Source organism: Micromonospora rifamycinica (assembly GCF_900090265.1).
Classification (GTDB): Bacteria; Actinomycetota; Actinomycetes; order Mycobacteriales; family Micromonosporaceae; genus Micromonospora; species Micromonospora rifamycinica.
On record NZ_LT607752.1, the window covers coordinates 6,665,104 to 6,722,622 of the forward strand.

The following is a 57,519-nucleotide window of genomic DNA, read 5'->3' on the forward strand; positions in this document are numbered from 1 at the left end:
TCATCGACACCTGCGATGCCGTTGACGGGACACAGTTCGACCGAGCGCTCGCGTTGCAACGGGGTGCCTCGATCGACTCGGGGCACCGGGGTAATGGTCTCTACCTGGACGGGTCCTTCTTCCCAGAGGAGAACCCACCACCGTGGCAGACCACCCTGGAATGGGGCCGGTCGGCCCGGAACACCGGCTCGACGGCCCCGGATGCCAACGGCAACCAGTTCTCGATCTGGCAGGACACGCCCGTGCTGCGCACCGACCAGTCGTTCACCGTGTCGACCTGGGCCTACCTCGACGACGCCCTTCGTGACCAGACGATCGTCTCCCAGGCAGGGGCGCATCAGTCGGCGTTCTGGCTGAAGTACTACCCGGCCGCCACACGGTGGGTCTTCACGGTGGCCCAGAGCGACACCAACCCCGCGCCGCAGCCGGGTATCAGCTCGACCCATCTCGCCGAGGCGGACGTGTGGACCCACCTGGTCGGCGTCTATGACGCCTCCCGTATGCAACTACGGATCTATGTCAACGGCGAGCCGTCAGGGGCTCTGAGCATTGCGCAGCCACCGATGGCATCGAGCGGGCCGCTGCAGGTGGGGCGGACCTTGTGGAACGACAAGCAGACCGACTACTGGCATGGCGGTGTCGACGACATCGGCCTCTATCAGGGCGCGATGACTGATGTCGACGTCAAACAGCTTTACGAATCCCAAGCCGTAGACCCGGCGTAGCACACGACAAAGTGGGAGCACGGCGGCTCTGGGTGCCGACCGCAGGGCTGACCCCGGTCAGCTGATCAACAGTCTTGGTTGAGCGTTCCATCCCTGCCTGACAGGGGTATCTGAAGGGTTTGGTGTTCGAGTCGATGGACGCACGCCTACGTGACCTGTTCCCTGCACGACGAGACCCGTCCGGGACGCGCCAGCGCAAACTCGGCAGCGGGTTGCTCGTCGGCGTGCTGGTGTGCGGCCTGTTGCCGGTAACGCCGGCTCGGGCGGAGGCCACGGTCACGCATCTGTCTTCGCAGACGGAGAAACTCGACAAAGACGGTGGACGCCTCAACGCCCGGGCCTGGCCCTACGCCCGTCAGCAACGGGAGGCCCCTCCCGCTCCGGAATGGCCCGCGGCCGGCACCGCGCACGTTTCTCTGACAGGGGACGTTGTCACTCGGGCCGGCAGCCTTCCGGTGTCGGTCACCCCGGCTACTGGTGCGGCCGGTGCACGGGTTTCCGAAATGACGGTGCAGGTCCTGGACCGGACCACCACGCCTGCGGCCTGGCAGGACGGCATGCTGATGCGGGTCGGCACCCCGACAGGCTCACAGACCACCGGAACGGCGAGCTTATCGGTGGACTACCGGTCCTTCCGGTACGCCTACGGAGGCGACTGGGCCTCCCGGCTGCGGTTGTGGCAGGTACCGGAGTGTGCGCTGCGCACCCCGGCACCGTCCGACTGTATGGCGACGCCGCTGCGGTCGCGCAACGACACCGCCGCTGGTGTGGTCACCGCCGAGGTTCCGGTGGTGCCCCTGGCTTTGGCAGGTCGGTCGACCAGAAGCGGTCAGGCCGCAGAGCCTGCCTCGGCGGCGCAGCGCGGCACTCTCGTCGCACTGGTCGCCGGTCCCTCCGGGCCCGACGGCACCTTCACCGTCAGCCCGCTCGCGGCCTCATCAACCTGGGGCGTCGGTGGCGCTACCGGTGGATTCACCTGGTCGTACGGGATGCGAACGCCGCCGGTTGCCGGTCCCGCGCCGGGAGTGTCGGTGTCCTACTCCTCCGCCAGCGTCGATGGGCGTTCGGAGACGTCCAACACCCAGCCGTCGTGGGTGGGTGAGGGTTTCGACTACTGGCCAGGCTATGTCGAGCGACGGTACGTGCCGTGCGCCGAGGACATGGACGACGACAAGAACGGGGCTGCCCCGAACAACACGGTGAAGAACGGCGACCTGTGCTGGCGCTCGGACAACGCCGTGATGAACCTCGGCGGTCACGGTTCTGAACTGGTCTACGAGGGGGGCAAGGGTTGGCACTCCCGTAGCGAGGACGGCTCGAAGATCGAGAAACTCACCGGTGCTGGCAACGATGACAACAACGGTGAGTACTGGAAGGTCACCACTACCGACGGTACTCAGTACTTCTTTGGCCGGCACAGCCTGCCTGGCCAAAGCGTGGTGACGGAATCGACGTGGACCGTGCCGGTGGCCGGAAACCACATCAACGAACCGTGCAACGCGTCGTCGTATATCTCATCGTTCTGCGACCAGGCCTGGCGGTGGAACCTCGACTACGTGGTGGACCCGCGCGGCAACACCACCTCCTACTGGTATGCCAAGGAAACCAACAAGTACGGCCGCAACATCAGCGACACCAACGTGGTCTCCTATACCCGGGGCGGGACGCTGGCCCGGATCGACTACGGCACCTGGGATCGCGGCGCCGATCGGTCGGTCAAAGCGATAGGACAGGTGCTCTTCGACGTCAAGGACCGCTGCTTCACCACCTCATGCGGTACACACAATGCGACGAACTGGCCCGACACCCCTTGGGACCAGGAGTGCACCGCCAGCCCTTGCACCCACAAGTACGCGCCGACATTCTGGACCACCAAGCGGCTCGCCAAGGTGACCACCCGAGTGTGGGACACCACAAAGACCACGCCCGACTGGCAGGACATCGACTCCTGGACGTTCACGCACTCGTTCCCGCCCATCGGCGACGGCAGCGATCATCCCGGCCTGTGGCTCGACAAGATCGACCATGCCGGCCTGGTCGGCGGCACGGTGAATATGCCGCCAGTGACGTTCACGCCCGTCTCGATGCCCAACCGGGTCCTGACCGACAATACCTCGACGAACAACTGGCAGCGGCTCGACTACATCATCACCGAGACCGGCGCGAAGATCGATGTGGCGTACAGCCTGCCCGAATGCACCTCGGCCAACATCTCCACCAATCTGGCCGACGCGGCGACGAACACCAAACGCTGCTACCCGGTCCTGGTCATCGACCCCGACGACCCGGCCGGCGAGAGAGTCATCCCGCACTGGTGGCACAAGTACGTGGTGACCGAACTGGCCGAGGCCGACGTGCAACTCACCAGCGGCCACCAGGCGCCCCCCAAGTACACCTACTACGAGTACGTCGGGACTCCGGCCTGGCACTACGCGGACGACGACGGACTGAGTGAACCCAAGTACAAGACCTGGAACCAGTTCCGCGGCTACACAACGGTCAAGATGCGTACCGGCGATGTACCCGGCGCACAGACCCTGACCGAGACACGGTACCTGCGCGGCATGCACGGCGACCGGCTCGCCGTCTCGGGGGGCACCCGCACCGTGACCGTGCCCGCCTCTCTGGGTACCGAGACGGTCAACGACGAAGACCAGTTCGCCGGTATGGTCCGCGAGCAGATCACCTACGACGGCACCACGTCGAAGCCGGTGTCCAAGACAGTCAACGTGCCTTGGATGTCGGCGGCGACCGCGAGCCGCACCATCAACGGCGACCAGGTAACCGCCCGGTACACCAACACCCGGGTCAACTACCACGCGACCGCGCTGGGCGTGGACGGAGCAGACGGCTGGCGCACCACGCGCACCGAGTCATGGTTCAACGGCACCTACGGCACCCTGGACAAGACGCAGGACAGCGGCGACCTGGACAAAACCGGCGACGAATCCTGCACCACCTACACCTACAACCGCAACACCGGCCTCAACGTCGTCGGGACGGTCAAGCAGACCACCACCACCGCGCTGCCCTGCGGCACGACGCCGACCACCACCGAGCACGTCATCTCCGACAGTCGCAACTACTACGACGGCGCCGCCAGCGCGGACACGGCGCCCACCTACGGCACGGTGACCAAGATGGAGACGCTCAAGGACTGGTCACCCACCAGTGGCACGGTCTGGCAGACAGCCGGCCAGGCCAGCTTCGACGCCTTCGGCCGGCAGGTGTCGGCGACCGACCTCAAGGGCAACGTCTCCACCACCGAGTTCACCCCCGCCAGCGGCGGTCCGGTTACCAAGGTCACCACGAAACGGGGTACCCCTTTCAACTGGACCAGCTCCGTAGACACCAGCCCGTACTGGGGTACCCCGACCAAGACCACGGACCTCAACGGGGTGGTCTCCGAAGCCTCCTACGACGCGCTCGGTCGAGTACACCGGGTATGGGGGCCGGGCTGGAGCAGAACCGGCCACGAGACCAGCCCGTCAGCCGAGTACACCTACTCATTTGCGGCCAACCGGAACGCCTACCCGTACACCACGTCGAAAAACATGAACGCCGCAGGCGGCTACAAGGTCACATATCAGATCTACGACGCGTTGTTCCGACCCCGGCAGAGCCAAACCCCGTCGAACGTCGGAGGCGCCACCGTCGTCGCCGACACGCTCTACGACAAGCTGGGCCGGGCAGCAACTGTCTACCAACCTCATGTCGAGCCCGGTAACGCGTCCGGACAGCTCTGGTGGGAGCCGGAATGGTCGGTGCCCGCGATGACCAAGACGGTCTACGACAACGCCAGCCGAACGACCGCACAGATCTTCCTGTCCGGTGACGGTGTCACCAACCTCGATGAGCAGTGGCGCATCACCACCGCATACGAGGGGAACCTCACCAAGGTCACCCCGCCCGCTGGTTCCACTCCCACCACCACGCTGGATGACGCCCAGGGCCGAGTCGTCGAGCTACGCGAACACACCACGACTCAGGGCGTAGCCGGTGCCTACCTGGCGACCAAGTACGCGTACAACGGCAAGGGGCAGCTGACCCAGATCACCGACACGGCTGGCGACCGGTGGACCTACAAGTACGACGTTAAGGGCCGCCAGTGGCAGAGCACCGACCCGGACAAGGGAACCAGTACCAGCGAATACAACGACGCCAACGAGGTTCAGAAGACGACCGACGGCCGTGGTGAGGTCCTCTGGCACAGTTACGACACCCTGGGCCGCAAAACCGAGCTGCGGGACGACTCGTCCACCGGACCACTGCGAGCGATGTGGAAGTACGACAAGCTCTACACCACCTCGACGCTGCGAGCGAAGGGCCAGCTGACCGAGGCATACCGCTACGACACGGTTGGTGCCACCACCAGCATCTACAAGTGGCAGGCCGGCACGCTCAACGAGCGCTACCAGCCGATGAGCGTCAACTACGTCATCCCCGCGGCCGAGGGCACCGGGCTGGCGCGAACCTGGACCATGGGGTACGACTACTCGCCCTACGACGGCAGCCCTACCACCGTCACCTACCCGACCGGCGGCGGCCTGCTCGGCGAAACCGTCACCACCGTCTACGACGCCACCACCGGCCTGCCCACCAAACTCCAGTCCTCTACCACCGGCGTCACCAACTACGTCGCCGCCCAGCAGTACACCGAGTTCGGTGAACCCACCATCACCACCCGCAAGATGGCCGGCGGTGCCTACGTCGAGGACACCGCCTGGTACGACGAGGCCACCCGCCAGCTCAAACGCACCGAGATCAAACCGGAGACCGCGACCGGCATCGTCTCCAACCTCAAGTACTTCTACGACAAGTCCGGCAATGTCACCTCGGTAACCGACACTCCACAGGTCGGCCCTGCGGACACCCAATGTTTCACCCCCGACCCTCTGGGCCGGCTGGCCACCGCATGGACCCCGAAAGCCGGGGTCGCCTGCGGGACCGACCCAACGGTGCCCAACCTCGGCGGACCGGCCCCATACTGGCTGGACTGGACCTATGACGACCTCGGCAGCCGCAAGAAGGAAACCAGCCACGCCGCGGCCGGCGACACCATCCGGGACTACACCTACCCCACACCGGGTCAGGACGTGGTCCGGCCGCACGCGGTGACAAAGGTCAAGACCACCCTTCCCGGCGGCTCCCAGGTCACCACGAACTATGGCTACGATGCGGCCGGCAACATGGCATGCCGACCGAATGGCGCGGCAGCCAATGCCTGCCCACCGGACACTGCCTCGCAGAACCTCACCTGGGACGCCGAAGGCCGCCTCGTCAGCGTCTCCGGCAGCGGAGCCGCCGCCGGCAGCAATATCTACGACGCCGACGGGGCACGACTACTCCGTCGAGACGCCACCGGCACTACCCTCTTCCTGCCAGGACAGGAAATCCGTCAGGACACCACCGGCGCCACCAGCGGCACCCGCTACTACAGCTTCGGCGGCAAGCTCATCGCCTCCCGAAACTCCAGCGGTGTGACCTGGCTCTTCACCGACCGCCAAGGTACCCAGCACACCAGCGTCAACGCCTCCACCCAGGCAGTGACCACCCGACGACAAACACCCTTCGGTAGTCCCCGCGGCACCGATCCGGTATGGGCCAACCCGCGAGGCTTCGTCGGCGGAGACAAGGACCCCAATGGCCTCACCCACCTGGGAGCACGCGACTACGACCCCGGTCTGGGCCGCTTCATCTCCGTCGACCCGCTCCAGGACCTCGCCGATCCCCAACAGTGGAACGGCTACGCGTACGCCCACAACTCACCAGTCACCTCAAGCGATCCCAGCGGCCTGATCGACGGGGAGTGCGCCCGCAGGGACCTCGACTGCAGCGCCTACCAGGTTGGGAACGAAGCGGCCAACCAGCATCATGCCGACAACCCCTGCTGGCCGCTGAAGAAATGCCCGCCACCCGGTGCCGGACCACCCAAGAACGTGGTCCAGCCCACGATCAACGACCGACTCGGCAAACGAGTGCCAGGCGGCATACCCGACTACGTCTTGGCAAGTGGCCGTTATCACGGCACAGGGCTGTTCACCTATCAGGAAGCCTTCCAATGGGCAGCCCAGGACCCCTCCTACTCGAGCTACCTGTGCTACCACATCCTGAATCTGTCCGAATCGACCTGCGACGGCTTCTACGAGAAGATCGCACCTGCCCCGCCGGGCGGCCTGAAGGCAGTCGTACAGGTTCTGGTCATCGTCGCAGTCCTCGGCTGTGCGCTCGCCGGACCCGAGTGCATCGGGCCGGCTGCCGCCGGCATCGGTGAGTTTGCCGCCGGCGGAAGCCTCCTCGGCGCACCAGGCATCGGCGCAGTAACCGGCTACGGGCTGACCGCAGGAGGCGCGGCCTACGCCTTCGGTGGCACCGAAGAAGGAGCCGCCGCCCGGATGGCGGGTTCTGCATGTAGCTTCAGCGCCGACACCCAAGTCCTGATGGCAGACGGTAGCGCCATCCCAATCAAGGACATCAAGGTCGGCGACCATGTCGCGGCAGCCGACCCGCAAACGGGCGAAGAGGGCAGCCGGCCCGTCACCAACCTCTGGATCCACGAGGACAGGCTCTCCGTGCTCCTCGTCAACGGGAACGTCCTCACCACTACGGAAGACCACCCCTTCTGGAACGTGACGGACCAGAAGTGGGAGCGAGCCGACGAGTTGGATCCGGGTGATGGACTCGCCACCCCGTCGGGTAGCAGTGTGGCAGTAAGCCGATTCGTGCTTGGCGCGACCCGGGCAGGCATGGCCTACAACCTGACCGTCAACGGCATCCACACGTACTATGTGCTCGCCGGCACAACGCCGGTCCTCGTCCACAACACCGGCCCAGGCTGCGGGTCACTTTGGATGAACCCGGGTAAGCTTCCGCATCACTACATGCGAACGAGTGACGAAGGAGTAATGCACGCGGCAGACTTTGGTGTATCCGGTCCCTATAATAAGGCGAATGGCCAAGCCTTTATCGGTGCTGTTGAACGGTTCACGAAAAGCCCAGGAACCATCCAAGTTCGGGGCTCCTTCAGGGGGCAAGATGCGATTCACTACGTCGACCCCGATACGGGACTCCATGCCTCATTCGCGGCCAACGGGCCGAGCGTTGGTGAGTACTTGGGTGGGTGGAAGTCCGGTGGTGATCAGCTGACCTACCTGCTTCAACAGGGTAAGCTCTAGGCCGATCGTGTTGGAGGAAGACGATGAAAGATGAACTACAGATCCGCCTTTCGCGAGACCAGGCGATCGTTCTTTCTGCGTGGCTCGATCGGCAGATGACAAGGCCGTCATTCGCTGAAAATGCAATCGATGATCGCGCTGTTTGGTCGCCTCTACTGAGGATATCGGGAACTCTCGAACAGGCGCTCGTGGAGATATTTCGTGATGACTACAATCAGGTTTTGGATTCATCGCGCGGAAGGCTGATTGCAGAGCTTGGAGACTTTGGGATGCCTGAGTCGTCCCGCTAGGCCCTGTGTCGAAGTCGGTCATAGCCATTCGTTGATCGCGGCGATGTGTACGGTGGCCTCGTAGCGGACGGCGAGTTTGTCGAAGCGGGTGGCCACGGCGCGGTTGCGTTTGAGTCTGTTGATGCCGCACTCGACGGCGTGACGTTGCTGGTAGATGTGCGGGTCGAAGGCTGGTGGTCGGCCGCCCTTGGGTCCCTTCTTACGTCGGTTGGCGTCCTGGTCGGCTTTGCTCGGGATGGTCGCGGCGATCCCGCGTCGGCGTAGGTAGGCCCGGTTCGCTTTCGAGGTGTAGGCCCTGTCGGCCAGGACCCGGTCCGGGCGGGTCCTGGGTCGGCCGGTCACCAGGCGGGGAACGCGGATGGCGGCCAGGACGGGGATGAACTGCGGGCTGTCGCCGCGCTGCCCGGCGGTCAGCACCATGGCGAGGGGCTTCTGCCCTTGCTCGCAGCCCAGGTGCAGCTTCGTGGTCAGCCCACCGCGGGAGCGGCCGAGCGCGTGGTCGGCCGGTTCGACGGTGACGCCGCCGGGTGGTTCGGCCTGCAGATCCCCCTTTTCCTCGCCCCGGCCGCGTGCTGGTGAGCGCGGGCGCTGGTCGAGTCCACGGACACGTCCCAGGTGATCCTGCCGGCCGCGTCGGCGAGGGCCTGCAACCCTGTCAGGACCTGCTGCCAGGTGCCATCGCGCTGCCAGCGGCGGAACAGGGCATACACCGCCGACCAGGATCCGTACTGCGGCGGCACGTCCCGCCACGGGGCACCCACCCGGATCCGCCACCGGATGCCGTCGATCAACTGCCGCCTGGTCCATGACGACGGTCGACCTGGCCGCTTACCCGCAGGCAGCAACGGTTCCAGCACCGCCCACTGCACGTCGGTCAGGTCGAACCGCCTCGTCACCGCTAAAGGATGTCTCGTAACTCGGTGAAGGCGTTGCCCGGCACCGGTGCTGGTGTCACCCCGCGAGGATGATGTTGTGGAGGTGGGCGATGCCGGAAGCGGTGTCGGCCAATGTGTGAGCGGCTCGGCGGTAGTCCCGCAGGATCTTGAAGGTCTTCATGCGGGCCAGGGCGTGTTCGACCTGGGCGCGGACGGTGCGGTGTTGCTTGTTCAGCTCCTTCTTCCAGTCGGGTAGTTCGCTGCCGTCGGTGGGTTTGCGGTACGGGATGATCACCTCGGGGTTGCCGCGGTAGGCGCCGTCAGCCATGACCGGCCGTCCGGTCAGCTTCTGGTCGATGCCGGAGGTGCGGTAGACGATGGTGTCGTTGCGGTTGCCGGGTTGTGGATCGCCGAGGGCGACGACGAGGCGGGTGTGGGCGTCGATGGCGATCTGCAGGTTGGTGCTGTAGCGGTAGTTCTTGCTCGGGGCGGCCAGGCGGTGGTCGCGGGTCGGGATGAGGGTGCCGTCGACGATGGTGATCTGTGCGACCCTGCGGCGGCGTCTCGGGGTGAGGGCGAGCAGGGGGCCGAGGGTGTCGATGACCCGGTGCGCGGCGGAGTGCGACACCCCGAACAGTGGTCCGATCTGCCGCATGGTCAGGTTTGTGCGCCAGTACGCAGCCACCAGCAACACCCGGTCGGCGAGGTCGAGAGACCACTGCCGGCCCGGCCGACCGTCAGCGATCGCATCACCACCACGCTCGGCGACCAACCTGACCAGTCTGCGGAACTGGGCGGGCTGCAGCCCCGTGAACGGGAAGATCCACTCCTGGCGAACTGCTGAGATCACCTGCACCCCGACATAATCCACCATGGACCGAGCATCGAGTTACGAGACGTCCTTTAGGGCAGGCGGCGCGGATGGGCGTCACCGCCTTTGCGGGCTGTGCGGACGCAAGAGGCAAAGCCACCAGGCACACGAGAGCGCCTACTACCGGTGCCGATACCCCAACGAATACGCCCTCGCCAACCACGTCCAACACCCCCGCAACGTCTACGTCGCGGAACGAGATGTCATCCCCGCACTCGACAACTGGCTCCTCAAGGCATTCGCCCCTCACCGACACGATCCGCCGACTTCGCGCCGCTCAACCCCACACCAGGCCCGGCAACGTCGCGCCAGAGATCACCGCAGCGAACAGACCATTGCCGCCTGCGACGCCAAACTCGCCCAGTACCGCGCCGTCGCGGACGCCGGAGGCGACCCCGCCACCGTCGCCACCTGGATCGCCGAGGTCAACGCCCAACGCGCCGCCGGCCCTCGCCCAACGCGACACAGCAACGGCAGCCCAACCACCCGCTCCCCACCGCCTCACCGAGGACAACATCCGACACCTCGTCGGCAGCCTCGACGACATCCGCAACACCCTGCGCGACGCCGACAACAGAGACAAGAGCACCGTCTACCGCGAACTACGACTCGCCCTCACCTACAACCCCGGGCAAAACAAAATCAGCGTCGAGGCTACGCCTGACGCTGATTACTGTGGGGTAATTCTCTGTGTCCGAGGGGGGACTTGAACCCCCGCGTCCAGCATCCATGCACCGAATGGGTGCTCATGCGTTCATATTAGCAACTCTTGCGGCCAAGCAACCGCCTTTGAGGTAGCAACCTGGGTGCCTGTCGGCCGACGCTGGGCCGCACCGCAGTGGAGTGTACGGCCAACCGATCGGCACAGTTTCGCGCTGTCCCCAGGCCACGCAATCGTGGTCGTGTCCAAGTTCGTCTTGCCCGCCCTGCAGCTGGCGGCCCCACAACGACAACGACTCGATGGTAGTTTCCCAGCCGCGACCGAGCCAGGGGTAGGGAACCGTCAAGTAGCTTGCCATTGCATAGTCGGCCAGCGTGCCGTTGACCAGGATTTTCGGGACGAGTTTGGCATCTGTGGAGGCGTAGGAAGCGGGTGAGGTCGCCTCGATGATTATGGAGTTGCGACGTTTCACGACTCCGAGGAAGACCCCACCCGCCGATGGCACCATCTTTCATCCCCGCACTGGCCGTAGCAGCACCCACCTCCACCGCCGAGGCCGCGCCAGCCACCGACGGTGAACGGCCGACCTGCTGCGCGCTTACCGCTGCTGCTAATCCGCGCAATCCACGAGGCGCGCGGCACCCCTAACCGCGCGCTGCTGGCGGTGGCGGTCTGCGCCGTCATGGCCGAGGCGTCATTGCTCGCCGCGATCACCGATTGGCTACACGACCTGGACGAACAAGCTCAGCAACGGCTCGGGTCAGCACGGGGGTGCCGGTCGGCAGTACCTCTGGCGGCTCTTCACGCGCTTACACGACGCGCTGCTCGGCACCGTCCTGGCCGGCTGGCTAGTGCTGTGACCGGAAACGTTGGCCGGGTTGGGTGACACGCCGTAGGGCGGTGGTGGGTGTGCCAGGCCGCCTTCCCAGGGTGCTCTGGTAGGTCGGTAGTGCGCCGCTAATTCTGTCGGTAACCAGACTAAAGTCCTCGCTCGGGTATCCGTGGTCGGCTGGATGGCTGTCCTGCTGATCTGAGTCGTCGATTTCCGGTCGGCGGCTACGGCGCTACTTTCGTCGGGCAGTCATGATGCCTGGGGAGAACAATGGGATATCGCTTCAACGCGCCGCCGAACTGGCCGACGCCGCCTGCTGGGTGGGTGCCGCCTACGGGTTGGACTCCGGATCCTGCCTGGGGTCCTCCTCCGTCGGGGTGGCAGTTGTGGATTCCGGACTTGCCGGCTTCGGCACCGGCGGCATCCGTTACGGCCGCCGCGCGGGCTGCTGGCGTTCCTGCCGTCGTCTCGCCGCAGCGTAATGGGAGTCCGGACATTCCTCTGTTCGGTGCTCGGGGCAAGGCGCGTGAACTGGCCGTGGAGAATGCGCAGGTCCGCAGCGAGCTGGACCGGTTGCGCGTCGAGCTGACGGGCTTGCGAGCTGAGATGTCCCGGCTCGGTGTGCTGTCAGCGATGGAGTTGGAGCAGCATCGGGACCGGCTCACCCGTGAAGTTGCCGACCTGACAGTCAAGGGCGAAGCGCGGAAGGCCGAGCTCGATCGGCATCTACGCGAGCTCCGGCAGCAGATTGTGGTCACTGAGGAGACGGCACTGCTGCAGGAAGCCGGTGTCTATCAGTATCGGCATCCCCTGTCGGACTCGGTGGCCTACAAGAGTCAGCTCAGCCGGCTTCAGGACCAGATCAAGGCGATGACCAAGAAGGACGGGGGCGCGGTCAAGGCCGCCACCGGATGGACGGTCAACGGCTCGGCCACCGAGGGGAAGGTCATGGTTCGGGATTTCTCCAAGCTGATGCTCCGTGCCTACAACGCCGAGGCGGACAATCTGGTGCGCGGGTTGAAGCCGTACAAGCTCGACTCGGCTGTGGACCGGCTGGGGAAGGTGACGGTCACCATTGCCAGGCTCGGCAAGACGATGCAGATCCGGATTGCCGGGGAGTACCACCGGCTGCGGATCAAGGAGTTGGAACTGACCGCCGATTACCAGGAGAAGTTGGCGGAGGAGAAGGAGCGGGACCGGGAGGAGAAGGCTCGGCTGCGCGAGGAGCGGCGCGCGCAGCAGGAGATCGAGCGCGAACGCGCCCGGCTCGACAAGGAACGCCAGCACTACGCCAACGCTCTGGCCGCTTTGCAGGCCAAGGGAGATTCTGGCGGTGCCGCTCAGATGCAGGACCGGTTGGCCCAGATCGACACCGCGATCCAGGATGTGGACCATCGGGCTGCCAACGTCCGGGCGGGCTACGTGTACGTGATCTCCAACCTCGGCGCGTTCGGCGAGAAGATGGTCAAGGTCGGCATGACCCGTCGCCTGGACCCGCTGGATCGGGTGCGTGAGCTCAGTGACGCCTCGGTGCCTTTCAACTTCGATGTGCACGCCCTGTTCTTCTCCGACGACGCTGTGGGTATCGAGGCGCAGATGCACGCACGGCTGGCTGACCGGCGGGTCAACCTGGTCAACCACCGTCGTGAGTTCTTCTACGCCTCGCCGGAGGAGGCCAAGGAACACCTGCTGGCGTTGACTGGCAGCCTGCTGCAGTACGAGGAGGTCCCGGAGGCCCTTGAGTACCGGCAGAGCCTCACTCAGGCCCAGGAACAGCCGGTCGCGACCACATGACATGCAGAGGTTGGGCGGCGGACGCTCGTTGAGCTGGTCGATCCAACGGATCGTTGCGCTCGCAGCTGTTCTGACAACTCTTGTCAGCAACTGTCGTCGATGGCCAGCCGATTTGGTCACGAACAATTGGGTTAGCCGAGATGGAGAAATGCGTATGTCGTCGGTCGGACTGTTCGCCTACGGGTCAGCGGGCGGACGCGGAGGTGTCGACCTGGGTGAGGTGCCGTTCGTCGTAGTGGATGTGGAGACGACCGGGCTGTCGCCGACGTCCGACCGGATCGTGGAGATCGCCCTGGTTCGCGTCGAGGGGGGCCGGGTGGTCGACGAGTGGGCCACGCTCGTCGACCCCGGCCGCGACCCCGGGCCAACCTTCATCCATCACATCACTGCGGACATGCTGTCCGGAGCGCCCACGTTCGCCGACGCGGCGGGTGAGATCCTGTCGAGGCTCGACGGTGCCGTGGCGGTGGCCCACAATGCCCGCTTCGAGGAGGGATTCATCGCGCAGGAGTTCGCCCGGGTCGGTATCAGCACCGCCCCTCTGCCGGCGGTGTGCACCCAGCGGCTGGCCCGACAGGTTTTGGCCGCGCCGAACTTCCAGCTCGTGTCCTGCTGCACCGTGTGCGGTATCGAGCTGCACGACGCCCACACCGCTCTCGGTGACACCCGGGCCACCGCTCAGCTCCTCACCAGGCTCCTGGCGAACGCGCCCGCCCTGCGGTTCCCCTCCGCCCCTGTCCCGCTGCCGCGCTATCCGCGCCTCGCCCAACCCCGCACCCGGGTAACCGGCCTACGCAAGGGCACGGACGGCTGGATCCAATCGCTGCTAGGCAAACTGCCCTACTCCACCGGCGACGCCGACCCCGCCGCCACCGAGGCCTACCTCGCTGCCGTCGGGAGCGCGCTCAGCGACGGCAAACTGACCGGCGTCGAAGCCAAGGTGCTGGCGCGACTGGCCGGACAGGCCGGCATGGGCGCCCAGCAGGTGCGAGCCCTGCACCACCGTTACCTCGACGGACTGCGGGACGCCGCACTCGCCGATGACATCCTGACCAGCACCGAGTACCGGCAGCTCATTACCGCCGCACGACTTCTCGGGGAACCCGACTACTTCGCGGACCTCACCGCGCCAGCGGCAGAGACCACGGACCGCCCCCCGGTCGGTAAGCAGAAGGGACAACGGGTCTGGTGCAGCCCATCCGTGTCCTCCGACATCCGTGACCGCCTCACCCAGGCCGGCTTCGTCGTAGCGTCGAACCTGACCCGCAACGTCGTCACCGCCGTTGTCGCCTCCGCTGACCAGGACACCATGAAGGTCGCGCGAGCACGCGAACTCTCCATACCGATCCGTTCCGATCTGGCCCTCGGGGACATGCTGGGGACCGTCGCCACGTCCTCCTCGCCATCGCAGCAACCCGGCGGCGCAGCCGTCGAGGGCGTCGAGCCGACCGAGTCCCGCATCGAGCCGAGTTCGGTCGCCGGGGCGTCCATGCCCACTCAACGAATTCCGCAGGTCATCGCTGGCTGGTACCTGGACCCGTCGGGGCGGTGGACCTACCGCTTCTGGGACGGCCAACACTGGACCGAGAAGGTCAGCGCCGGGGACGGCCGTACCTGGTCGGACAGCACCGGCCTGCCGCTGTGGTGTTCGCCCACGACGGATGGCCTGGTCGACGGCCACCAGCCACACACCCTCACGGACCAGATCATGACGACGCAAAAGACCGACGTCCACGCGGCACTGCTACTGACCGTTCGATGCATCGACGCGGTGGAGAACGACTCACGCGCCAACGGATGCGGGGTGGCTCCCTGGTACTACGAGAGGGCCGCCATCATCTTCGCCCGGCTGGACGAACCAGCCGCCGAGGTTGCCGTGCTCGAACGATTCGCCCGACAGAGACATGCTCCCGGAGCCACGCCTGCCCGACTCCTCGATCGCCTTCGCAGACGGCATCAGGCCACCGGTGCTGCACCCAGCAATCATCTCGCTGGCGAAGCTTGAACCCGGGCCGCCAAGCACCTTTGGTTCTCGCCGCCGGCACCGCGTAGGCAGCCGGATTCCCGGGGGAGTGCGCGGGTGCCGGACCGCCAGCAAAGCGGCGGCGTGTCGGCCGGACCGTGAGCCGTCTCCGCGACGGCACGCGACGACCTGGACATTGAAGTACAACGACGTATCTATGGGTCGTCAAGGTTCACTGGGCGGGACTCGGGGCAGACGTTTCTGCACGTCACGACGTACTCGTGGAAGATGCGCGACGTTCTTCCGCCTGCTTCGTTGGTGCAGGGTAAGGTGCGGGGCCGGCGGGTGCCGACCCCGCACCGGGGTGGGCTACATCTGATCGTTCGACCTACCAAGTACGGCGATCAGGCGTAGCAGGAGGGCGGTGGCCCTGGCCGCAGTGGCTGGGCCACCGCTTCCGCCGGCTTCCAGCAGTTCCGCTGCAAGCTCGAACGCGATGGCCAGGGCTTCCATCACCTTCTCCTTGTCCGGGGTCGCTGGCTGCGAACCGGGACAGCAGGGGGCTGTTTCGCTGGAGCCGTCGGGCTCATTTTCGTCATCAACCACGCGTGACCTGAAGACGAACGACGCAACCACCTCGCGTTCTCCCAACGCTCCAGGTACGTCCGGGTTACGGGGTGTTCGTCGGTCCTGCCGGTGACGTTCTGATCGCAGGGCTGGTTCCCGTGGCGTTGGTCACGCAGGTGTTCGGACTCGCAGTGCGATGGATGGGTGTCGACTCGTGCCGCACGCCTGTTAAGGGCATATCAAAATGCCACTCTATGGGACATAGGTGGCATGAACTTGGGTGCTCCCTTGCAATGTGCAAATGCACAGGACACAAAAATTTTCCGCCAATCAGCCCTGACGAAAGGCCTTGCAGGAAGAACACACCCAGGCGTTTCGCCATCGTTGACCCCGACATGGATCCCCGTAACGAACGTCCCTCACCGCCGTTCAGCAACCAGCAGGTCGGACAACTTGTCGCACTCCTTCGTCCGGTGATCGACGCGATCAGCGCACGGATCGCCGACCACGACCCTGACCCGGACCGTTGGCTGACCATCAACGACCTGGCAGCGAAGCTCCAGGTGCCGGTCAGTTGGGTTCAGGAAAAGGTCAGCGCACGTCTCGTTCCGCACCACCGCGTCGGCCGCCACGTCCGCTTCACCCGGGCCGACCTCGAAGCGTTGGAGCGCCTCTACCAGGAGAAGCCGGCTGCCCGGCAGCGCCGCGGCTGACCGCTGCCGACACGCGGACGACGTCACGACGCAAACCTGAGACTGCTCCGAGGAGGTACGACCGGCCAGGACCGCGACTGGCAGGCCCTCAGCACGATGCCCGGATGAAGAACCCTCTCAACGGGATCGAGCTTAACCTGGTCGCCGTAGCTAACCGGTCCCACACCGCTGGTCATCGCCTCGACCGACCCAGGGCGGGCCGCTGAGAGGTGGCCCGCCCTCTCGGTGCTGCAGCTCGCGCCGATCGATCGGGCCGCCCGGCATGTTCAGGGCGTAACAGGACCCGGGTCTGCTGGGGTGTGCTTGGCCTTAGGCGGTGAGGGCGGGCGTCATCGCGTCCCTGGTCTACGGCCCGCCGGGTGCCCGGTCGAGCTGTCCGCGTAGGTTCGCCGCCTCCTCGCTACGGCCGAGTCCGTCGAGGACATCGGCGAGCGTCCGGTACGCCGAGAACAGTGGGTCGGTGGTGCGGGAGCCGCAGGTCATCCCCTGAGCGGAGTTGCTTTCCTCGTCCGCGGTCAGGCACGGGCCGGTGTCGCCCGAGCCGCCGTGGCCGCCACGATCGAGGCGAGGTCGCCGGGGGCGTCGACGGGAACAAGGTGTCCGCTGTGCGGGAGCAGGTGCTGGTCGAGGTGGTCCGCGATCAGCGTGAGCTGGCGCGCCGGGGCGTCTCCCACCGTCGAGGCGCCGACGGCTGTCACCGGCATGGTCAGCCGGCCCTGCTCGGCCCAGGAACGGTTCCACTGCGCGTTCGCGGGCATCGCGCGGTAGTGCTCGAAGGCCGCGCGCAGGCGGTCTCGTCCGGTATAGGCGCGGACGAAGTGCCGTGCGAGATCCTCCGGCACCCCGGCGCGGGATCCGATGCCGAGGAAGAAGCGGACGTAGCGGTCCTCGTCCCCGCTCAGGAGGCTCTCGGCTAGACCGTCAGGCGCCTGGTGGAACCCGAACCACCACGGTCCGCCGGAGCCGAGGAACGTCTCCGCGCCGGCGAGTCCGCTGATGACCGCCTCGACGACGGTGAGGCTGAGCACCCGCTCCGGGTGGGCGGCGGAGAGAGCGAACGCGGGCGCGGCGCCGACGTCGAAGCCGACGACGTGCGCCGTCTGCAGGGAGAGCGCGTCGAGGAGGCGAACCTGGTCGGTCGCGAGGCTCACGGCGTCGTAGCCGCCCGCCGTCCGCTCGGTGTCGCCCGTTCCCCGCAGGTCGGGCATCAGCACGTCGTAGCCTGCGGCAACCAGTAGCGGCTCTACCTCCCGCCAGATCTCTTTGGTGTGTGGAAAGCCATGGAGCAGCAGGACGGGGCTTCCGGCGCCGGCTCGGCGCACGCTCACTCGGAGATCGTCGAGCTGAACCATCTCGATCGTCGAACGGTGGCCCTGGGCGGTACGACTCATCAGACCTCCTAGTTACCATCAGGTACCTGGAAACGATAGGAGAGCTGTGGTGAGCAGGAAAGAAGGCACGTCAGGCCCCCCTGGTCACCCCGAGGTGACCATCGCACAGCACGGTGACCTCTTCGACGCCGACTGCCCGACGCGGCTGCTGCTCGACCGGGTGGGATCGAAGTGGACCGTCATGATCGTTTTGCTGCTCGCCGACGAGGGAGAGCTGCGGTTCGGTGCGCTGCGTCGTCGCATGCCGGGCGTCTCCCAGAAGATGCTCACCCACACCCTTCGGCAACTCGAAGACGACGGCCTCGCCCATCGCCGGGTGGAACCCACGAGCCCACCCGCCGTGCACTACTCCCTGACAGCGCTCGGCGACACGCTCGTCGGTCCGTTGCGCGAGCTCAAACGCTGGGCCGAGACGAACATGGGCGCGATCGACGCGCTGCGTACGTCGGCGATCGAGTCTCGTCGTGACCGGTAGGTGACGGGATGGTTCTCAGCCGACTGCGGCTGACGGCACGCCGGCCCTGCCCGACGGCGGCAGCAAGTCCGGCGTACCGCGCGGGAAGGTGCTGTTGGCGCTGGTCGAGCCTGACGAACGAGGAGGTGGCACCACAGAGAGCCGTGGGGTGGCCCGGCAGGCGTGTGCTCAGGGCACCAGGATGACCTTTCCCGCGACCGTACGGGACTCGGCGAGCGTCAGCGCCGACGCGGCGTCGGTCAGCGGGATCTGCGCGGCGATCTGCGGGCTGAGCACGCCGTCGGCGAGCAACCGGAACACGGTGGTGAGGTCCTCGGCCAGGGTGCGCCGGAAGGTCTCCGGACGGCGGCGACCGGCCCAGAAATTGTAGAAGTAGGCGCTCCGGTGATTGGGCAGGGTGTGCCAGAGCTTCAACTGGGCGAAGAGCTTCAGCACCGGCAGCCGGGAACTGCCCTCCTCGTCCTTCGTCGCCGCCGTGCCGTACGACACCAGCGTTCCGCCCCTGCGCAGCAACTGCCACGACTGCTGCACGCCGGGGCCCCCGACGTGATCGAACACCGCGTCCACGCCGTCCGGCGCGAGGCTCCTGATCCGGTGGTACATGTCCGGGTCGCGGTAGTCGACGGGGGTCGCCCCCAGCTCGCGTACCGCGTGGTGGTGCCGCTGCGCCGCGGTGCCGATCACCCGGATCCCGGCGTGCCGGGCCAGCTGGACGAGCGTGGAGCCGACGCCGCCGTTGGCGCCCAGCACGACGATGACGCCGCCGGACCGGACCTTCGCCAGCCGGTGCAGCATCTGCCAGGCGGTGATGCCGTTGACCACCACCGTCTCCGCGGCGGCGGCGGACACTCCGTCGGGCACCGGCACCAGGTCGGCGGCCTCGACCAGGACGTGGGTGGCCCACCCGCCGGTCTTGGTCACCGCCGCGAACCGGCGTCCGGTCAGGCCGGCGTCCACGCCGGGCCCGGTGGCGACGACGGTGCCGACCAGGTCGTACCCGGGCACGAAGGGGTACGGCGGCTGGTCGTAGTACTTGCCGCGGCGCATCTGCTGCTCGGCGAACGACACACCGGTCGCCTCCATCCGCAGGACGACCTGTCCCGGTGCCGGCGCCGGGAGGTCGCGGGTGCGTACCTCCATACCGTCCGGTTCGACCGCTTCCGGTAGGACCACCTCGGTGGTACGGATGGTGGCGACGTGGGTCATGCGACGTTCCTCCACAGTGTTACGGCTACGGCTTGTCCGGCGTGCGGTGCACGCTCGTGCCCGTGTCGGACGGCATCGCCGCCAGCAGTTCCGGGTCGGTCTCGTAGTGCCGCTTCTGTAGGGCCGCGACACGGGCGGCGAAGTCCGGAGAGTCGTCGTCGGTGATGTCGTAGGCCTCGAACCTCGCCATCAACGGAATGCCGAGCCGCTCGGACCGCGCGTGTGCCGGGTGGTTCAGATACTCCCAGTACCCGTCCAGGTCCTCCAGGACGAAGACGGCTCCCCAGTCGAAGTCGCCGCCGTACTCGCGTCCGACGATGAAGGCGGTGACCGCCGGGATGACCCGGCCCTGCTCGCGGAGGGCGTCGAGGGCCTGAGCGACCAGCCCGGGATCGGCGTCGTCCCTGATCTTTATCCGATTGCCGTGGTAGATCATCGGGGCTGTCCTCCAGAGGTGTGGTGAGCACGCTCGCCGACCGGGGCGGGCGGGGACGCAGGTGTGGTGACAGGGAGACCTTCCGCCGACGGGACCGGGCACCGCATCGGTGGGAACTGCGTAGCCGCGTAGGCGATCCACCGGAGTTCCGGGGCGATGCCGGACAAGGGGTAGCGTGTCCGGGTGCGATCCGCTGCCGCCGCCGGGGGCTCACTGGTCGGCAGGGACGTCGAGATCACGGTCCTCGACGATCTGGTGCGGGCAGCGCGGTCGGGCCGGGGCGGGGCGCTGGTGGTACGCGGCGAGGCCGGCATCGGTAAGAGCATGCTGCTGGCACACGCGCTCGACGCGGCGTCCGGTGCCCGGGTCATCCAGGCGTCCGGGGCGGAGTTCGAACGGGAACTGCCCTTCGGTGCGCTGCACCAGCTGTGTGCGCCGGTGCTGGACCACCTCGCCGAGCTGCCCGCCCGGCACGCCGACGCGCTCCGGGTCGCGTTCGGGCTCCAGGCGGGTACGCCCGACCTCTTCCACATCGGCGTGGCGACCCTGGGTCTGCTGGCCGCCGCGGCCCGGGTGCGTCCGCTGCTGTGTCTGGTCGACGACGCCCACTGGCTGGACGCGGCGTCGGCGAAGGCGATGGCCTTCGTCGGCCGGCGGGTGGCCGACGAGCCCGTCGCCATGCTGTTCGCGCTGCGGTTGCCCGCGTCGAGCGAACTGCACGAGTTGCCGGGCCTCGACGTCGGCGGCCTGAGCGACGCCGAGGCGCGGACGTTGCTGGCGGCCCGACGGCACCTGTTGCTCGACGAACAGGTGCTGAACCGGCTGCTGGCCGAGGCCGGGGGGAATCCTCTGGCGCTGCTCGAACTGCCCGGAGCGGGCGGCTTCGGGCCACCGGAGACCACTCCGGTGCCGACGCGGATCGAGCGCAGCTTCCAGGCCCGGTTGTCGGGTCTGTCGGGCGAGGCCCGTCGCCTGCTGATCCTGGCGAGTGCCGACCCGACGGGCGATCCCGCCCTGTTGTGGCCGGCGGCGCTGTTGTCGGGCATCGACGTGCCGACGGCCAGCGCCGCCGCGGCCGGGACGGGGCTGGTCCACTTCGCGACCGGCATCCGCTTCTGCCACCCGCTGGCCCGGTCGGCGGTCTACGGTGCCGCGTCGGCGGACGAAACCCGCTACGCGCACCGGGTACTGGCCGAGGCGACCGACGCCGTCACCGACCCGGACCGGTCGGCCTGGCACCGGGCCCAGGCCAGCGTCGGCCCGGACGACGGCGTCGCCGCTGAACTCGAACGGTCGGCCGCCCGCGCCCGGGCGCGCGGCGGCGTGGTGGCCGCGGCGGCCTTCCTGGAACGCGCGGCCGAACTCTCCCGGGATCCCGCCGACCGGATCGGACGGACCCTCGCGGCGGCGCAGGCCGCCCTCACCGCGGGCCGCCCCGATCGGGCAGCCGCGCTGTTCAGAGCCGTCGAACACGCCGCGCTCGACGAATACCAGCTCGCGGACGTCGATCTGTTGCGGGGGCAGGTGGCCTTCCAGAGCGACGGGGACACCAGCGGCCCGGAGTTCATGATCCGCGCCGCCAGGCGGCTGGCCGGGCCGGACCCGGAGCGGGCCCGTAGGTGTCTGCTGGACGCGCTCGAGATGAGTCTGCTGGTCGGCCGGGCCAACGGCGTACTGGAGCTGGTGCTGACCGCCGTCCGGTCGCTGCCGGCGTCCGGACCACGCCCACCGGACATCCTGGACGCGCTGAGCCTGCTGGATACGACCGGACACCGCAAGGCGGTCCCGGTGATCCGGCAGGTCCTCGACGGCCCCGGCGGTCCCGGCTGGACCGGGTACCCCGCGCTCGCCCTGATGCTCGCGGGGGAGATGTGGGATCCGGACCTGCATCTGGCGACCGTCAGGTGGCTGGAGCGGACCGGCCGGGAGTCCGGCTCGCCGCTGCTGATCCGTCTCGGTCTCGCCCAGCGGGCCTCGTACGGCACGCTCTGCGCCGACCTCGGCCTGGCGACGGCGTCGATAGCCGAGGAGGAGGCGATCGCCGACGCGACCGGCGGGCCGCCACTGCTCTACCACCGGATCCACCTGGCTGCCGTACGTGGTCGTCGCGCCGAGGCGCTCGCGCTGTTCGCAGAGGCGTCGGCCGCAGCCGCCACCAGCGGCAGCGGTCTGCTGACCGGCAACATCGACTGGGCGTCGGCGGTGCTGTACAACGGTCTCGCCGACTATCCGGCGGCGTTGACCGCCGCCCGGCGGGCCGTCGCGGACGGCGCCCTCTTCCTCGCCAGCTTCTCGCTACCCGAACTGGTCGAAGCCGCGGTCCGCTGCGGCGACTCCGCGACCGCTGCCGTGGCACTGGAGTCGCTGACCGAACGCGCCGATGCCAGCGGCACCGCCACCGCTCTGGGGATCGCCGCGTACGCCGAGGGGCTGGTGACCGGGTCCGAGGAGCCGTACCGCAACGCCATCGCGCACCTGGAGCGGAGTCCGTTGGTGACCTACCGGGCCAGAGCACATCTGCTGTACGGGGAGTGGCTTCGGCGCGAGGGCCGCCGGCGGGACTGCCGGCCGTACCTGCGCACCGCGCACCGCCTGCTGTCCGGGGCGGGGTTCGAGGCGTTCGCCCGGCGGGCCGCGGTCGAGCTGCGCGCCACCGGGGAACGGCCGCGTCGGCGGTCACCACACACCTACGACCAGCTCACCATCCAGGAGCTGCACATCGCCCGGCTGGTCGCCGCCGGCGCGACCTCCAACGAGGTCGCCGCCCAGCTCTTCATCAGCCCCCGCACCGTGGACACGCATCTGCGCAACATCTTCCGCAAGCTCGGCATCACCTCCCGGCGGCAACTCAGGGACCGGCCGGACCTCGGGTCGTGAACCCACCAGCACCACCGACGGGCTGCGGAAAGCGGCCACCGGCCGGCTCAAGGCTGGGACAGCCGTCGACCGTGCTCGCGCCAGCGGCCGGTTCGAGCAGCAGCGCGGCGGACGCGGCGCAGACAGCCGTCATCGATCCGATCCAGCACCGCCGCCCCCGCAGGTCGGTTCGCACGGGCGGTCGGGCGTGCGGCAGTCGCATCGACTCTCCTGATCAGGGAACGTCCGTTCCCTGACAAATCAGGACGGGCTGTCCGACGACCTCGCTGTGGGCGCCGGGATCATGCCATGTTAACTCACTGTCATTATGCAGACACGTAGAGCTATCGACCTGGGGTGGGGCATCTGACAAGGTGCTGATAACGGATTGTCAACGACGAATGGAGGGAACGATCTCTATCGTAGCGAAGATCGGGATTTCGGCGATTCTCGCCGTGCCCACCATGCCTCCTCAGCTTTCGGCCATCCTGACGGGATGGACCGCCAGTAGTAGGAAGACCTTGAAGGGATTGATATGAGAATTGCACGGGTGGCGGCAATGTTGATCGCCGTGATGACGGCTACTCTCGGGCTGAGTCTGACATCCGCCGGTCCCGCCGCAGCCACCGAGAACGGCTCATGGCGGGCTTACGGCAACACCAACCCGATCACGTCCAGCCCCAGCACCTGGCGGTGCGCCGGCTCGAAGACGATCGCCACCAGTGTGGTCGCCCAGGTCTGCGCGATCAGATCCTCGGGTGGGGGCGCCGTGCAGGCGGCGGTGATCGTCCGCAACAACCGATCCGGTCTCTACTCGGTGGCGGCAGCCATGGACCTGTACACGACCTCTGGCGTCAATCTGGGCGACTGGGTGTGCTCGTCGTCAGGGGTCGGGGCGAACTCGTGGTCGGTGTGCTTCGGGCGAACCCTCACTCAGAGCAAGGCGGTGAACTCGGTGGGGGCGTCCAGCCCGGGGGGTGACCTCGGTCAGTCGCCGTCGGTCTGACCCCTACATGGTGCGGGCCGTTAGGAGACGAGGGTACGCCGAAAGAGTATTGGCGGCGGTCCCGACGCGACCTGTGAAATATTCCGCAGGAGCAACCGCATCGTCCCGTCCTGGATTGTTCATGAGCGCCGGATGTCCACTGCCGAATACCGAATGCTGATTTTAGCGTTCGAGTCGGTAGCGGCAGGTTTGGCCGGATGGTTTTGAGTTGCCGATCGCCGCGCGTCGAGAACAGCGCGGGCCGGGTCGCCGTCAGGCGGGCCCGGCCCGTTGCCGTACTCGATGACGTCAGTCGTTGAGGACCTGGGAGAGCCGGTCGCGGAACCTGCGCTCCGAGTCGCTGACCTGGTCGCCGCCGATGCCGAGCAGCCCTCCGCTGGACGCCGCCCCGACCACCTGCTCGGCGATCTCCACCAGCCAGTGCCGGTAGGCCCCGCCCTCGCCCTCGTCCACCTTGGCGGCCAGCAGGGTGGCCGCCTGCCCGGCCCGGACCAGCACGTCGTCGATGAGCGCCTGCGGGTCGGCCGGCGAGATCACCGGTAGCTCCTCGCCGGCCTCCGGGTCGCCGACCCGGGAGACGATCTCCCCGGCGACGGCGGCGACCAGCGGGCTGGCCGACTCCCGGCCGGCGGCGATGGTCTCCAACCCGGCCGCGTTCTCGGCGCGGGTGCGCCGGGCGCCGTCCGACTCGGCGGCGCTCGCCGCGGTCAGGACCGACTGCGGCAGGCCGACCAGCAGCCCCCACTCCTCGTCGGAGAACCCGAACCCGGTGTACGCCGGCTGTTCGATCACGACTGAGCCCCTCTCGGTTGTTCCACTGCGGGCACCGCACGCGGGCGGTCGCCCGGGTCAGGCTAGTCCAGCGTCAGCAGGCCCTGTTCGGACACCACGCGCACGGAGAGCGTCTTGTAGCCCACCTCGTCGAAGAGCACCGTCATCCGGTCCTCCTCGTAGTTGAGCACCAGGCCCGGCCCCCACTCGGGGTGGCGGACCTGGCTGTGCACGGGGAACGGGCCGACCGCGCCGCTGTCGGCGACGCTGGTGCCGGCGTGGCAGTTGTCGCAGTGCCCGCAGACGTGCGACATCTGCTCACCGAAGTACGCCAGCAGCACCTGCCCCCGGCAACCGGTGGTCTCGGCGAAGGCGCGCATCATGTCGGTGCGGGACCGGGTGACCGTCTGCTGCCGTTCGGCCTCGGCGAGGGCCGCTGCGCCCGCCTCGACCGGGGTGGGGGAGTAGCGCGGGGCGCCGATCTTCTGCCCGGCCCGGGGTTCGGCCGAGCCGATCTGTTCCAGCAGGGCCAGGTACTGGCCGAGCTTGCGCGGCCCGAGCCCGGTCGACTCACGCAGGGCCTTCTTCGTCGCCGGCCGGCGGCGCAGCAGCGCGGCGAGGTCCCGCAGCTCGGTCTCGTCCGGCAGGCCGCCGGAGAAGTAGCGTTGCAGGCCGACGTCCTCGGCCCGCCACAGCAGCAGCACCCGGGCCGGCGCACCGTCGCGCCCGGCCCGGCCGATCTCCTGGAAGTAGCTGTCCGGCGAGTCGGGCAGCGCCATGTGCACCACCCAGGCGATGTTCGGCTTGTCGATGCCCATGCCGAACGCCGAGGTCGCCACCATGATCGGCACCTGGTCGGCGAGGAACGCCTCGTGCAGCTCGTGCCGGGCGGCGGTGGGCATCCCGCCGTGGTAGTACTGCGCCGGGAAGCCGGCGGTGGTCAGCCGGTCGGCCAACTCCTCGGCGGCGCGTCGGGTCGGCACGTAGATGATGCCGGGCCGCTCGTCGTCGCGCAGCAGGGCGGTCAGTCGCCGCCAGCGGTAGTCGTCGGTCGGGCAGTAGGCGACCTCGATGAAGAGGTTGGGCCGGTCCAGCCCGGAGACCACCACCTCGGGGTCGCGCAGCCGCAGCCGGGCGATGATGTCGTCGCGTACCGGCGGGGAGGCGGTGGCGGTCAGCGCCACCACCGGCGGGCGGCCGAGACCGTCGATCAGGTGGCCCAGCGCCAGGTAGTCGGGGCGGAAGTCGTGCCCCCAGGCCGAGATGCAGTGCGCCTCGTCGATCGCCACCAGGGCCGGTGCCAGCGACTTGACCTCGGCCATCCGGTCGGGGTTGCTCAGCGCCTCCGGGGTGATGAAGAGGAACTCGGCCCGCCCCTGCCGGATGTCGTCGATCGCCTGGGCCTGCTGGGCGGCGCTCTCGTCCGAACTGATCCGGACGGCGCGCAGCTCGGGGCGTTGGCGTTCGTTGAGCGCGGCGATCTGGTCCTGCTGGAGGGCCAGCAGGGGCGAGATCACCACCGTCGGCCCGGGGATCAGGCTCGCCGGGATCTGGTAGATCGCCGACTTGCCGGCTCCGGTGGGGAGTACCACCAGGGCGTCGCGTCGTTTCATCACCGCGCGCATGGCGGCGAGCTGGTTGGGCCGCAGCGCTTTCCAGCCGAACAGGCTGCGCGCCGCGCGGCGCAACGTCGTCGAGTGCATGGACAGCTTCATCGAGGGCCGGAGGTACCCGGGTCGATGGAGATCGAAACCGCTCCCACGGGATCGGTGTGCCGCCCACTGTGGGCAGGTCAGGTGGTGGTCACCCGGGGTGCGACCATGATCGACGGTTGGTCAGCGGCGGCCGAACATGGCCCGGATCGCGGCCAGCAGCAGCAACCCGCCGACCACCAGGCCGAGCAGGCGTACGCCGGGAATGTCGGCCGGCGAGGTGGCGTCGGCGAGTGGCGGCAGGTCCATCCCCGCACTGTCGCACGTGACCCCGAACGACGCCAGACAGTAACAGTAAGGTTTATTGACTATTACCTCGCCCGGTGTGACCATGGCAGCACCGCGACGGCACCGGGCCGTCGGCACGCGACGGGGGTACCGGGGCCGGATGAACGAGCGCAACCTGGCGGGCCTGGCCGCCACCGTCCTGCAACCCGGCTTCGTCGGCACCGCCCCGCCCGACTGGGTCCGCCGGTGGCTGGCCGACGGGCTCGGCGCGGTGGTGCTGTTCGCCCGCAACGTCGTCGACCCGGAACAGGTGGCCGCGCTCACCGCCACGCTGCGCGCCGAACGTCCCGACGTGCTGGTGGCCATCGACGAGGAGGCCGGCGACGTCACCCGGATCGAGTCCGGCCTGGGCAGCTCCCGTCCCGGCAACCTCGCCCTCGGCGCGGTCGACGACCCCGCGCTCACCGAGGAGGTCGCCCGTGACCTCGGCGACGAACTCGCCGCCCTCGGCGTCACCCTCAACTACGCCCCGGACGCCGACGTCAACATCAACCCGGCCAACCCGGTGATCGGGGTGCGCTCCTTCGGCGCCGACCCGCACCTGGTCGCCCGGCACACCGCCGCCTGGGTGCGCGGCCTCCAGTCCGCCGGGGTGGCCGCCTGCGCCAAGCACTTCCCCGGCCACGGCGACACCCGGGTCGACTCGCACCACGACCTGCCCCGCATCGAGGCGAGCCGGGGCCGCCTCGACAGCGGTGAGCTGGTCCCCTTCCGGGCCGCCGTCGCCGCCGGGGTGCAGGCGGTGATGACCGGGCACCTGCTGGTCCCGGCCCTCGACCCCGACCTGCCGGCCACTCTCAGCCGCCGGATCCTCGGCGACCTGCTCCGCGACGAGCTGGGCTTCTCCGGCGTGGTGGTCACCGACGCGGTGGAGATGCGGGCCGTCGCCGACCGGTACGGCTTCGCGGGCGCCGCCGTCCGGGCGCTCGTCGCCGGGGCGGACGCCATCTGCGTCGGTGGTGAGCGCGCCGACGAGGCCGCCGCCCGCTACCTGCGCGACGCCGTCGTGGCCGCGGTGCTCTCCGGCGAGCTGCCCGAGGAACGGCTCGCCGAGGCCGCGAAGCGGGTCGGTCAGCTCGCCGAGTGGAGCACCGCCGCCCGCCTCGGTCGGCCCGCCGACGCCCCGCGCCCGGTCGACGGCTCGCCGGTCGGCCTGACCGCCGCCCGGCGGGCGGTCCGGGTCAGCGGCGACCCGGCCGGCCGGCTGCCGTTGCCCGGTGCCGCGCACGTGGTCGAGTTCGCCCCGCCGCACAACATTGCCATCGGCGCGGAGACCCCGTGGGGCCTCGGCGCACCCCTGGCCGAGCTGCTCCCCGGCACCACCACCGTGCGACTCACCGAGGCCGACCTAGCCGCCGAGCCCGCCGACCTGGCCGCCACGACTGGCGACCCGGCCGGCGGGGCGGCCGGCCGGCCGCTGGTGCTGGTGGTACGGGACCTGCACCGGCACGGCTGGATGCGGGCCGCGGTCGACCGGGCGCTGGCCAGCCGGCCGGACGCCGTGGTCGTCGAGTTGGGGGTGCCCGAGCTGGTCACCGGCCGGCTGCACCTGGCCACCCACGGCGCGACCCGGGCCGCCACCCGCGCCGCCGCCGAACTCCTCGCCGGAACCCGCTGACCACCCGCCCCGACCACCCGCCGGACCGCCCCGACCGGAGGGCTCAGCCGACCGGCTGTTCCCACCGGGCGGCCAGCCGGTCCAGCTCGGCCAGCAGCCGGTCCACCTCGTCGACGGTGTTGTAGTGGTAGACGCTCGCCCGTACCGCCCCACCGCTGTCCCGCAGGCCGAGCGCCTGGAAGTACTCGTAGGCGTAGTAGTCACCGCTGGACAGGCAGAGCCCGGCCGCGCCCAGCGCACCCGCCAGCCCGGCCGGCGTCCACCCGGCCAGTCGGAACGACACCGTCGGGCAGCGCCGTGCGCCGGCCGGCAGGACGGTCACCGTGGGCAGGTCGGCCAGGCCCTCGCACAGCCGGGCGAAGACCGCCTCCTCATGCGCCCGGGCGGCGGTCAGCCCGGTGCGGACCCGGGTCCGCCGGTCACCGGTGGCCGTCGGGTCCAACCCGGCGAGGTGGTCGACGGCGGCGGCCACCCCGGCCAGCAGGGGGAAGCTCGGGGTGCCGGCCTCGAACCGGTCGGGCACCGCGTCGGAGGAGGGGACCACCTTGGCCGGGCGCAGCGTCGCCCAGCGCTCCGGGTCGGCCACCATCGCCGCCAGGTGCGGGCCGGACCACTTGTAGGCGCTGGTGACCAGGAAGTCCGCGTCCGAGGCGGCCAGGTCGGTCGGGCCGTGCGGCACCGAGTGCACCCCGTCCACGCAGACCAGCGCGCCGACGGCGTGCGCGGTCGCGGCGATGGCCGGCACGTCCGGCATGGTGCCGGTCGCGTTGCTGCCGGCCGTCACCGCCACCAGCCGGGTCCGGTCACCGACCAGGGCGGCGTACTGGTCGGCGGGCAGTTCCCCGGTGGCCGGGTCGAACCCGGCCCAGCGCACGGTGGCCCCCGCCGCCTCGGCCGCCTGCACCCAGGGCCGCACGTTGGCGTCGTGGTCGAGCCGGGAGACCACCACCTCGTCGCCCGGACCCCAGGTGCCGCCGAGCGTGCGGGCCAGGGTGTACGTCAGCGCGGTGGCGCTCGACCCGAGCACCACCCCGGCCGGCTCCGCGCCCAGCAGGTCGGCCACCGCGTCCCGGGCCGCCGCCACCAGCTCCAGCGAGCGCCGGCCGGGCACGGAGGCGGTAGTGCGGTTGCCGACCGCGGCCCGCATCGCGTCGGCCACCGCGTCGATCACCGCCTGCGGGGTCTGGGTGCCACCGGCACCGTCGAAGTGGGCGAAACCCTCGGCGAGCGCGGGGTACGCGGCCCGGATCCGGGTGATGTCGAACGGCATGGCACGGACCCTAGCCCGCCCCGAGCGGCCCCCGGAGATCCACCCGGATGGCGCAGTGGGCCGCGTCTCGTACCCTTGGTGGGGTGACGAAGCGAAGCGCCACCGCCCCCACCCCCCTCCGTCGGACCGCCGGCCTGCTCGCCGGCCTGGCGCTCGGCGTGGCCGTGCTGGCCGGATGCAGCTCGGACGGCGCCGACACCGACTGCGGGCTGGACGCCTGCACGGTCACCTTCGACCGGGGTGTCGACGCCAGCGCCTCGATCCTCGGGGTGGAGGCGAAGCTGATCGGTGCGCAGGGTGACCAGGTGACCGTCGAGGTCGCCGGGGAGCAGCTCTCGCTCACCATCGGCCAGCAGGCGGCCGAGGTGGGCGGCTTCGCGGTGACCCTGGACAGCGTGACCGACCAGCAGGTGCAGATCCGGGTGGCGCGCAACGCCGGCAGCTGACCGGCCCGGGCGGCGGCGGAGCACGTTTGAGGATCTCCGCGAGCGGAGATTGTGGCGCCATGCCACTCACCCGGAACGCCGAAGCCACCGCCGCCCGCACCGCGGACAGCCGCTGGCTGGAACTCCTCGCCCGGGCCGGTTTCATCGGCTACGGGATCGTGCACCTGCTCTTCGCCTGGATCATCCTCCAGATCGCCTTCTCCAACTCCGGCGAGGAGGGCAACCAGAACGGCGCCCTGCGCGCCCTGGGTGCCCAGCCGATGGGCAAGTTCCTGCTGATCGCGATCGCGGTCGGCCTGATCGCGATGGCCATCTGGCAGGCGCTGGAAGCCGCGGTCGGCCACCATGCCAAGCGCGGCAAGGAACGCCTCTTCGAGCGGATCGCCTCGGTGGTCCGTACCGTCGTCTTCCTCTGGCTCGCCTGGACCTCGATCCAGGTGGTCCAGGACGCCAGCTCCAACAGCGCCGACCAGCAGGAGCAGTTCAGCGAGAAGCTGATGGCCTCCAGCGGCGGTCGCTGGCTGGTCGGGCTCGCCGGCCTGGTGCTCGCCGCCGTCGGCATCGGCATGATGATCTACGGCTACAAGAAGAAGTTCGAGCGGAACCTGAAGACCAACGAGATGAACGGCAAGACCCGGCAGACGGTCCGCCGGCTCGGCATGGCCGGTTACATCGCCCGCGGCGCGGTGTTCGCCGTCGCCGGCCTGCTGATCGTGGTCGCCGCGATCAACTACGACCCGGAGAAGGCGCGGGGTCTGGACGCCGCGCTGCGTACCCTGCGCGACCAGCCGTACGGGCCGTTCATCCTGGCGCTGATGGCGCTCGGCATCGCCGCGTTCGGGGTCTACTGCTTCTTCCAGTCCCGGTTCCGCAAGATCTGAGCCTGGTCGATACCGGAAACGCCGGGCACCATTGGGCCTTTGCCCGAATGCGATCAGCCCGGCCGGAAGGAGACAACCACGTGCAGGACTACCTCGAGACGATCGCCGCCGCGGCCACCGCGGCGGCGATCGCGTTGCTGCTCGTCGAGGTGGCGCACCGCCTGATCCGGCGGCTCGGCCGCCGGTCCCACCTGCTGACCGAGCTGACCGAACACGTCCACCGGCCGTTGCAGGTCGCCGGCACGGTGGTGGCCGTGCAGTTCGCGGTGCGGTGGACCACCGGCTACGCCGTCGGCACCGGGTGGCGGCAGGCGGTGCTGCACATCCTGGTGCTCGGCGTGGTGGCCGCGGTGGCCTGGCTGGTGGCCGCGCTGCTGGTGGTGGCGGAGGACACCGCGCTGTCCCGGTTCCTGCGGGTGGACGTGCCGGACAACCGGCACGCCCGGCGGGTACGCACCCAGGTGGTACTGCTGCGCCGGCTGACCGTCGTGGTGATCGTGGTGCTCGCCGTCGGCGTGATGCTGATGACCTTCCCGGCGGTACGCGGCATCGGCGCGGGCGTGCTCACCAGCGCCGGTGTGGTCGGTGTGGTCGCCGCGCTGGCCGCCCAGAGCCTGCTCGGCAACGTCATCGCCGGCCTCCAGCTCGCCTTCAGCGACGCGGTCCGCCTCGACGACGTGGTGGTGGTCGAGGGGGAGTGGGGCCGGATCGAGGAGTTGACGCTCAGCTACGTGGTGGTGCAGATCTGGGACGACCGGCGGCTGATCCTGCCCACCTCGTACTTCACCAGCACCCCGTTCCAGAACTGGACCCGGACCGAGGCGGCGGTGCTCGGCACTGCCGAGTTCGAACTCGACTGGTCGGTCCCGGTGCAGTCGATGCGGGAGGAGCTGCGCCGGCTGGTCGAGAGCACCGAGCTGTGGGACGGCCGGGTCTGCGTGCTCCAGGTCACCAACGCCACCGGTGGCGCGATCACGGTGCGCGCCCTGGTCAGCGCCGCCGACGCCGGCAGCCTGTGGGACCTGCGCTGCCTGGTGCGGGAGCACCTGGTCGGCTGGGTCCGCGACCAGCGGCCCACCGCGCTGCCCCGGACCCGGACCGAGTTGGGCGACTCCTCCGGCAGCCTGCCGTGGCAGTGGGCGCAGCCGCGCCGGCCGGCCCGTCGCCGCTCCGACGGCGAGGTGCCCGACGACGCCAGGGTCTTCGGTGGCAGTCACGACGGGGACGCCCGCAGCGAGGCGTTCGTCGGCCCGGACAGCAGCGAGGCCCGGGGCGACACACTGGTCGGCGCCGAGAACGGGGCCGACGTCCGGCGCTGAGCCGGCCCGGCGGGGTCCGTCCCGCACGCTGGCGTCGTCCCGTCGTCCCGTCGTCCCGCACGGCCGTCGGCCGCGGGCCGAGCCGCCTGCGGAGCCCCTCGCGGTCCGCACCGCGAGGGGCTCCGTCGTGCCCGCTTCCGCGTTTCGCCGGACGTTCCGGTCCGACCTGGGGTCAGATGTGGTTGGTCACCGTGCGCAGGATTGACGGACGGCGGCTCCGGGCATACAGCGCGGTGATGACGAAAGGAGGACAGCATGGCTGACGTCGCGAACCACCGCACGTCCCGGACCGGGAGCGAGCCGTCCACCGCCGAGTTGGTGCAGCGGGCCACCGAACAGGTCTCCCGACTGATCCGGGACGAGCTGGCCCTGGCCCGGGTGGAGTTGACCCAGAAGGGCAAGCACGCCGGAATCGGGATCGGTCTGTTCGGCGGGGGCGGGGCGCTGGCCCTGTACGGGCTCGGCGCGCTGGTCACCGCCGCGATCCTGCTGCTGGCCCTGGTGCTGCCCGCCTGGGCGGCGGCGCTGATCGTGGCGGTGGTGCTCTTCCTCGTCGCCGGGGTGCTCGCCCTGATCGGGAAGAAGCAGGTCAGCCATGCGGTTCCTCCGGTGCCCGAGGCGACGGTCCGCAGCGTCCGCGCGGACGTGGACATCGTCGCCACGGCGGTGAAGGACAGGGGACGGGCATGACGGGCACGACAGGCAGCAACGGTAACGGCAGTGGCGACACCGAGGCGCTGCGCGAGGAGATCCGGCGGACCCGCTCCGAGCTGGGCGAGACCATGGAACTGCTGGCCGCCAAGGCCGACGTCAAGGCCCGGCTGAAGGACTCCGCGGAGCAGGCGAAGGAGCGGGTACGCGAGCAGGCGGCCCTGACCGTGGCCCGGGTACGCAGCCAGGCGGCGCAGGGCACCGACGTCGCTCGGGCACAGGCGTACGACACCGGGATCGCGGTCCGGGGTAACCCGGTGCCGTGGGCGACGGTGGCGGCCGGCGCGGTGGCGGTGGTGGTGGTGCTGTTGATCATTCGGGGGAGGCGTAGGTGAGCAAGGGGATCGGCAGGACCGCGTACAAGCCGGTCGGGGTGCTGCTGGGGCTGGCCGCGGGCACGCTCGCGGGGGCGATCTTCCGGCAGGTCTGGAAGGCGACCGCCGGTGACGGTGAGGCGCCCAACCCCACCGACGAGGACCGCCGCTGGGGCGAGATTCTCGCGGCGGCGGCGTTGCAGGGGGCGATTTTCTCGGTCGTCCGCGCCGCGGTGGACCGGGGCGGGGCGGTCGGTGTCCGGCGGCTGACCGGGCGCTGGCCCGACTGACGGTTGCCGGCCCGGCACCCCCGGCGACCAGCCACGACCGGGCGTCGAGGGGTCGACGACGACGGCCAGGGCCCCCCGGACGCATCGACGGCCGGGGGGCCTTTCGCACAGTCGCGGCGATCCGGCCAGTGATCGTCGGGCATCCGTCAGGTCACATGTCGGAGAATTTCGTCGATTAGGCTGTGCATAGTTTTTGGGTACGTGGTTTGCTGATCCCGCTGTTGCGAGACGGCGTTGGTGGCGAGCGGTCTCCCGCTGTGGGGGCCGCCCTCGACCGTCGCTGCTCGAAACGGCCAATCGGCCGCACAGCGTGCTCGGCCGCCAGTTTTAGAAGGAGATACACATGGCGCAGGGAACCGTGAAGTGGTTCAACGCTGACAAGGGCTTCGGCTTCATCACCGTCGACGGCGGGGGTGCTGACGTGTTCGTCCACTTCTCGGCCATCCAGTCCAGCGGCTACCGCTCGCTGGAGGAGAACCAGCGGGTGGAGTTCGAGATCGCCCAGGGTCAGAAGGGTCCGCAGGCCGAGCAGGTCCGCCCCCTCTGAGTGAGCCGGTCGGCGCTGCCGGCCCGGGTGATCCGGCCAGCCGGATCGACGAGAAGCCCCGTGTCCCTCACCGGACGCGGGGCTTTCCGCATCGGCCACCGGCACCGGTCAGGGCAGGCGACGGGAGCGTAGACCGCGCCAGAGCAGTACCAGCCCGGCCAGCACCACCAGTGGTCCGACGACGGCCCAGAGCCTTTCGTCGGTCATCACGCTGCCGCCGACGTAGCCGAGGCCCTGCACCGTCCAGACGGCGCCGACCACCACGGCCAGCAGGCCCAGGGTGAGGGTGAGCCAACCTCTCACCGGTCCTCCCTCCGTGGGCCGGTCGTTCCGGCCCGGTCACCAGGATGCCGGTCGGACCGCGCCGGAGCGACGACCCGACCGGCGTGGCTCACCACCGGTCGTGCACCCGGGGCCGGACCAGCTCGTCGTAGACCGACCGGACGGTGTCCAGCTCGGTCGTCGTCAGCGCCGGGGAGCCGGCCGCGGCGGCGTTGCCCCGGGCCTGCTCCGGGCTGCGGGCACCGGGGATGACCACGGTGAGACCCGGCTGGTCGATGATCCACCGCAGGGCGAACTGGGCCATCGTGCGTCCGTCGCCGACCAGCGGGGCGAGCCGGCGCACCACGGTCAGCCCGAGGTCGAAGTCGACGCCGGAGAAGGTCTCGCCGACGTCGAAGCTCTCCCCGTGCCGGTTGTAGGTGCGGTGGTCGTCGGCGGCGAAGGTGGTGTGCTCGTCGTAGCGGCCGGAGAGCAGGCCGCTGGCCAGCGGCACCCGGGCGATGATCCCGACGCCGGCCGCGGCGGCGGCCGGAAGCACCTCGTCGAGCGGCTTGAGCCGGACGGCGTTCAGGATGATCTGCACGCTGGCCACGCCGGGCCGGGCGATCGCGGTGAGCGCCTGGTCGCAGGTCTCGACGCTGACGCCGTACCCGGCGATCCGCTTCTCGGCGACGAGGGTGTCGAGGCCGTCGAAGACCCGGTCGTCGGCGAAGACCTCGGTCGGCGGGCAGTGCAGCTGCACCAGGTCGAGGGTGTCCACGCCGAGGTTGGCCCGGGACCGGTCGGTCCAGGCCCGGAAGTTGTCCAGGGTGTACGCCTGCGGCGTCTGCGGCACCCGGCGGCCCATCTTGGTGGCGACGGTGAGCCCGTGTCCGGGGTTGTCCCGCAGGAACCGCCCGATCAGCTGCTCGCTGCGGCCGTCGCCGTAGACGTCGGCGGTGTCGAGGAAGGTGACGCCGGACGCCACGGCGGCGTCGAGGACGGCCAGGGCGTCGTCCTCGCTGACCTGACCCCAGTCCGCGCCGAGCTGCCAGGCCCCGAGACCGACCACACCCACCTGCCGGCCGAGCCGGTCGAAGCTGCGTTGTTCCATGTCGTCGAGCCTAGTGACCTGGTTGTCGGGCCGCAGCGCGGGCCGTATGGTCACAACAAACCGTACGTACGTCTTGGGAGCCGCGCATGTGGGATCCGACCAGTTACCTCCGCTACGACGACGAGCGGTCCCGCCCCTTCCACGACCTGCTCGCCCGGGTCGGCGCCGAGCGGCCCCGCGCGGTGGTCGACCTCGGCTGCGGGCCGGGCACCCTGACCGCCGCCCTCGCCCGCCGCTGGCCGGACGCCCGGATCGCCGGCCTCGACTCCTCCCCGGAGATGATCGACCGGGCGCGGACGCTCGACACCCCGGTCGACTTCGCGCTCGGTGACGTCGCCGACTGGCACCCCGCCCCCGACGTGGACGTGCTGGTCGCCAACGCGGTGCTCCAGTGGGTGCCCGACCACCCGGCCCTGCTGCGCCGCTGGGCCGGCGAACTGCCGGCCGGCGGCTGGCTGGCGTTCCAGGTGCCCGGCAACTTCGCCGCGCCCGCCCACCGGGCGCTGCGGGCGGTCGCCGCCGGCCCCCGCTGGGCGGACACCGTCCGGCCGCTGCTGCGCGAGGACCCGGTCGACGACCCGGTCGGGTACGCCACGTCGCTGGCCGCCGCCGGCTGCGCCGTCGACGCCTGGGAGACCACCTACCTGCACCGGCTGCCCGCCGCCGCCGAACACCCCGTGCTCAACTGGCTGGACGGCACCGCCCTGCGCCCCGTCCGGGCGGTGCTGGACGACACCGGCTACGCCGACTTCCGCGCCGCGCTGGGAATCCGGCTGGCCCGCGCGTACCCGGTACGGCAGGGTCAGGTGTACTTCCCGTTCCGCCGGATCTTCGTGGTCGCCCGTACCGGTGCCCGTGCAGAGGAGAAGCAGTGACCGACCTGTCCGCCTTCATCGCCGAACTGCCCAAGGTGGAGCTGCACGTGCACCACGTGGGCTCCGCGTCCCCCCGGATCGTCGCCGAGCTGGCCTCCCGGCACGAGGGACGCAGCCCCGTACCGGCGGACCCGGACGCCCTCGCCGACTACTTCGCGTTCCGCGACTTCGCCCACTTCATCGAGGTCTACCTCAGCGTCGTCGACCTCATCCGCGACCCCGACGACGTCTGGCTGCTCACCCACGAGGTGGCCCGGGAACTGGCCCGCCAGCAGGTGCGGTACGCCGAGCTGACGGTCACCCCCTACTCGCACGTGCGCCGGGGCATCCCCGCCCCGGCGTTCTGCGAGGCGATCGAGGACGCCCGCCGACGGGCCGAGGCCGACTTCGGCATCGCGCTGCGCTGGTGCTTCGACATCCCCGGCGAGGCCGGCCTGCCGGCCGCCGAGGAGACCCTGCGGATCAGCCTCGACGAACGCCCCGACGGGCTGGTCGCCTTCGGCCTCGGCGGTCCGGAGATCGGCGTGCCCCGGCCGCAGTTCAAGCCGTACTTCGACCAGGCGCGGGCGGCCGGGCTGCGGTCCGTGCCGCACGCCGGGGAGACCACCGGACCGGAGACGATCTGGGACGCCCTGCGCGAGCTGGGCGCCGAGCGGATCGGCCACGGCATCTCCGCCGCGCAGGACCCGGAGCTGCTCGCCCACCTGGCCGAGCGGCGCATCCCGCTGGAGGTCTGCCCGACCTCCAACGTGCGGACCCGGGCCGTCGCCCGGATCGAGGAGCACCCGCTGCGCCGGCTGGTCGACGCGGGTGTGCGGGTCACCGTCAACTCCGACGACCCGCCGATGTTCGGCACCACCCTCAACGACGAGTACGCGGTCGCCGCCCGACTGCTCGACGCCGGCCCCGAACAGCTCGCGGCACTGGCCCGGGAGGCGGTCTCCGCCTCGTTCCTCGACCCCGCCGGGCAGGCCCGCATCATCGCCGAGATCGACGCCTACGCGGCGAGCCGCTGACCACAGGGGTGGAAACCCGGAGAAGTGGTGTACACGCGGCGGGAGCTGGTGTGGGGGACCGTGCCCCCGCCGCGCGTACTGATCCACCGGCCGGTGGGTGTCAGGGGCGACAGGCCGGTGGACTGATGGGTTCGGACACGATCCTGACAGCCCGCGCGCCCCGCGTCGCGGTCGTTAATCCGGATCTAAGGAAACCTTGTGCCGCAGCACAGTCAGCGCCGACGGTCAGCCGTCGGTGGGGCGTTGCCGCGGCCACCGGCGGCCCCCGCCCTTCTGCTCCCGCGCCTCCCGCGCCATCCGGCCGACCAGCCCGAACCGGTTGACCTGCCGGGGCGTCGCCTGCGGATCGGCCAGCAGCATCACCACGCTCGCCCCACCCAGCCGGGCCCGGTCCAGGCTCACCGAGCCGTTGGCCTGCAACGCCACCCGCCGGGCGATGTCCAGCCCCAACCCGGTCGAGCCCTGGTCGCTGCTGCCGCGCCGCAACGCCCGGTCCGGATTCGCGATGCCCGGCCCGGCGTCGTCGATCCGGATCGCCACGTACCCGTCCCGACGGGAGACGGCCACCTCGAACGCGGTGCCCTGCGGGGTGTAACGGAAGACGTTGCCGATCACCGCGTCCAGGGCGGCGGCCAGCTCGGCCCGGGGCACCGGCACCGGAATCCGCAACTGCGCGCCGCTGACCCGGTGCGGGCGGTTCTGGTCGCCGGCCAGCGCGGCCCAGAACACCATCCGGTCCCGGACCACCTCGCTGACGTCGCACTCGGCCGGCCCGGCCTCGTGCGCCACCGCCTTGCGGGTCGTCTTGATCAGCACGTCGATCTCGCCCTCCAGGGTGACGATCGCCTGCCGGATGCGCCGGATCGTCCGCCGCCGGTCCAGCTCCGCCGGGCTGAACGAGCCGACGCTGGTGTCGTCGGAGTCGAGCCCCTCGGCGTCCAACCGCAGCACCGTCAACGGGGTACGCAGCCGATGGGACAGGTCCGCCACCAGCTCCCGCTCGTCGGTGCGGGCGGCGACCAGCCGGTCGGCCATCCGGTTGAACGCGTAGCCGGCCTCGGCCAGCTCACGCGGACCGCTCGGGTCGACCCGTACCCCCAGGTCGCCGTCGCCGACGGCGAGCGCGGCCCGGACCAGGCCCCGGGTGGCGTCGACCGCCCGCGCGGCGAACCGGTCCACCACGACCACCGCCGCGCCGACCAGCGCCACGGCCACCCCGGCGAGCAGCAGCCAGGTGCCGTCCGCGCCCTCGTCGAGGACAGCGGCAGGCACGAAGACCTCGACCACGGCGACCGTGCCGTCGAGCACCACCGGGTCGAGCCGGACCAGCCCGCCGTCGACGTCGACGACCCGGGACCGCTCCTCGGCCCGCGCCCGCTCCAGCTCGGCGGCCGGCACCCGACCGGCGGGCTGCTCCCCGGCCAGGCCGTGCACCACGGGCCGGGTCGCCGGATCGTCCCCGGTGGCCTCGACCGCGCGGCGGACCGCCGCCGGGTCGGTGCTGACGGCGAGCGCGCCGGTGACCATCGCCCCGCGCCGGGCCGCGTCGGCCAGCGCCTCCCGGCGGACGTCAGCGCGCAGGCCCAGCCCGAGCGGGACCAGGAAGGCCAGCGCGACCAGCGCGCACATGCCGGCCGTCAGGGCGGCCAGCGTCGGCCTCAGTCGGGGGCCACCAGCCGGAACCCCACCCCCCGCACGGTGCGCAGGTAGCGCGGCTTCGCCGCGGACTCGCCCATCTTTCGCCGTAGCCAGTACAGGTGAACGTCGATGGTCTGGTCCTCGCCGACCGACGGCTGGCGCCATACCTCCTCCAAGAGTTCCCGCCGGGACACCACCCGGCCAGGCCGTGCGGCCAGGTACGCCAGCAGATCGAATTCCTTGCGGGTGAGCGCCATCGGCTCCCCGTCGAGCACCGCGCTGCGTTCGCCCACGTCCACCCGCAGGCCGCCGACGGTGTGCACGGCCGGTGCCACGGTGCGGCTCGCCCGGCCGACCCGGCGCAGCACGGTGGTGATCCGGGCGTCCAGGTGCGCGCCGGTGAACGGCTTGACCATGTAGTCGTCCGCGCCGGCCCGCAACAGCCGGACCACCGACTGCTCGTCGTCGCGGGCGGTGGCGATGATGATCGGCACGTCGGTGATGCCGCGCAGCATCCGCAGCGCGTCCGAGCCGTCCAGGTCGGGCAGGCCCAGGTCGAGCACGACCAGATCGGGGGTCTCGGCGGCGACCCGGCGCAGCGCGTCCAGGGCTGTGCCGACCGCGTGCACCGCGTGCCCCCGCTCGCTGAGCGAGCGCAGCATCGCGCCCCGGACGACGTGGTCGTCTTCGACCAGGAGCACGGTGGCCACGTCAGCACCGTACTGCCCGTGGCAAGTCGGGCGCGTTGCGACGGACCCGCGAACCGGGCAAAATGGTACGACGATGCCGTTCACCCTTTTTCCCGACGCACGGCTGGCGCTGGCCCGGGACAGCCTCGCCGGACTGTCCGTCGGCGACGCCCTCGGTTCCCAGTTCTTCGTCCCGGGCCGGCGGCCCGCCGACCTCGCGGCCGGCCGGTTGCCCCCGCCGCCCTGGCAGTGGACCGACGACACCGAGATGGCCTGCTCGGTGCTGGCAGAGTTGGCCGCCCACGGCGACATCGACCCCGACCGGCTGGCCCTGGCCTTCGCCACCCGGGCCGAGCCCTACCGGGGGTACGGACCGGGTGCGGTGACGATCCTGCGGTTGATCCGCACCGGCACCCCGTGGCCGGTGGCCGCGGCGTCGGCCTTCGACGGCCAGGGCTCCTGCGGCAACGGCGCCGCGATGCGGATCGCCCCGCTCGGCGCCTGGTACGCCGACTCGACCGCCCGCGCGGCGACCCGGGCCCGCGCCTGCGCCGAGGTCACCCACGCCCACCCGGAGGGGATCGCGGGCGCGGTCGCGGTGGCCGTCGCCGCCTCGCTCGCCGCCCGGAGCCGGCTGGAGGGGGAGCACAGCCCCGACGCGACCCGGCTGCTCGCGACCGTCGCCGGGGCGGTCGACCCGACCGCCGAGGTGCACCGACGGGTACGCGGGGCGATCAGCCTGCTCGGCCGCCCCCTCGACGAGGTCGTCGCGGCGCTGGGCAACGGAGCCCGGGTGACCGCCCAGGACACCGTCGCCTTCACCCTCTGGGTGGCCGCCACCCACCTGACCGACTACCCGGCCGCCATCCGGGCCTGCGTCGAGGCGGGCGGGGACGTCGACACCACCGCCGCGATCGTCGGCGGGATCGTCGGCGGCCACACCGGGACCGGCACGCCCGGCGGGGTGCCGGACGACTGGGTGGCCGCCCGGGAGCCGCTGCCCAGCTGGCTGGATTGAGGCCGTCCGGTCCGCGCTCAGCCTGTCGCCATCCGCCCGGCGTGCCGCTCCCGCCCGGCGCTGAGCGTGCCGTGACCGCTCAGCGTGCCGGCCAGCCGCCCGCGTTCAGCGTGCCGCTACCCGCTCGGGGCCGGTGTCGGCGGAGGCGTCCGGGGCGGACCCGTCGAGACGCCAGCCCCGGTCGTCCGGGGTTCCGTCGGCGTCCGACGTCGGGTCGTCGTCCCCGTCGGTCTCCGCGTCGGCGGCGGCCCGTCGGCGGGAGCGGCTCGCCACCCAGCCGATGGCTGCGCCGCCACCCAACCCGACCAGCAGGCCGCCGCCGAGCAGCAGGTCGGCGCTGGGGCCGCCGTCGCCGTCCGCCGGTGCGGCTGCGGCGTCCGGGGCGGCCTGGGCGTCAGTCGCGTCGCCGTGGTGCCCGGTGACCGCGCCGGGGGCCGGTGGTACCAGCGTCAGCGTCGGAGCGGGATGGCCGCCGCCAGCCGGATCGGCCCAGCGCACCACGGCGCCGTCCGAGTAGGTCTGCACCACCTCGAAGGTCATCCGGTCGAGCTGCGGCAGCGGACCCATGGCCACCGAGAGCCGGGCCGGGCCCGGCACCGCCGGCCCGGCCCCCCGGGTCCAGACCACCGCCGAGGTCACCGTGCTCACCGAGGGCGCGTGGATGCCGGCCACCGGCGCGGTCAGGTCGCGGGAGGTGATCAACGGTGCCCAGCCGTCCACCGACAGGGGGTAGACCTCGCCGATCGGGGCGTCCTCCGGCAGCCGGAACTCGATCTTCTCGGTGCGGGCGCCGGCCCGCTCCTCGGGCACCACGAACGTCAACTCCACCGCGTCGCCCTGCACCGCCTGGCTCGGGCTGGACGTCACCCCGTCCGCCAGCGCCGCGCCCGGGGCGCCGAACACCCCGGCCGCCACCGCCGCCAGCACCAGCACGCTCCGACGCCGCCGGGCGTCACCACGGGTCGTCGCCATCTTCCGCCCCCATCCGTCTCGCCGTGGCCGACACCGGCTCCGGCCACACCTGGTAGTTCGGACGGCGGGCCGAAAAGGTTCAACGGGCGGACCGCCGACCACCCGGCGGGGGGCGTCCTTTCCCGGCGACCGGGCGGAACCGGGGGACCGATAGCATCGAAGGGGCCGGCACGCCGGCCCATCCGTGCCGTCTGCCGTTGAGGAGTCACCGTGTCCGCACCCCGTACCCCCGTCGTGGCCGACCCCGTCGTCGTGGCCGCCGGGACGACGGCGGCCGACGCGGTGGCCGCGGCCGGGCTGCCCGCCGCCGGCCCGAAGGCGGTCGTGGTGGTCCGCGACCCGCAGGGCCAGCTCCGCGACCTGGACTGGACCCCGGCCGAGGACACCACCGTCGAGCCGGTCAGCCTCGACTCGCCGGACGGGCTCAACGTGCTGCGGCACTCCACCGCGCACGTGCTCGCCCAGGCCGTGCAGGACGTCTTCCCCGAGGCCAAGCTCGGCATCGGCCCGCCGATCGAGAACGGCTTCTACTACGACTTCGCCGTCGACAAGCCGTTCCAGCCCGACGACCTGGCCAAGCTCGAGAAGCGGATGCAGGAGATCGTCAAGTCCGGCCAGCGGTTCCGTCGCCGCCGCTTCGGCAGCCTCGACGAGGCGAAGGCCGAGCTGGCCGCCGAGCCGTTCAAGCTGGAGCTGATCGACGTCAAGGGCGAAGGGCTGGACACCAGCGAGGTGATGGAGGTGGGCGGCGGCGAGCTGACCATCTACGACAACCTCGCCGCCACCGACGACAAGGTCTGCTGGTCGGACCTCTGCCGGGGCCCGCACCTGCCGAACACCCGGCTGATCGGGGCGTTCAAGCTGATGCGGTCGGCCGCCGCCTACTGGCGGGGATCGGAGAAGAACCCGCAGCTCCAGCGGGTCTACGGCACCGCCTGGCCGACCCGCGACGAGCTGAAGGCGTACCTGAAGCTGCTGGAGGAGGCGGCCCGGCGCGACCACCGCAAGCTCGGGGTCGACCTCGACCTGTTCAGCTTCCCCGACGAGTTGGGCTCCGGCCTGGCGGTCTTCCACCCCAAGGGCGGCGTCATCCGCCGGGAGATGGAGAACTACTCCCGGATCAAGCACGAGCAGGCCGGCTACTCGTTCGTCAACACCCCGCACATCACCAAGGGCCACCTGTACGAGGTCTCCGGGCACCTCGACTGGTACGCCGACGGGATGTTCCCGCCCATGGAGGTGGAGGGGGCGAACTACTACCTCAAGCCGATGAACTGCCCGATGCACGACCTGATCTTCCGGTCCCGGGGCCGCTCCTACCGGGAGCTGCCGCTGCGGATGTTCGAGTTCGGCACGGTCTACCGGTACGAGAAGTCGGGCGTGGTGCACGGTCTGACCCGGGTCCGGGGCATGACCCAGGACGACGCGCACATCTTCTGCACCGAGGAGCAGATGGCCGGCGAGCTGAAGTCGCTGCTCGCCTTCGTGCTCGAACTGCTGCGCGACTACGGCCTGGACGACTTCTACCTGGAGCTGTCCACCCGCAACCCCGACAAGTCGGTCGGCACCGACGAGAACTGGGAGCGGGCCACCGAGGCGCTCCGCTCGGCCGCGCAGGAATCCGGCCTCGACCTGGTGCCCGACCCGGGCGGCGCGGCCTTCTACGGGCCGAAGATCTCCGTCCAGGCCAAGGACGCCATCGGCCGCACCTGGCAGATGTCCACCATCCAGGTCGACTTCAACCTGCCCGAGCGGTTCGGCCTGGAGTACCAGGCGGCCGACGGCAGCCGGCAGCGGCCGGTGATGATCCACCGGGCGCTGTTCGGCTCGATCGAGCGGTTCTTCGGGGTGCTCACCGAGCACTACGCCGGGGCCTTCCCGGCCTGGCTGGCCCCGGTCCAGGTGGTCGGCATCCCGATCCGCGAGGACCACACCGACTACCTGCACGGCTTCGTCGCGGCGCTGCGCGCCGAGGGCATCCGGGCGCAGGTCGACGCCGGTGACGACCGGATGCAGAAGAAGATCCGCACCGCCCAGCAGCAGAAGATCCCGTTCATGGTGATCGCCGGGGACGACGACGTGGCCGCCGGCACCGTCTCGTTCCGCTACCGCGACGGCTCCCAGCGCAACGGGGTGCCGGTCGCCGAGGCGGTCGGCCACGTGCTCGACGTGGTGTCCTCGCGGACCAACGCCGGTCCGTCAGCCGGCAGCTGACCCGGCCCCGGCACCGGCCCGCCCGGCGGGCCGGTGCCCCGGTGTCGCGGGGACCGTAGGATCAACGGCGTGACTGGGGCGGAGCGGCACCTCGACGGCGACACCGACCACGGCCCGGCGGACGAGGGCCTGGCCGACGGGCTCGACCGGCTCTGGACCCCGCACCGGCTGACCTACATCTCCGGGGAGGACCGGCCCGACGGCGGCTACGAGAAGCCCGCCGGCTGCCCGTTCTGCCTGGCCCCCGGGCTGCCGGCCGACCGGAGCCTGGTGGTGGCCCGGGGCCGGCACGTCTTCGCGGTGCTCAACCTCTACCCGTACAACCCGGGGCACCTGCTGGTCTGTCCCTACCGGCACGTGGCCGACTACACCGACCTCGACCCGGCCGAGACGGTGGAGCTGGCGACGTTCACCCAGACCGCGATGCGGGTGGTCCGGCAGGTCAGCAGCGCGCACGGGTTCAACCTGGGGATGAACCAGGGCGGGGTGGCCGGTGCCGGCATCGCCGCCCACCTGCACCAGCACGTGGTGCCCCGGTGGGGCGGGGACGTCAACTTCATGCCGGTGATCGGCCGGACGAAGGTGCTGCCGCAACTGCTCGTCGACACCCGCGAACTGCTCGCCCGGGTCTGGCCGTCCTGACCGGTCGTCCCGGACCTAGGATGTGATCATGGCGCTGCTGCACCGGGCGGAGATCCGCCCCGGCAAACTCGAACTCCTCGCCGCCTGGCTGCCCGGCCGACCCTGGTATGCGGGGCCGGTCGACGGCGAGCCGACCCGGGTGGCCAGCTACCGGTTCGACGACCCGGCCGGGGCGGTGGGCATCGAGACGATGCTGGTCCGGGTCGGTGCCGGGCCGGTGTACCAGGTGCCGCTGACCTACCGGGACGCCCCGCTGGCCGGTGCCGACGAGTGGCTGGTCGGCACCACCCGGCACTCGGTGCTCGGCCCCCGCTGGGTCTACGACGCCTGCGGTGACCCGGTCTATGCCGCCGCCCTGGCCGCCGCGATCGGCACCGGCGCCGGGCAGGCCGAGGAGTACTTCGAGGTCGACGGTGTACGGGAGGTCCGCGAGCCGTCCATGACGGTGGCCGTCGAGGGCGGCGTCGTGGTCCCCGCCGTCGGCGAGGTACGCCGGGTGACCGACGGCGAACCGACCCGGATCGTCACCGACGCCGTCGACCTGGTCGTCGCGCGTCGACTGCCCGGTGACGGGTCGGCCGCCGACGGGTCGGCCGGGACCACGCTGACCGGTGCCTGGCCCGGCCAGCCGACCCTGCTGCCGCTGGCGCGTGTCCTGCCGCACTGACCCGCCCCGCCGGCCGTCGCGGTCGGGTTGCCGGGGCGACGGTCGACCGGCACGCCGGGGGTCGCCGGACGGGTGGCCCAGGTGGACCGGACGGGTCCGCCGACGGTCCGCCGGGAGATCGGACGCTGGTGCGGGTGGTGTCCGGGGGTCACGGCGGCAATGTCGCATGTGGTCGACCGGGCACGATCCGTCAGCTTCGTCCTCCCACCCGCCCGGAAGGTGACACGATGCGGCGATGGCAGTGACGACACGGATGTTGGGTCGCAGCGGCATCGAGGTCAGCGCCCTCGGCATGGGGTGCTGGGCGATCGGTGGCCCCTGGGCCGAGGGAACCCAGCCGCTGGGCTGGGGCGCGGTCGACGACGAGGAGTCGGTACGGGCCGTCCGCCGCGCGCTCGACCTCGGGGTGACCCTCTTCGACACCGCCGACACGTACGGCGCGGGGCACAGTGAACGGATCCTCGGGCGGGCGCTGGCCGGTCGCCGGGACGAGGCGGTGATCGCCACCAAGTGGGGGTACACCTTCGACGAACGGTCCCGTCAGGCCACCGGCGAGGACGCCTCCCCGGCGTACCTGCGGCGGGCTGTGGTCGACTCGCTGCGTCGACTGGGCACCGACCGGATCGACCTCTACCAGCTGCACCTGGGTGACCTGCCGCTGCCCAGGGTGGAAGCGCTGGTCGGCGGCTGCGAGGAACTGGTCGCCGAGGGCCTGGTCCGGGCGTACGGCTGGAGCACCGACCGGGCCGACCGGGCCGCCGGCTTCGCCCAGGTCGCCCCGCACGCCGCCGCGATCCAGCACAGCCTGTCGGTGCTGCGGGACGCCCCGGTGATGCTGGCCACCTGCGACAAGCACGACCTGGCCAGCGTCAACCGGGGGCCGCTCGGGATGGGGCTGCTCACCGGCAAGTACACCGCCGGCTCGACGCTGCCCCGCGACGACATCCGGGGCAGGGCGCCGGGCTGGCTGGAGTGGTTCCGCGGCGGTCGACCGGCACCGGAGTGGCTGCGCCGGGTCACCGCCGTCCGCAGTGCGCTCACCGCCGACGGACGGACCCTCGTGCAGGGCGCGCTCGGCTGGATCTGGGCACGCAGCGGCAGGACCGTGCCGATTCCCGGCTGCCGCACCGTCGCCCAGGTCGAGGAGAACGCCGCCGCGCTGCGTCTCGGTCCGCTCGCCCCGGACCACTTCGCCGAGGTGGAACGGGGACTCGCCGCACTGCGGACGGCCGCGCTACGCGACGCCGACCGGCCGCACTGGCCGCTCCCCCCCATCCCCGCTGCCCGCCCCTAACCCCCAAACCCACCCACCCCCCCGAGCCCATCCCACCCCGAGCCCCATCCACCCCACTTTCCCGCCAGCCTCACCCAGAGCCCCAGCCTCACCCCGAGCCCTACACCCAGAGCCCCGAGCCCAACCCCCAACCCCCGAGCCCAACCCACCCGCTTCCCCGCCGAGCCCCACCCCGTCGAACCCCGTCCCACCCCCCGCCGAGCCCCACCCCGTCGAACCCCGTCCCACCCCCAGGCCGCCCCTCACCCCGTCGATCATGGAGTTGTGGTGCTCCGCATAAGTTGCATATGGGGGATAAATACCCACCACAACTCCATGATCGACGCAATCCTCACGGCAACTTCATGATCGACGCTGCTGTGGGGGTGGGGAGTCGATGAACTCGATCCCCGCGCCACGGGGCAGCGGCTCCGCCGTGAGGTCGCGGACGGTTTACTGGTCGTGCCCGCCGGGCTGCTGGACGTGCCGGCCGTGCCCGGCGGCGGCCTGTGTGAACGTCTCCCGCAGTGGCACCCGTACCGGCTCGGTGTCCAGCTCCGCCCCGTCGGCCCGGAGCCGGTCGAGCAGCACGTCGGCGTGCGCCTCGCCCATGCACCAGAGCACCAGCTGGTGGGTCTGCGGGTCGCGCTCCAGCCGCACCGTCGGGTCGCCGGCGATCAACCGGTCCAGGCTGCGGGTCAGGGCGTCCCCGTCGTCCGGGTGCCGGGGCACGACCGCCACCGGCAGCAGCGGCTCCGGCATCTCCCAGGGCGCGAGCAGCAGCGGCTCGTCCGTCGCCGACACGGTGTCGCCGGTGTGCGCCCCGCCGACCCCGGTGATCGCGCAGATGTCGCCCGCGACGCAGCCGGCCACCTCCCGCAGGGCCGCACCGAGCGGGCGGTGGAGGGCCCCGATCCGTTCGTCGGTGTCGTGGTCCGGACGTCCCCGGTCGGCCCGCCCGTGCCCCGCGACGTGCACCGGCTGACCGGGGCGCAGCGTGCCGGAGAAGACCCGGACCAGGCAGACCCGGCCGAGGTGCCGGTCGACGGTGGTCCGGACCACCTCGGCGACCAACGGACCGTCCGGGTCGCCGGCCAGCGGCGAGCGGGGGGAGCCGTCCAGCCCGGTGACCGCCGGCACCGGCCGTTCCAGGGGCGGGGGGAACGCCGACACCAGCGTGTCGAGCAGCACGTCCAGCCCGACGCCGGTGGTCGCGCAGACCGGCAGCACCGGGTAGAGGTGACCCCGGGCGACCGCCTTCTCCAGGTCGCCGACCAGCACGTCGGTGTCGATCTCCGCGCCGTCGAGGTAGCGGTCCATCAGGGTCTCGTCCTCGCTCTCGGCGATGATCCCCTCGATCAGCTCGCCCCGGGACTCGGCGATGGCCGGCAGGTGCTGCGGATCCGGCTCCCGCACGGTGGCGGGCAACCCGGCCGAGTAGTCGTGCACCCGCCGGGTGACCAGCGCCAGCAGCCCGGCGACCGACTCGCCGTCGTCGCCGAGCATCGGCAGGTGCAGCGGGAGCACGTCGTCGCCGAAGACCCGCTGGCACAGCGCCACCGCCTCGTCGAAGTCGGCGCGCGGGTGGTCCAGCCGGGCGACCGCGACGGCCCGCGGCAGGTCCACCGCGGCGCACTCCTCCCAGAGGGCGGCGGTGGCGGCGTCCATCCCGTCGACGGCGGAGACCACGAACAGCGCGGCGTCGGCGGCCCGCAGACCGGCCCGCAGCTCGCCGACGAAGTCGCCGTACCCGGGGGTGTCCAGGAGGTTGACCCGTACCCCGGCGTGCTCCAGCGGGGCGCAGGACAGCGCGACCGAGCGCTGTTGGCGTACCGCGGCGGGGTCGTGGTCGGCGACGGTCGTGCCGGCGGTGACGCTGCCGGCCCGGTCGATCGTGCCGCTGGCCGCGAGCAGCGCCTCGACCAGGGTCGTCTTGCCGGCCCCGGAGTGCCCGACCAGCACCACGTTGCGTACCCGGTCGGGCGTGGTCGCCGCCGGCAGGCCGCCGGTGGAGCCCTTCTCCTGGTTCTTCTGCGCCATCGCGGCGCACCTCCCTCAGCCGGTGGTGGACGGTGACCGCCGCGCGCGACGGGAAGCGGGCACGGGTGGGTGCCGCGGCGATATCCTCCGGTGGTCCGCCGGTCGACCGGTGGTCAACGGGCGACGTGGTGACCTGGCTCACTTTTCTCCGGATTTCTCCCCCTCGGACAACCCTGCACGAGCTCCGTCGGGCGGGTCGGACGACCGGCCGTACCGCCCGCCGCTGCCGGCCGTTATCGTGGGACCGCCATGGCGAAGATCTTCCAAGAGACGGCCCGCGCGGGGATGACCCGCGTCGTGGAGCCGGTCGCGCGCGGTCTGCTCCGCGCCGGTGTGTCCCCCAACGCGGTCACCGTGACCGGCACCGTCGGCGTGCTCGTCGGCGCGCTCGGCTTCGGCGCCCGCGGTCAGCTGGTCGCCGGTGCGCTGATCGTGACCTTCTTCGCGCTCACCGACATGCTCGACGGGACGATGGCCCGGATGAGCGGTGGCTCGACCAGGTTCGGCGCGTTCCTCGACTCGTCGATGGACCGGGTCGCCGACAGCGCGGTCTTCGGCGCGGTCGCCTACTGGCTGGCCACCGAGGGCAACCACTCCGGGGTGGCCGCCGCGCTGGTCTGCCTGGCCGCCGGCGGGTTGGTCTCCTATGTCAAGGCCCGCGCCGAGGGGCTGGGGATGAGCGGCAACGTGGGCGTCGCGGAGCGCACCGAACGGCTGTTGATCGTCGGCGTCGGGGGGCTGCTCACCGGCCTCGGCGTCGGGCCGGCGCTGGAGATCTCGCTCTGGCTGCTCGCCGCGGTGTCGATCTTCACGGTCGGGCAGCGGGTGGCCCACGTGTACCGGCAGGCGCACCTGGTCGGCCGGGAGTGAACCTCACCGAGCTCGGCTACGTCGCCGGCTGGCGGCTGGCCCGCGCGCTGCCCCGGCCCGTGGTCGCCGCGGCCTTCCGGGCGGGCGCGGACCGCGCCCACCGCGCCCGGGGCAAGGGTGCGACCCGGCTGCGGGCCAACCTGCGCCGGGTGGTCGGCCCCGAGATGCCCGAGGCGGAGCTGGACGCGCTGGTCAGGCGCGGCCTGCGCTCCTACGCCCGGTACTGGATGGAGGCCTTCCGGCTGCCCTCGCTGAGCCGGGAGCAGATCCTCGCCAGCTTCCACCTGGGCGGATCGGAGCTGCTCGGCGCCGACGTGGCGGCCGGGCGGGGTGCGGTGGTGGCGTTGCCGCACGCCGGCAACTGGGACGCCGCCGGAGCCTGGGTGGCCGCCACCGGGTGGCCGATCACCACGGTGGCCGAGCGGCTCCAGCAGGAGGGCGTCTACCAGCGGTTCCTGGCCTTCCGGCGGTCCCTGGGCATGGAGATCCTGCCCACCCACGGCGGTACCCGGCCCGCCTTCGACGTGCTGGTGGACCGGCTGGGGGCGGGCGCGGTGGTGCCGCTGCTGGCCGACCGGGACCTGTCGGCCCGGGGCATCGAGGTGGACTTCTTCGGCGGCCGGACCCGGATGCCGGCCGGGCCGGCGCTGCTGGCCATCCGTACCGGCGCCCCGCTCTACGTTGCCTCGCTGTGGTACGAACCGGAGATGGCGCGTGCGCAGTTGGAGGGCCCGCTGCCGGTGCCCGATCCGGACAGCGCGCCGTTGGACGAGCGGGTCCGGGTGCTGACCCAGCGGATTGCCGACTGTCTGGCGGCGGGCATCGCCCGTCATCCGCAAGACTGGCACATGTTGCAGCGGATGTGGCTGGACCAGCGGGGCTCCACCGACGGCGGATCCGCCGCACCGCCGCCCCCGGCCAGCGCCGGTTCGGTCTGAGGGAGGGGGGCGCCAGTGCGGATCGGCATCGTGTGCCCGTACTCCTTCGACGTCCCGGGCGGGGTGCAGAACCACGTGATGGACCTGGCCGAGGCGCTGATCGGGCTCGGTCACGAGGTGAGCGTGCTGGCCCCCGCCGACGAGGAGTCCACGCTGCCGCCGTACGTGGTCGCCGCCGGCCGGGCGGTGCCGCTGCCGTACAACGGCTCGGTGGCCCGGATCGCGTTGTTCGGGCCGGTCTCCACCACCCGGGTCCGGCGCTGGATCGCCCGGGGCGACTTCGACGTGCTGCACGTGCACGAGCCGCTGATCCCGAGCCTGTCGATGATGGCGGTGCTCGCCGCCCGGGGGCCGGTGGTGGCCACCTTCCACACGGCCATCACCCGGTCCCGGGTGATGGCCGCCGCCCAGGGGATGCTCCAGATCCCGCTGGAACGGATCACCGCCCGGATCGCGGTCAGCGCGCTGGCCCGCAAGGTGCAGGTCGAGCACCTGGACGGCGGGGCGGTGGAGATCCCCAACGGGGTGGCGGTGGCGAAGTTCGCCGGGGTGCCGCCGCTGCCCGGCTGGCCGGGGGAGTGCGCCCCGGGCCGTGGCGGGACGCTGGGCTTCCTGGGCCGGTTCACCGAGGCCCGCAAGGGTTTCCCGATCCTGCGGGACGCGTTCGTCGCGCTGGCCCCGCAGCGGCCCGGGTTGCGGCTGCTGGTGGCCGGGCCGGGCGACCCGGACGACCTCTACGGGCAGTTCCCGGCCGGGCTGCGCGACCGGGTGACGTTCCTCGGCATGGTCTCCGAGGTCGACAAGGCCCGGATGCTGCGCAGCGTCGATCTCTACGTCGCCCCGAACACCGGCGGCGAGTCGTTCGGCATGATCCTCACCGAGGCGCTGGCGGCCGGGGCCGCCGTGGTCGCCAGCGACCTGGACGCGTTCCGCCGGGTGCTCGACGGCGGGCGGGCCGGCCGGCTCTTCCCGACCGGCGACCCGGTCGGCCTGCGGGCCGCCCTGGTGGAGCTGCTCGACGATCCGGCCCAGCGGGCCGCGCTGTCCGCCTGCGGCGGGCAGGTGGTGGCGCTCTACGACTGGCCGGTGGTGGCCCGCCGGGTGGTCGAGGTCTACGCCGCGGCCATCGAGGCCACCGACGGCCGGGTGATCGACCAGGAACGGGCGGGGCTGGGTGGTCCGGAGTGACCACGACGATGCCGCACCTGTGGGCGGTGCTGGTCGCCGTGGTCGTGGCCGGGCTGACCGGGGTCTACCTGGCCTGGACGGCCGGCCGGGTCGAGCGGTTGCAGACCCGGGCGGCCGCCGCGGCCCGGGCGCTCGACGCCCACCTGCTGCGCCGGGCCGCCGCCGCCGCGGTGCTGGCCGAGAAGCGGTACGGCGTCGAGTTGTACGCGGCGGCGCGGATCGCCCTGGACGCGGTCCCCGAGGAGCGGGAGGCGGCCGAGAACGACCTCACCCGGCAACTGCGGGCGGTCCGGCTCGACCCGGCCGATCCCGCCTGCGGGGCGGTGATCGCGGCGAGCCGGCGGCTGGCCCTGTCCCGGCAGGTGCACACCGATCTGGTCCGGGACGCCCGCGCCGCGCGGAGCCGGCCCCTGGTGCGGGTGTGCCGGATGGGTCGCCACCACCCCTGGCCACGCTACTTCGACATCGACGATCCCACCCTGGCCCTGCCCGCGGACGTGCCGGCGGGCTGAGCCGGGCCGCGGGGTGACCGGAGCCACAGGGCAGTCCACCGTGGGGCCGATTGGCTGTCGGAGCGGCGTCCGCACCGGCATAGCATCAGCCGCAGTCGACCCCCGAGCACGTCCGAGGAGTGATGGACCATGCCCGAAACGCCCTCCCCGAACGCCGACACCACCCACGTCTGGGGTACCGCCCGCGTGAAGCGGGGCATGGCCGAGATGCTCAAGGGTGGTGTGATCATGGATGTGGTCACCGCCGAGCAGGCCAGGATCGCCGAGGACGCCGGTGCGGTCGCCGTCATGGCGCTGGAGCGGGTGCCGGCCGACATCCGCGCCCAGGGCGGGGTCTCCCGGATGAGTGACCCGGACATGATCGACGGGATCATCGCGGCCGTCTCCATCCCGGTGATGGCCAAGGCCCGGATCGGTCACTTCGTGGAGGCGCAGGTCCTCCAGTCGCTCGGCGTCGACTACGTCGACGAGTCCGAGGTGCTGACCCCGGCCGACTACGCCAACCACATCGACAAGTGGGCGTTCACCGTCCCCTTCGTGTGCGGGGCGACCAACCTGGGCGAGGCGCTGCGCCGGATCACCGAGGGCGCCGCCATGATCCGGTCCAAGGGCGAGGCGGGCACCGGGGACGTCTCCAACGCCACCATGCACATGCGGAGGATCCGGCAGGAGATCGCCCGGCTCAGCTCCCTGCCGGCCGACGAGCTGTTCGTCGCGGCCAAGGAGTTGCAGGCCCCGTACGAGCTGGTCCGGGAGGTCGCCGAGACGGGCAAGCTGCCGGTGGTGCTGTTCACCGCCGGTGGCATCGCCACCCCGGCCGACGCCGCGATGATGATGCAGCTCGGCGCGGAGGGGGTGTTCGTCGGCTCCGGCATCTTCAAGTCCGGCAACCCGGCCCAGCGGGCCGCCGCGATCGTCAAGGCGACCACCTTCCACGACGACCCGGACGTGCTGGCCAAGGTGTCCCGGGGGTTGGGTGAGGCGATGGTCGGCATCAACGTCGACGAGATCCCCCAGCCGCACCGGCTGGCCGAGCGCGGCTGGTGATCCGTTGGTCGGGGCGGGGGGAGGGGCCGTGCGCGGACCGGTGATCGGGGTGCTCGCCCTGCAGGGGGACGTCCGGGAGCACCTCGCCGCCCTGGCCGGGGCCGGCGCCGACGCCCGTCCGGTGCGTCGGCCGACCGAGCTGGACGCGGTCGACGGGCTGGTCGTCCCCGGTGGGGAGTCCACCACCATGAGCAGGTTGGTGGACGTCTTCGGGCTGCGCGATCCGATCGACAAGCGGATCGCCGACGGGATGCCGGTCTACGGGTCCTGCGCCGGGATGATCATGTTGGCCGCCGAGGTGCTGGACGGCCGTCCCGACCAGCGGGGCTTCGCCGGTATCACGATGACCGTGCGGCGCAACGCGTTCGGCCGGCAGGTCGACTCGTTCGAGGCCCCGGTGGGGATCACCGGGATCGACGGCGGGCCGTTCCACGCCGTCTTCATCCGGGCACCCTGGGTCGAGCGCGTCGGGGCGGACGTCGAGGTGCTGGGCCGGGTCACCGGCGGCCCGGCCGTCGACCGGATCGTCGCCGTCCGCCAGGGCAACCTGCTGGCCACCTCGTTCCATCCGGAGCTGACCGGTGACCTACGGCTGCACCGCTACTTCGCCGACCTGGTCGGGGCCGCCCGCTGAGCCGTCGGTCCCCCCGCCCTGATGCCGGGGCCGCCTCTTGTCGCGCCACCCGGGTGGCGCGACAAGAGGCGGATCCCGGTCCGGTGGGTGCCGGTTCGGCCGCTGGAACGGGCGAATGGTGACGATTCGCCGGACAGGTCGGTGCGTCCGACGTGCCGGGTGTGACGGTGGGTTCGGTGCTCTCGGTAGGATTGCCGCGGTTCGGCGCGGGCACCGCCCGTCGCGGCCCTCCAGTGCGGCCGGTCCCGGCCTGGAGCCGGCGCGGCCAGTCGACGCGAGGCGTGAGTCAACAGACGGAGGTACGAGATGTCCGGCCACTCAAAGTGGGCGACCACCAAGCACAAGAAGGCCGTCATCGACGCCAAGCGCGGCAAGATGTTCGCCAAGCTGATCAAGAATGTCGAGGTCGCGGCGCGGACCGGTGGCGGTGACCCGGCGGGCAACCCGACCCTCTTCGACGCCATCCAGAAGGCCAAGAAGAGCTCGGTCCCGAACGACAACATCGACCGGGCGGTCAAGCGCGGCTCCGGCCTGGAGGCCGGCGGCGCCGACTGGCAGACCATCATGTACGAGGGGTACGGCCCGAACGGCGTGGCGATGCTGATCGAGTGCCTGACCGACAACCGGAACCGGGCCGCCACCGAGGTGCGGACCGCGTTGACCCGCAACGGCGGCTCGCTCGCCGACGCCGGCTCGGTGTCGTACATGTTCTCCCGCAAGGGCGTGGTGATCGTGCCGAAGGCCGACACCACCGAAGACGACGTGATGATGGCGGTCCTCGACGCCGGGGCCGAGGAGGTCAACGACCTCGGTGAGGCGTACGAGGTGGTCTCCGAGCCGGCCGACCTGATCGGTGTCCGCACCGCCCTGCAGGAGGCCGGGATCGAGTACGAGTCGGCCGAGTCCTCCCTGATCCCCAGCGTCAACGTGCCGCTCGACGAGGACGGCGCCCGCAAGGTCTTCAAGCTGATCGACGTGCTGGAGGACTGCGACGACGTGCAGAACGTCTACGCGAACTTCGACGTCTCGGACGAGGTGATGTCGGCGGTCGACGCCTGACGGCCGCGCCGGCACGGCGGTTCCCGCCGGGCGACGTGGGTCGTCCGGCGGGAGGCCCCGCGGGGTGTCCCGGCCCGGCGCCCCCGGTCCGCCGGACGGGACCGGGGTTCAGCCGCCGGTCCGGGTGGCGGACCGGCGGGCCTTCAGCACACTGTCCACCAGGTCCCACAGGGTGACCGCCGCGACGACCACGACCGTGACCCGGCCGGCGACGCCCAGGCCGTCGCCGTCGCGCAGCCAGCCGAACCGGTCGACCAGGTCCGGGTTGAGCAGCCGGTCGGTGAGCACCAGCCAGATCAGCGGCACGGTGAAGGCCAGGTCGAGCAGGGCGTTGACCACGACGAGCGGCCAGGTCCACCGCCCGGTGCGGTACTTGACCACCTCCAGCACCAGCCCGGCGAGCAGGACGGCGGCCAGCACCGGCAGCCAGGACGTCCACAGCGCGGGGTCGAGCAGCGGGATGCGGTCGCCGTCGGTGTCCCGGACCCAGGACCGGAAGTGCTGCCAGGGCAGGAAGGCCAGGGTGAGCAGGACCGTCACCACCGAGGCGCAGGTGTCGGGGAGGCGGATGTCCCGCTCCGCCGGCATCTCCGGCAGCTGGTCGACGTGCCATCCGGGCAGCGGGAGCGAGGTGTTGGTGCGTTCCAGGATCGCGAAGCTCAGGGTGACCCAGAAGGCGATCTGCACCGCCGTCTGGAAGGCCGCGGCGATGCCCGATCCGATCGCCCCGCCCGGGTTGTCGGCGACGGTGGCCTGGACCACCCCGACGAGCACGCCGACGGTGCCCGGGATGGTGGTCAGCAGCCGGCGCAGTACCTGCTGCCAGAGCAGGTAGTGGGCGGGGCCGATGAGCTGGAGCCGGCGGTCGGCGTACCGGGCGGCGAGGCGTTCCGGATGGCCCAGCTCGGTGAGCACCTCGCGCTCGGCGGTGGTGCCGTCCTGCCCGCCGCCGACCCGGTCGTCGATCATGTCCTCGATGGCGGTGCGCAGCTCGGTGGCGATCTCCTCCCGCCGGGGTGCCGGCACCGCCCGCAGGGTGGCCGCGAGGTAGCGGTCGGTCAGCGTGTTCATCGGTCGGCTCCTTCGATCAGCCCGGTCACGGAGGTCTGTACGGCGGCGAGGTCGTCGAGCAGGCGGGCCAGCACGGTCTCCCCGTCGGCACTGGTGCGGTAGAACTTGCGCGGCCGGCTCTCCTCGGTGTTCCACTCGCTGGTCAGCAGCCCCTGTTCCTCCAGCCGTCGGAGCAGGGGATAGAGGGTGTTGGCGTCGACCGGGAAGCCGTGGCCGGTGAGTTGTTGCAGCAGCGCGTAGCCGTAGCCGGGCCGGCGTAGCGCGACCAGGCTGGCCACCACCACCGTGCCGCGACGAAGTTCCTGGAGATGGGTCCGGAGGACCTCCTCGCTAACCATGCTTCACACCATAGTGTGTGGCACACACTAATGTCGAGCGGCATAGCAATGTGGTCAGTGGCACCATGCGAAACCGGGGCGTCGGGAGACCCCGACGCCCCGGTCCCCGGGGACCGCTCAGCAGGAGGGGCCCTGCCGGAAGGCCCGCTCGACGTGATCCGCCAGCCCGGCCTGGAAGTAGCCGACACCGGGCCGGATCGGGTGCCCGGTGAACAGCTCGACCCGGTCGCCGTACCGCACCAGGTACGCCGTGGCGTCCCCGGCGTCGTTGTGGATCAGGGCGCCCCGGGGGCCGTAGATCTCCTCCAGCTCGGCGAAGGTCATGCCCACCGACGCGCCGGCCGGTGAACGTGGCGGAGCGGTGGCGGTGCCCACCTCGACGAGCCGTCCGTCCCGGAAGGTGACCAGGATGACCCCGGCCCACTCACCGGTGACGCCGGCATCGACCGTGCCGTCGCACCCGACGACCGTCCAGTCGACCAGTCCGGCCGAGGTGAGCCGGGTCAACGAGGCCCCGATCCGGAACGGCCCCGCGCCCCGGACGCTGAGCAGGTCGGTGCCGAGGGCCGGGCGACCCGGCCGGAGATCCACGGTGGAGCCGGACCGGACGCCGGGGTCGGCCCGGTGGGCGGCGGCCGGGCCGGCCGGCGCGACGATGACGAGGGCCAGCACGCTGGCCAGCAGGATGGCGGGGAGACGAGGCATGACGCAACTCCTTCGGTGGTACGGGTCTGTCGTCCTGTTGGTCTCCGCCCGGCCGGGATCCGTTCGTCGGCTTTCCGACCGGTCCCGGCCCCGGTGGCCCACCCGACCCGTCGCCGCCGGTTACCGTGCGGTGTGGGCGGGACGATGAGCACTCCGCCGTGGATCGGCTCCTACCGGATCGAGCGGCTGCTCGGCGCGGGCTCCTTCGCGACCGTCTGGCTGGGCCACGACCCGGCCCTCGACTCCCGGGTGGCGATCAAGGTGCTGGCCGAGAACTGGAGCCACGACCTGCGGGTACGGGAACGCTTCCGGGACGAGGCCCGGCTGCTGCGGCGACTCGACCATCCCCGGCTGGTCCGGGTGCACGCGGTCGGCGAACTGCCCGACGGTCGACCGTACGCGGTGCTGGCCCTCGCCGACGGTGGCAGCCTGCGGGACCGGCTGGCGGCCGGACCGCTGCCGGTGCCGGTGGCCCTGGCGTTGCTGGACGAGATCGCCGCCGGGGTCGCCGTCCTGCACCGGCAGCAGGTGGTGCACCGCGACCTCACCCCGGGCAACGTGCTCTTCACCTCGACCGTCGAGGGTGAGCGGGTGGTCATCGCCGACCTGGGGCTGGCCAAGGCGCTCGCCGCCGCGTCCGGGCTGACCGCCCGGGCCGGCACCCCCGGCTACATGGCTCCCGAACAGGACGACCCGCTGGCCATGGTGGACACCCGCAGCGACGTGTTCGGGCTG

General features: G+C 71.1%; 50 protein-coding genes and 1 pseudogene (2 of these 51 cut by a window edge). 30 read left to right on the plus strand and 21 right to left on the minus strand.

From position 1 onward, the window contains the following. Window positions 1-725: the 3' portion of a LamG-like jellyroll fold domain-containing protein gene (locus GA0070623_RS28250; protein WP_172898473.1), read on the plus strand. The gene continues 3,361 nt to the left of window position 1, outside the view; the window shows 725 of its 4,086 coding nt (coding positions 3,362-4,086); its start codon lies beyond the left edge, outside the window; the stop codon is at window positions 723-725. 122 nt (window positions 726-847) lie between these two features. Next, window positions 848-7,900 carry a polymorphic toxin-type HINT domain-containing protein gene (locus tag GA0070623_RS28255; protein WP_084261552.1) on the plus strand — a complete coding sequence of 2,351 codons (7,053 nt, stop codon included), beginning with the start codon at window positions 848-850 and terminating at the stop codon, window positions 7,898-7,900. Between the two features lie 308 nt (window positions 7,901-8,208). On the opposite strand, the gene GA0070623_RS28265 is transcribed toward GA0070623_RS28255, so the two are convergent. Further along, a protein-coding gene (locus tag GA0070623_RS28265) for an IS5 family transposase (RefSeq protein WP_407937956.1) occupies window positions 8,209-9,086 on the minus strand; the annotation gives its coding sequence in 2 pieces (ribosomal slippage) (window positions 8,209-8,690 and window positions 8,690-9,086; 879 coding nt in all). Window positions 9,087-9,141: 55 nt separating this feature from the next. After that, complete coding sequence (locus GA0070623_RS28270) at window positions 9,142-9,921, minus strand: transposase family protein (protein WP_084261261.1); 780 nt, start codon at window positions 9,919-9,921, stop codon at window positions 9,142-9,144. 1,892 nt (window positions 9,922-11,813) lie between these two features. On the opposite strand from GA0070623_RS28270, the gene GA0070623_RS28280 reads away from it, so the two are divergent. Together GA0070623_RS28280 and GA0070623_RS28285 are read left to right on the plus strand one after the other, a co-directional pair. Then, window positions 11,814-13,223, plus strand: a complete 1,410-nt coding sequence (locus tag GA0070623_RS28280) for a DUF4041 domain-containing protein (RefSeq protein ID WP_231932577.1) — start codon at window positions 11,814-11,816, stop codon at window positions 13,221-13,223. Between the two features lie 148 nt (window positions 13,224-13,371). Continuing rightward, window positions 13,372-15,228 carry an exonuclease domain-containing protein gene (locus GA0070623_RS28285; protein WP_231932578.1) on the plus strand — a complete coding sequence of 619 codons (1,857 nt, stop codon included), beginning with the start codon at window positions 13,372-13,374 and terminating at the stop codon, window positions 15,226-15,228. A 327-nt stretch (window positions 15,229-15,555) separates the two neighbouring features. Here GA0070623_RS28285 and GA0070623_RS30195 read toward each other — a convergent pair whose 3' ends face one another. Continuing rightward, entirely contained in the window at window positions 15,556-15,822 is a 267-nt protein-coding gene (locus GA0070623_RS30195; protein ID WP_157517518.1) for a hypothetical protein, read from the minus strand. A gap of 404 nt (window positions 15,823-16,226) precedes the next feature. Between GA0070623_RS30195 and GA0070623_RS30200 the strand changes: the two genes are divergently transcribed. Continuing rightward, on the plus strand, window positions 16,227-16,466 hold the full coding sequence (locus tag GA0070623_RS30200; protein ID WP_067306942.1) for a helix-turn-helix domain-containing protein: 240 nt from the start codon (window positions 16,227-16,229) through the stop codon (window positions 16,464-16,466). A gap of 345 nt (window positions 16,467-16,811) precedes the next feature. On the opposite strand, the gene GA0070623_RS30205 is transcribed toward GA0070623_RS30200, so the two are convergent. Both GA0070623_RS30205 and GA0070623_RS28295 read right to left on the minus strand, forming a co-directional pair. Next, window positions 16,812-16,949 (minus strand): hypothetical protein, encoded by a 138-nt coding sequence (locus GA0070623_RS30205; protein ID WP_157517520.1) that lies wholly within the window; start codon window positions 16,947-16,949, stop codon window positions 16,812-16,814. A 32-nt stretch (window positions 16,950-16,981) separates the two neighbouring features. Then, window positions 16,982-17,857, minus strand: a complete 876-nt coding sequence (locus tag GA0070623_RS28295) for an alpha/beta fold hydrolase (RefSeq protein ID WP_231932579.1) — start codon at window positions 17,855-17,857, stop codon at window positions 16,982-16,984. A gap of 94 nt (window positions 17,858-17,951) precedes the next feature. Between GA0070623_RS28295 and GA0070623_RS28300 the strand changes: the two genes are divergently transcribed. Beyond that, window positions 17,952-18,332, plus strand: a complete 381-nt coding sequence (locus GA0070623_RS28300) for a winged helix-turn-helix transcriptional regulator (protein ID WP_067306945.1) — start codon at window positions 17,952-17,954, stop codon at window positions 18,330-18,332. A 168-nt stretch (window positions 18,333-18,500) separates the two neighbouring features. Here the strand turns inward: GA0070623_RS28300 and GA0070623_RS28305 are convergent, their stop codons facing one another. After that, window positions 18,501-19,538, minus strand: a complete 1,038-nt coding sequence (locus GA0070623_RS28305; protein WP_067306949.1) for a medium chain dehydrogenase/reductase family protein — start codon at window positions 19,536-19,538, stop codon at window positions 18,501-18,503. A 25-nt stretch (window positions 19,539-19,563) separates the two neighbouring features. Further along, window positions 19,564-19,974 (minus strand): Dabb family protein, encoded by a 411-nt coding sequence (locus GA0070623_RS28310; protein WP_067306952.1) that lies wholly within the window; start codon window positions 19,972-19,974, stop codon window positions 19,564-19,566. Window positions 19,975-20,157: 183 nt separating this feature from the next. Here GA0070623_RS28310 and GA0070623_RS28315 point away from each other — a divergent pair, with 183 nt between their 5' ends. Further along, a complete protein-coding gene (locus tag GA0070623_RS28315) occupies window positions 20,158-22,851 on the plus strand; it encodes an AAA family ATPase (RefSeq protein ID WP_067306955.1) in 2,694 nt (897 codons plus the stop codon). Window positions 22,852-23,478: 627 nt separating this feature from the next. Here the strand turns inward: GA0070623_RS28315 and GA0070623_RS30210 are convergent. From GA0070623_RS30210 to GA0070623_RS31495, 4 genes are all read right to left on the minus strand, one after another. Continuing rightward, window positions 23,479-23,625, minus strand: a complete 147-nt coding sequence (locus GA0070623_RS30210) for a hypothetical protein (RefSeq protein WP_157517521.1) — start codon at window positions 23,623-23,625, stop codon at window positions 23,479-23,481. A 499-nt stretch (window positions 23,626-24,124) separates the two neighbouring features. Further along, the gene (locus GA0070623_RS28325) at window positions 24,125-24,628 is read right to left on the minus strand and encodes a hypothetical protein (RefSeq protein WP_067306958.1); all 504 of its coding nucleotides are present in this window, start codon (window positions 24,626-24,628) and stop codon (window positions 24,125-24,127) included. Window positions 24,629-24,690: 62 nt separating this feature from the next. Continuing rightward, window positions 24,691-26,322, minus strand: a complete 1,632-nt coding sequence (locus GA0070623_RS28330) for a RecQ family ATP-dependent DNA helicase (protein WP_067306962.1) — start codon at window positions 26,320-26,322, stop codon at window positions 24,691-24,693. A gap of 120 nt (window positions 26,323-26,442) precedes the next feature. Then, a complete protein-coding gene (locus tag GA0070623_RS31495) occupies window positions 26,443-26,568 on the minus strand; it encodes a hypothetical protein (RefSeq protein WP_255470159.1) in 126 nt (41 codons plus the stop codon). A 139-nt stretch (window positions 26,569-26,707) separates the two neighbouring features. Between GA0070623_RS31495 and GA0070623_RS28335 the strand changes: the two genes are divergently transcribed. Beyond that, window positions 26,708-28,225, plus strand: coding sequence for a glycoside hydrolase family 3 protein (locus tag GA0070623_RS28335; protein ID WP_067306966.1), 1,518 nt, complete (start codon window positions 26,708-26,710; stop codon window positions 28,223-28,225). 43 nt (window positions 28,226-28,268) lie between these two features. Here GA0070623_RS28335 and GA0070623_RS28340 read toward each other — a convergent pair whose 3' ends face one another. Next, on the minus strand, window positions 28,269-29,495 hold the full coding sequence (locus tag GA0070623_RS28340) for a cysteine desulfurase-like protein (RefSeq protein ID WP_067306970.1): 1,227 nt from the start codon (window positions 29,493-29,495) through the stop codon (window positions 28,269-28,271). An 83-nt stretch (window positions 29,496-29,578) separates the two neighbouring features. Between GA0070623_RS28340 and GA0070623_RS28345 the strand changes: the two genes are divergently transcribed. The 7 genes from GA0070623_RS28345 to GA0070623_RS28375 all read left to right on the plus strand — a co-directional run bounded on the left by GA0070623_RS28345 (window position 29,579) and on the right by GA0070623_RS28375 (window position 34,003). Further along, window positions 29,579-29,941, plus strand: a complete 363-nt coding sequence (locus tag GA0070623_RS28345; RefSeq protein ID WP_067306974.1) for a hypothetical protein — start codon at window positions 29,579-29,581, stop codon at window positions 29,939-29,941. A 59-nt stretch (window positions 29,942-30,000) separates the two neighbouring features. Further along, complete coding sequence (locus tag GA0070623_RS28350) at window positions 30,001-30,822, plus strand: DUF1206 domain-containing protein (RefSeq protein ID WP_067306978.1); 822 nt, start codon at window positions 30,001-30,003, stop codon at window positions 30,820-30,822. A gap of 80 nt (window positions 30,823-30,902) precedes the next feature. After that, the gene (locus tag GA0070623_RS28355; protein ID WP_067306981.1) at window positions 30,903-32,141 is read left to right on the plus strand and encodes a mechanosensitive ion channel family protein; all 1,239 of its coding nucleotides are present in this window, start codon (window positions 30,903-30,905) and stop codon (window positions 32,139-32,141) included. Window positions 32,142-32,396: 255 nt separating this feature from the next. Then, window positions 32,397-32,831 carry a phage holin family protein gene (locus tag GA0070623_RS28360; protein WP_067306984.1) on the plus strand — a complete coding sequence of 145 codons (435 nt, stop codon included), beginning with the start codon at window positions 32,397-32,399 and terminating at the stop codon, window positions 32,829-32,831. Beyond that, the gene (locus GA0070623_RS28365) at window positions 32,828-33,187 is read left to right on the plus strand and encodes a DUF3618 domain-containing protein (RefSeq protein WP_067306987.1); all 360 of its coding nucleotides are present in this window, start codon (window positions 32,828-32,830) and stop codon (window positions 33,185-33,187) included. Before GA0070623_RS28360 ends, GA0070623_RS28365 begins: the two co-directional genes overlap by 4 nt. Then, window positions 33,184-33,456: a DUF4235 domain-containing protein gene (locus GA0070623_RS28370; protein ID WP_067306992.1), complete on the plus strand. Its 273-nt coding sequence runs from the start codon at window positions 33,184-33,186 to the stop codon at window positions 33,454-33,456. The genes GA0070623_RS28365 and GA0070623_RS28370 overlap by 4 nt, the downstream gene beginning before the upstream one ends. A 343-nt stretch (window positions 33,457-33,799) precedes the next feature. Continuing rightward, entirely contained in the window at window positions 33,800-34,003 is a 204-nt protein-coding gene (locus tag GA0070623_RS28375; RefSeq protein WP_067306996.1) for a cold-shock protein, read from the plus strand. A gap of 108 nt (window positions 34,004-34,111) precedes the next feature. Here the strand turns inward: GA0070623_RS28375 and GA0070623_RS28380 are convergent, their stop codons facing one another. Then, the gene (locus GA0070623_RS28380) at window positions 34,112-34,306 is read right to left on the minus strand and encodes a hypothetical protein (protein WP_067306999.1); all 195 of its coding nucleotides are present in this window, start codon (window positions 34,304-34,306) and stop codon (window positions 34,112-34,114) included. An 88-nt stretch (window positions 34,307-34,394) separates the two neighbouring features. Beyond that, complete coding sequence (locus GA0070623_RS28385) at window positions 34,395-35,378, minus strand: aldo/keto reductase (protein ID WP_067307002.1); 984 nt, start codon at window positions 35,376-35,378, stop codon at window positions 34,395-34,397. An 86-nt stretch (window positions 35,379-35,464) separates the two neighbouring features. Between GA0070623_RS28385 and GA0070623_RS28390 the strand changes: the two genes are divergently transcribed. Together GA0070623_RS28390 and GA0070623_RS28395 are read left to right on the plus strand one after the other, a co-directional pair. Further along, on the plus strand, window positions 35,465-36,253 hold the full coding sequence (locus GA0070623_RS28390) for a trans-aconitate 2-methyltransferase (RefSeq protein WP_067307005.1): 789 nt from the start codon (window positions 35,465-35,467) through the stop codon (window positions 36,251-36,253). Continuing rightward, entirely contained in the window at window positions 36,250-37,269 is a 1,020-nt protein-coding gene (locus GA0070623_RS28395; RefSeq protein WP_067307009.1) for an adenosine deaminase, read from the plus strand. The genes GA0070623_RS28390 and GA0070623_RS28395 overlap by 4 nt, the downstream gene beginning before the upstream one ends. Before the next feature lie 225 nt (window positions 37,270-37,494). Here GA0070623_RS28395 and GA0070623_RS28400 read toward each other — a convergent pair whose 3' ends face one another. Then, window positions 37,495-38,898, minus strand: coding sequence for a HAMP domain-containing sensor histidine kinase (locus GA0070623_RS28400; RefSeq protein WP_084261260.1), 1,404 nt, complete (start codon window positions 38,896-38,898; stop codon window positions 37,495-37,497). 29 nt (window positions 38,899-38,927) lie between these two features. Further along, window positions 38,928-39,617 (minus strand): response regulator transcription factor, encoded by a 690-nt coding sequence (locus GA0070623_RS28405; protein WP_067307012.1) that lies wholly within the window; start codon window positions 39,615-39,617, stop codon window positions 38,928-38,930. Window positions 39,618-39,690: 73 nt separating this feature from the next. Here GA0070623_RS28405 and GA0070623_RS28410 point away from each other — a divergent pair, with 73 nt between their 5' ends. Further along, window positions 39,691-40,614: an ADP-ribosylglycohydrolase family protein gene (locus tag GA0070623_RS28410; protein WP_067307015.1), complete on the plus strand. Its 924-nt coding sequence runs from the start codon at window positions 39,691-39,693 to the stop codon at window positions 40,612-40,614. A 105-nt stretch (window positions 40,615-40,719) separates the two neighbouring features. Here GA0070623_RS28410 and GA0070623_RS28415 read toward each other — a convergent pair whose 3' ends face one another. Further along, on the minus strand, window positions 40,720-41,586 hold the full coding sequence (locus GA0070623_RS28415) for a DUF1775 domain-containing protein (protein WP_067307018.1): 867 nt from the start codon (window positions 41,584-41,586) through the stop codon (window positions 40,720-40,722). Window positions 41,587-41,796: 210 nt separating this feature from the next. On the opposite strand from GA0070623_RS28415, the gene thrS reads away from it, so the two are divergent. The 4 genes from thrS to GA0070623_RS28435 all read left to right on the plus strand — a co-directional run bounded on the left by thrS (window position 41,797) and on the right by GA0070623_RS28435 (window position 46,403). Next, a complete protein-coding gene (thrS, locus tag GA0070623_RS28420; RefSeq protein WP_067307022.1) occupies window positions 41,797-43,800 on the plus strand; it encodes a threonine--tRNA ligase in 2,004 nt (667 codons plus the stop codon). 69 nt (window positions 43,801-43,869) lie between these two features. Next, on the plus strand, window positions 43,870-44,442 hold the full coding sequence (locus GA0070623_RS28425) for an HIT family protein (RefSeq protein ID WP_067307025.1): 573 nt from the start codon (window positions 43,870-43,872) through the stop codon (window positions 44,440-44,442). 28 nt (window positions 44,443-44,470) lie between these two features. Next, entirely contained in the window at window positions 44,471-45,109 is a 639-nt protein-coding gene (locus GA0070623_RS28430; protein WP_067307033.1) for a CG0192-related protein, read from the plus strand. A 235-nt stretch (window positions 45,110-45,344) separates the two neighbouring features. Next, complete coding sequence (locus GA0070623_RS28435; RefSeq protein WP_089004214.1) at window positions 45,345-46,403, plus strand: aldo/keto reductase; 1,059 nt, start codon at window positions 45,345-45,347, stop codon at window positions 46,401-46,403. Window positions 46,404-46,775: 372 nt separating this feature from the next. Here GA0070623_RS28435 and GA0070623_RS28440 read toward each other — a convergent pair. Further along, a pseudogene (locus GA0070623_RS28440) lies at window positions 46,776-48,422 on the minus strand (GTP-binding protein); the annotation flags it as partial. A gap of 249 nt (window positions 48,423-48,671) precedes the next feature. Between GA0070623_RS28440 and pgsA the strand changes: the two are divergent. The 7 genes from pgsA to GA0070623_RS28475 all read left to right on the plus strand — a co-directional run bounded on the left by pgsA (window position 48,672) and on the right by GA0070623_RS28475 (window position 54,670). Then, window positions 48,672-49,292, plus strand: a complete 621-nt coding sequence (gene pgsA, locus GA0070623_RS28445; protein WP_067315318.1) for a phosphatidylinositol phosphate synthase — start codon at window positions 48,672-48,674, stop codon at window positions 49,290-49,292. Beyond that, a complete protein-coding gene (locus GA0070623_RS28450) occupies window positions 49,289-50,230 on the plus strand; it encodes a phosphatidylinositol mannoside acyltransferase (protein WP_067315321.1) in 942 nt (313 codons plus the stop codon). Before pgsA ends, GA0070623_RS28450 begins: the two co-directional genes overlap by 4 nt. Before the next feature lie 15 nt (window positions 50,231-50,245). Beyond that, window positions 50,246-51,418: a glycosyltransferase family 4 protein gene (locus tag GA0070623_RS28455; protein WP_067315323.1), complete on the plus strand. Its 1,173-nt coding sequence runs from the start codon at window positions 50,246-50,248 to the stop codon at window positions 51,416-51,418. An 8-nt stretch (window positions 51,419-51,426) separates the two neighbouring features. Beyond that, a complete protein-coding gene (locus GA0070623_RS28460) occupies window positions 51,427-51,930 on the plus strand; it encodes a hypothetical protein (protein ID WP_067315328.1) in 504 nt (167 codons plus the stop codon). A gap of 129 nt (window positions 51,931-52,059) precedes the next feature. Then, window positions 52,060-52,977, plus strand: a complete 918-nt coding sequence (gene pdxS / locus GA0070623_RS28465) for a pyridoxal 5'-phosphate synthase lyase subunit PdxS (protein WP_067315326.1) — start codon at window positions 52,060-52,062, stop codon at window positions 52,975-52,977. Between the two features lie 28 nt (window positions 52,978-53,005). Next, a complete protein-coding gene (gene pdxT, locus GA0070623_RS28470; RefSeq protein WP_067314572.1) occupies window positions 53,006-53,611 on the plus strand; it encodes a pyridoxal 5'-phosphate synthase glutaminase subunit PdxT in 606 nt (201 codons plus the stop codon). Window positions 53,612-53,917: 306 nt separating this feature from the next. Then, window positions 53,918-54,670, plus strand: a complete 753-nt coding sequence (locus GA0070623_RS28475; protein ID WP_067314570.1) for a YebC/PmpR family DNA-binding transcriptional regulator — start codon at window positions 53,918-53,920, stop codon at window positions 54,668-54,670. Window positions 54,671-54,778: 108 nt separating this feature from the next. On the opposite strand, the gene GA0070623_RS28480 is transcribed toward GA0070623_RS28475, so the two are convergent. From GA0070623_RS28480 to GA0070623_RS28490, 3 genes are all read right to left on the minus strand, one after another. Continuing rightward, a complete protein-coding gene (locus GA0070623_RS28480) occupies window positions 54,779-55,741 on the minus strand; it encodes a permease prefix domain 1-containing protein (protein WP_067314568.1) in 963 nt (320 codons plus the stop codon). Continuing rightward, the gene (locus GA0070623_RS28485) at window positions 55,738-56,079 is read right to left on the minus strand and encodes a PadR family transcriptional regulator (protein ID WP_067314566.1); all 342 of its coding nucleotides are present in this window, start codon (window positions 56,077-56,079) and stop codon (window positions 55,738-55,740) included. The genes GA0070623_RS28480 and GA0070623_RS28485 overlap by 4 nt, the downstream gene beginning before the upstream one ends. 117 nt (window positions 56,080-56,196) lie before the next feature. Beyond that, window positions 56,197-56,784 carry a hypothetical protein gene (locus GA0070623_RS28490; RefSeq protein ID WP_067314564.1) on the minus strand — a complete coding sequence of 196 codons (588 nt, stop codon included), beginning with the start codon at window positions 56,782-56,784 and terminating at the stop codon, window positions 56,197-56,199. Between the two features lie 144 nt (window positions 56,785-56,928). Here GA0070623_RS28490 and GA0070623_RS28495 point away from each other — a divergent pair, with 144 nt between their 5' ends. Further along, on the plus strand, window positions 56,929-57,519 hold the beginning of the coding sequence (locus tag GA0070623_RS28495) for a serine/threonine-protein kinase (RefSeq protein ID WP_067314562.1). It continues 1,011 nt past the right edge of the window; 591 of the gene's 1,602 nt are visible here — the first part of the coding sequence; its start codon is at window positions 56,929-56,931; the stop codon falls past the right edge of the window.

Coding starts and splice junctions, on each gene's coding strand:
- pdxS (WP_067315326.1), top strand. CDS start 52,060: ATGCCCGAAACGCCCTCCCCGAACGCCGACACCACCCACGTCTGGGGT.
- GA0070623_RS28430 (WP_067307033.1), top strand. CDS start 44,471: ATGGCGCTGCTGCACCGGGCGGAGATCCGCCCCGGCAAACTCGAACTC.
- GA0070623_RS28350 (WP_067306978.1), top strand. CDS start 30,001: ATGCCACTCACCCGGAACGCCGAAGCCACCGCCGCCCGCACCGCGGAC.
- GA0070623_RS28335 (WP_067306966.1), top strand. CDS start 26,708: ATGAACGAGCGCAACCTGGCGGGCCTGGCCGCCACCGTCCTGCAACCC.
- GA0070623_RS28410 (WP_067307015.1), top strand. CDS start 39,691: ATGCCGTTCACCCTTTTTCCCGACGCACGGCTGGCGCTGGCCCGGGAC.
- GA0070623_RS28365 (WP_067306987.1), top strand. CDS start 32,828: ATGACGGGCACGACAGGCAGCAACGGTAACGGCAGTGGCGACACCGAG.
- GA0070623_RS28400 (WP_084261260.1), bottom strand. CDS start 38,898: ATGTGCGCGCTGGTCGCGCTGGCCTTCCTGGTCCCGCTCGGGCTGGGC.
- GA0070623_RS28310 (WP_067306952.1), bottom strand. CDS start 19,974: ATGATCTACCACGGCAATCGGATAAAGATCAGGGACGACGCCGATCCC.
- pgsA (WP_067315318.1), top strand. CDS start 48,672: ATGGCGAAGATCTTCCAAGAGACGGCCCGCGCGGGGATGACCCGCGTC.
- GA0070623_RS28330 (WP_067306962.1), bottom strand. CDS start 26,322: ATGAAGCTGTCCATGCACTCGACGACGTTGCGCCGCGCGGCGCGCAGC.
- GA0070623_RS28285 (WP_231932578.1), top strand. CDS start 13,372: ATGCGTATGTCGTCGGTCGGACTGTTCGCCTACGGGTCAGCGGGCGGA.
- GA0070623_RS28375 (WP_067306996.1), top strand. CDS start 33,800: ATGGCGCAGGGAACCGTGAAGTGGTTCAACGCTGACAAGGGCTTCGGC.
- GA0070623_RS28460 (WP_067315328.1), top strand. CDS start 51,427: ATGCCGCACCTGTGGGCGGTGCTGGTCGCCGTGGTCGTGGCCGGGCTG.
- GA0070623_RS28360 (WP_067306984.1), top strand. CDS start 32,397: ATGGCTGACGTCGCGAACCACCGCACGTCCCGGACCGGGAGCGAGCCG.
- GA0070623_RS30205 (WP_157517520.1), bottom strand. CDS start 16,949: ATGACCTGCGGCTCCCGCACCACCGACCCACTGTTCTCGGCGTACCGG.
- GA0070623_RS28485 (WP_067314566.1), bottom strand. CDS start 56,079: ATGGTTAGCGAGGAGGTCCTCCGGACCCATCTCCAGGAACTTCGTCGC.
- GA0070623_RS28295 (WP_231932579.1), bottom strand. CDS start 17,857: ATGAGTCGTACCGCCCAGGGCCACCGTTCGACGATCGAGATGGTTCAG.
- GA0070623_RS28490 (WP_067314564.1), bottom strand. CDS start 56,784: ATGCCTCGTCTCCCCGCCATCCTGCTGGCCAGCGTGCTGGCCCTCGTC.
- GA0070623_RS28435 (WP_089004214.1), top strand. CDS start 45,345: ATGGCAGTGACGACACGGATGTTGGGTCGCAGCGGCATCGAGGTCAGC.
- GA0070623_RS28390 (WP_067307005.1), top strand. CDS start 35,465: ATGTGGGATCCGACCAGTTACCTCCGCTACGACGACGAGCGGTCCCGC.
- GA0070623_RS28475 (WP_067314570.1), top strand. CDS start 53,918: ATGTCCGGCCACTCAAAGTGGGCGACCACCAAGCACAAGAAGGCCGTC.
- GA0070623_RS28480 (WP_067314568.1), bottom strand. CDS start 55,741: ATGAACACGCTGACCGACCGCTACCTCGCGGCCACCCTGCGGGCGGTG.
- GA0070623_RS28305 (WP_067306949.1), bottom strand. CDS start 19,538: ATGACCCACGTCGCCACCATCCGTACCACCGAGGTGGTCCTACCGGAA.
- GA0070623_RS28340 (WP_067306970.1), bottom strand. CDS start 29,495: ATGCCGTTCGACATCACCCGGATCCGGGCCGCGTACCCCGCGCTCGCC.
- GA0070623_RS28415 (WP_067307018.1), bottom strand. CDS start 41,586: ATGGCGACGACCCGTGGTGACGCCCGGCGGCGTCGGAGCGTGCTGGTG.
- GA0070623_RS31495 (WP_255470159.1), bottom strand. CDS start 26,568: ATGGACCTGCCGCCACTCGCCGACGCCACCTCGCCGGCCGACATTCCC.
- GA0070623_RS28385 (WP_067307002.1), bottom strand. CDS start 35,378: ATGGAACAACGCAGCTTCGACCGGCTCGGCCGGCAGGTGGGTGTGGTC.